We start from the raw sequence: 57,671 nt of genomic DNA, 5'->3' as shown, positions 1-57,671 counted from the left end.
ACCGTTCCAAATGAAGTTCCCATTACAAATACAGCAAAAGGTATAATAGCAATCATTTCAACACCTGTTAAGATGGCAAACGCCCCTACAAACATTGCTAAGAAAGCTAACATATAAATAAATTTCAAAGCCAACTTATCTAATTTACCTAAAACAAAAGTAATAATTAGCCAACCTACAGACATAGGGAAAATGAGTAGTCCACTTTGCAATGGCGTAAAGTCTTGTTCATTTTGTAGGTATATAGGCATAAATATAGTGTATCCCATCAGCATTGTTGAATAAATCAAATCTGTAAATAATACGAGTATTATTTTCTTATTAATAGATGCTATCGGAACAAATGGATTTTTAACTTTCTTCTCAACTTTAAATAGTAAAAATATAAAAACAATTAAAGTAACAATACTTAGTATTCTTACTATGGAAGGAACTTGTTCAGAAACAATACACAAGAAACTAGCAACAGCTCCATAGAATACAATTAGGCCTTTATAATCCAATCTCGTTTTTTCAATTGTATCTTGTTCAAAATTAAAATACTTAATAACAAGCCACATTGAAATAAGAGCGATTGGAATATTGATATAGAATAAGAAACTCCAGTTTAAGGATTCTAATATTGCGCCACCAAGTAATGGTCCTACAATACTAGAAATACCCCAAACACTTCCTACTATTCCCATCACTTTATATCTTCTAGGTATAGGGAAAGCAAGTTTAGGAACGACTTGGCCAAGTGTCATCATCACACCTGCTCCCATACCTTGAATAATTCTAGAAAAAACTAAAAGTGTAAAACTTTGCGTTATTTCTGTAAGTCCACAAAGTATACTACCTATAATAAAGGTGGAGATACCTAGTAAAACAACATACTTAATATTTATTCTCTTTACTAACTCACCAACTATTGGCGTCATGAATACAACTGCCATTAAATAAACAGTAAATATCAATGCTACTTCTGTACCAATACCAAAATCTTTTTGCATTGTTGGTGTAGCCAAAGAAACAATAGATGTTTCAATAGCGCTCATAAACATGATTAATACAAGCGCTAATACAATGCCTTTATTTTTAGTCATAATTTACTCTCTTTCATATACAATTTCCCCATTTACAACTGTTTTTGTTGCCTGAATTGTAGCTAATTCTTTTTTATCAATTTCAAATGGATTTTTATTTAATACTGTGAAGTCCGCTTCATAACCTGCTTTAATCAACCCAGTTTTCTCAGTAGTTTGAGCTATCTTACTCGCCTGAGTTGTATAAAGACCAATTGCATCAAAAACAGGTAAAGCCTCCTCAATAAAATATGCACCATCTTGTCCATATGATTGTCTATTAACAGCAGCATGAATCCCTAAAATTGGATTAGGTATTTCTATCGGAGCATCTGAACCTCCACCTATTATAATATTACGTTCCAACATTGATTTAAATGGATATAAATACCTCGCTCTTTCTGAACCTACTTTGTCTTCAACCCATGGAAAATCGCTTGTTATAAATTGTGGTTGAACGTCACATATAACAGGTAATTTTGAAACACGTTCTAATAATTCTTCATTTAACGTACTAATATGGATTAAACGGTCTCTTAAGCCGTTTGGAACTGGATTGTTTTCTATCGCATCCAATACCATTTCGCAAGCCCTATCTCCTATCATGTGAACAGCTATAGCACCATTATGCTTTCTTGCAAGTTTTACTTTCTCATCTAAAGCTTCCGGTGTATAAATAGCTAGACCATAATTTTCCCCGCTCGGATCATTCGAGTAAGGTTCTTTCATTAATGCTGTACTCCCACCGAATGCCCCATCAGCGTAAAACTTCATCGCGTCTGGCTCTAGCCAATTTTCTACAAATGTAGCACCATCTTGTATCATTTGTTCATACACACTAAAATGTCTTAACAGTCTAACTTTAAATGGTTTTTGATGTTGTTTATCTCCTATAACTGTTTTATATGCGTTTAATACATCTTTATAATCATTATAATAACCTAAATCTTCAGTATGTGCGCCAGTCACGCCAAATTGATATAAATAATCAACAGCATTTGTTAAATGTCTAGTTAAAGATTTTTCATCTTCAGTCATGGAAAGTTCTTCAAAAGGTTCCATTGCAGTATCGTATATCCACCCTGTTAACTCGCCGTTTACTTTTTCATATGATCCACCTTCAGGATTTTGAATATGATGATCAATATTTAATAATTCTAAAGCTTTAGAATTAACAAAAGCAGCATGTCTACATACACGTTTTACGATAACAGGATTGTCTTGACATAGTTCATCTAAATCATGTTTATTCAAACGTATACCATCAAGTAAATTTTCATCATAGCCTTCAGCAACAAGCCATTCACCTTCAGATAATTTTTCAGCTTTTAATTTGATTTTATTTTTAATTTCTTCAATATTCGTTTCTCCATTTAAAATTACGGAAGACAACCATACACCAGTTCCCATCACATGGATATGCGTTTCCACAAACCCTGGAAACATTGTTTCGCCTTTTAAATCAATAACTTCGTATTCTTTTTCATTTATTCGATTTAAATCATCTTGGTCCAAAACTTTTTGAACCTTGTTCTGATTAACAATTACGCCTTTATATGTATCATCAGGATTTATCATTGTATAGATTGTGCCATTTTTGAAAAGCTTTTTCATCATATCCATCTCCTTGTAAAATTGCTCTTACGCTAATTCTACATATTAAACCAAAAAAAATACAACGATAAAAATAATAAAACCAATTAAAATAACAATCATTCTTGGCGTTCAGCATAGTTAAAAGCTTTTTAAAAGCTGAACACCAAGTAATCAAGTTTATTAATTGGTTTAAATTTGTTTAATTTTCTAGTACATGCCTAACAGCTGTGATAAGCACTCTTGATCTTTCTTCCCCGAAATACTCTCTAAATCTTGCATCTTCATCATACATCTCCACCATTTCAAGATGTCTTTCTTCTGTATAAGTCGGCCAGCTATATGTTAACCATTCTTTGTGTAATTCTGTTGCTTTTTGCTGTCTTTCTAAAGTAGCTCCATTATCAACAATTTCATCCAGTTGTTTAAACAAGTCATTTTCTATCTCATTTTTGCTTTGAATTTCATCTTGAGACATATCTACATATTTATCATCCGCCTGATCGATATTCTCGTGACCAAATCTTTCTTCTACTTGCTCGCCTTGTTTTTCTTCATTTTCATTAAGTACCTCTCGATGGAACGCTTCATATTTTCTTTCTTTTGTCATCTTTAAAGCCCCCTTCTATTTCAAAAATAGCTTATATATATGTTTTACCCATTTTTTAAAAAGTTAATGAAAAATAAGAAAGGAGAGCAGGACAGAATCCTTATTTTTTAAAAAGATTCCGTAGTCCCGCTCCGGCAAGGATGACTAGGTTTGAAAAATTTAATATAAGCGCATTTTCCAGTCAACTACTGCCAATATAACAAAAGAGTCTGAGACAATTTTTATGTCTCAGACCTTTTCATTAATATTTTATATTTTATTTTAATCGTCTATCTTCATCGGTTTTTATATGTTCATTAAATTTTTGTTGGTTATTTCTTTTTTGATGTTTGATCAATAAAATCATGACATAAAGTAAACAAAGACCAAATATAAGGGAAATGACACCCATGAATTGTAAACCGCTTGCTCTACCATCACTAAATACAAAGTAATAAAAGAAATAGCATTGAATCATTATAATAATTGTCAAAACAATATAATACAAACGGTAATTCATGACTTACCTCCTACATAAAGTACATTATTGCAATGAAATGAAATATGGATGCAATCAATATAAAGAAATGCCAAATCATATGGAAATACTTTTTATCTTTTTGTGCATAGAACCATGCACCAATTGTGTAACTAATACCACCGAAAAGTATAAATAACATAAATAGAAGAGATGTTTTATTAATAATAGACGGTAGCATAAGAACACCCATCCATCCCATTATTAAATACATTGATAAACTCAATTTATGATTAACATTTTTAGCAGTAGATTTATAAACTATGCCCCATATTGTTATTCCCCATTGGACACCCATTATGACCCAACCTAACCATCCGCCTACTAGAGACAATGCGATAGGTGTATATGTTCCACATATTGCAATGTAAATCATACTATGATCTATAATTCGCATAATATATTTCTGCGGAGACGAAGTAGACATAGAATGATAAACTGCTGATGATAAGAACATAAGCATGATACTAATAATATAAATAGACACACTTGTTGATTTTAGTGCACCATCTTGTATATAACTTGCAACTGCTGCATATGGTAAAAAGAATAACAATATAAAAGCTGGTACTCCATGTGATACTGCATTTCCCACTTCTTCTCCAAAGGAAAGAGGCATAATATCTTTAAAGGCCTCTTTCACTTTTCCTTCTTTTTTGTGATGAGATTTTGCATTACTAGACTGTTCCATTCACTTACCTCTTTTACAATAATTGATTTGCTTCTAGATCTTGTTGTGCTGTTTCTATACTATCTTTTCCTTCTTTATTTTTTAATGGACTAAATTCTTCTTTTCTATCTACTTGTAGTGTAGCAAATGAATTTGCATATTGGAAAATATCAAAATAAAATAATTCGAATTTTAAAGTTTCTTTTTCTATTACACTAAAATCTTCATCTATTTGCTTAAGGTTTTTAATCGCTAAGTGATAAGGAAGTGGTTTAGAAGCCGCTTCAATTAAGAAATCTAATTTAAAGGCATGAATTCCAATATTAGCGTTTTCTAATTTATTAACCTCACCTTCAGGTAATTCTGAATACTCAAGGACTTGTTTTTTATCATCAATAGATACTATACGACCTACTTTTTCGTCTGGATATGCTTGTACTGATTTAGTTGTAATGTCGCAATCCTTTTCTTTTATAAAACCGGCAAATTCTGGATCTAATACTTTAACTAGCACATTATCAATATTATTTAAGAATAAATATTCTACACCATTGTCTTTCATTTCATTTAATAAATTAGCTTTTTCTAATGATTTAAAAACGCCACCGTTTCCATTCGGGGTACGCATAATATGTTTATCTTTATCTAATACAAGTTCCCCCTCTGTTGATAGGGCTACAACATGGTCTTGTTTGAAAAAGTGGATATAAGATTCATCATAACCAAAATAATTATTTTCTAAAAAGAAAGATAGTGTATCTTTATGATTAATATCACTCGTCATGATGTACCAATGAATAGGTGTTCCAGTTTCTTCGAATAATTTATTTAACTGTTCTGCTTGTCTTTCAAATAAACTTTTATCATTAAATGAGAAAGTGCCCTTAGGTGCTTTATGACCTAAACGCGTACCTTGGCCACCAGCCATAAGTAAAACTGCAAATTTACCTTCTTTAATTGCACTTAAACCTAATGAGCGGTACTCTGCTAATTTCTCTTCAGGTAAGTTTTCTTTAATGTCATAATTAATTTGTTCTACATCATCTGCTATTTCAATCATTTTTCTATTTACATAAACATTTTCATATAATTTATCTACTTCATCTAGATCTATTCTGTCCATATCTATGTGTAGCTGTTCTTTTTCGCTTTGGCTCATCATTTTACAATATTCTAAAATGTGACCTTGCCCGTGTTGCTTTAAGATTGTTTCATCTAGCATTTATAATACCTCCAAAATTTGACTCATTATCATTATACGACTTTAGAATGATTTGTCTAAAAATATCATAAAATAATTAAAATTTAAATGATTACAGAAGTAAAATGTGGGTATGATATATAATGTGTAGATTCTATAACACAAATAATCCTATATCTAATAGGTCAAGGAGGATTTTATTATGAGTTTAGGAGACAAATTTAACGACGCAAAAGATCAAGCAGTTGACAAAGGTAAAGAGCAGGTAGACAAAAACAAAGACGAGTATACTGAAAAAGGTAAAGATTTTGCCAAAGACAAAGGTAAAGATCTTAAAGACAAATTCAGTAAATAACATAAGTATTATAAAACAGTCCGAAGCATATATAAATGTCTCGGACTGTTTCTTTAATATAGGGAAGGGTGACTATGAAATATTTTTACTAAAAGGAGATTTCCACCCCACTCCCTTCACTTTTAAATATCTATTTTTATAAAAATAATCTATAAATATCTTTCCACCATAATACCACTGTAATAGCGGTAAATGCTGTTGAAAGACTTAAATCAACTACTCCGCCTGTCCTAAATACAAAGGGCATTTTTACAGATATATTAATTGGATAGAATAATTTTACGCCTCTAGGTGTAAGCATATCTAAAATAATATGTGATAGCATCCCCATTATAATAGATACTAAATATGGCTCAGGAGCTTCAATTGCCTTTAACCCCCAAAATATTAAAAATAGAAATAGTAATGAATGTGTAAAAGTCCTATGTCCAAAAATTGTGCGTATAATTAAACTTAAAGGAAAAAGCTTTCTACCTATATTGCTTTTAAAATGACAAATATCTGGTACTAAACTAGCCACTCCACATAAACTGACAATTGTAAAAGACGTAAAGATATCCTCTCCATAATAAATACTTAATGATGACCCGATGAATATACCGCAAGCTAGATGTGTTTTTCCCGTCATATTAGTTTTCCTCGTTTCTATAAATTTCTTTATTAATTTTAACATAATAAAGCGAACAAGTATACGAACACTTTGTGACTTTGTTGTGATTTAAATCACGGTAGAAAAGATTTATTGACAATTATGTGAATTAAATCACATATTCATTGATTTCTATATAACACTTGGTACAATAACAGTGTAAGTCATATTAAACATAACCCTATACCATTGTTGAAATAACCCCCTTATTTCACACCAAAAAGCGCTCGTCAAAATTGACGAGCGCTTTTTGGTTAATCATTAACTTGCTGCTTTATTTTCATTTTGTTGATTATTTTGCAGATTAGACTGTTTGGGTTCTTGCTCTGAGTCATTATTGCTGTTTTGTCTATTCAAATCTTCATGAGATTGTTTATTAGAGTCATCTTCTGAAGAAGGTGTTTCCTGACTTGGAGTATTATCTCTCGATTGATTACTCTGTTCGTTAGGAGACTGTTGTTGATTGTTTTCATTAGTGTCCTGATTTTCTTCAGGTAATTGACAGCCCTCATCATTACATAAATACCCATCATGACTTAAATTTTGCCAAGCTCGAGTAAATTCAATTGTGTTTTCAACTTCATCACACTCCGCTTGAGAATCACCTTGATTCAATAAACAATTTCTTGCTTTTGAATAAGTCTCAGTATCAAATTCACTTTCCCCTGAATTACGATTCGGTTTAACACCATTAACATTTTCTTCAATCGGAATTTCTTCCGATGATCCATTTTCGTTATTAATAGCTTCATTATTATTCTGATTTGTATTTTCGTTCGTTTCTGTTTCTTGACTACTATTTTTCTCAGTCGTCTTTTCTTCCGTTGTTTTTTTCTTATTTGCGTTCGTTTCTGAAGTTTTTTCGTCTTGGTTTGATTTATTTGTATTCGTAGAAGTTTCATTATCACATGCTACTAGAAACATTAAGCAAACTGCTAAGAGACCATATATCCATTTCATAGAATCACTCCTGGGCCTTTTTGCTTTATTTTCCTTGCTACTCATAAAAGACACTTCTTTCTTATAAAATAATTGAGCATTAATTAAAACATAAGAATATCATACATGATAAACTAATATTAGTAAAAATAATTGTATCATCCCAAGGAGGTATTTGTTATGTATAAAGCTGTCAACAAAGATGAATGGACTGGTAGAACAGATAGCGAAACTTTACGTTCTGCTTTTAGATATCATCAAATTATAGACACAGTTAACTTAGAGCAAGAAGCAATTGAACCAATAAAAGAGTTTGACGATCAAATTAATATGGCTCTCATTGGTTTTGAATGTGACGAAGGTGTCGCTCGTAATAATGGAAGAACAGGAGCGGTCGATGGACCGAAACATTTTAGAAAAGCATTAAGTCCCTTGCCTATTCATAACGAATATTTACACTTAACAGATTACGGTAATGTCGTTTGTCATAAAACTAAACTCGAGGAAGCTCAAGCTGAACTTGGAGACAAATTATCTCAAATTCTTCCATATAACCATTACACTGTACTTGTAGGCGGTGGTCACGAAATCCTATATGGTCACTATTTAGGTGTTAGAAAAGCAAATAAGGACAAAAAAATAGGCATAATAAATATTGATGCTCATTTTGATATGAGAGATTATGATAAACAACCATCTTCAGGAACAATGTTTAAACAAATATTGGACCAAGATGATCAAGTAGGCTACTTTGTTCTAGGCATTCAGAAAAATGGTAATACAAAAGCTCTTTTTGAAAGAGCTGATGAATACGGCGTTCGATATATTCTTGAAGACGAATTAAGAAGTCATCTTTCAATTGAGACAATCACTTCTATAAGCTCTTTCATAGAAGAATATGATGAAATTATGATTACATTGTGTACAGATTCAATTGATGTAAGTTATGCCCCTGCTGTAAGCGCCCCTTGCATTATGGGATTACAACCTCAAATTGTACAAACTATTCTACAATTAGTTACGAATTCAAATAAAAGTACGAGTATAAGCATAGCAGAATTATCACCTAGATTCGATATAGATAATCGCACAGCTAGACTTTTAGCTAATATTGCATCGAACATTTATCACGACCAAGCTGAAGTAGTTCAGTCACATTGTGAGTCTTAATTTATGTCAGAAAATAAAAAAGGCATACTATTAGCTGGGTTAGCCTATACTATATGGGGTGTGCTGCCTTTATATTGGAATCTCGTTGACGAGATTGGTCCATTTGAAATACTTGCACACCGCGTTCTTTGGTCAGTAGTATTTATGCTTATACTATTGACAGTAACCAGACAGTTAAATATGTTTAAAAATGCGACAACAAAGTTATTCAAAAACAAAAAAATGCTAATCGCTATCATAGCAGCCGGATATATTATTACATTAAATTGGGGTACGTTTATATGGGCTGTTAATAACCATCATGTGCTACAAGCTAGTTTAGGTTATTATATAAATCCATTAGTCAGTATATTATTTGCTTTTATATTTTTAGGCGAACGATTTTCTATTGCACAATGGATTGCGATTATACTTGCTTTCATAGGTGTACTATTTATGACGTTTCAAGTTGGAGAATTTCCAACAGTATCCATCTTGTTAGCTGTCTCATTTGCGCTATATGGATTAATTAAAAAAGTAGTAGATATTGATGCTTTCAGTAGTATTACAATAGAATGTATTGTAACTTTACCTGCTGCATTGATTTATATCTATTATTTATCTGAAACGAATAATATTACATTTGGTATGAATACTTCTAGCGCTTGGTTATTATTAGCTGGTGTAGTAACAGCTACTCCACTTGTACTGTTTAGTGCTGGCGCAAGAAAAATCCCATTATCTTTAACAGGATTTTTACAATATATTGCACCGACCATTATGTTCTTCTTAGGTATATTCCTTTTAAATGAACATTTTGATATTAACCAATTTATTACTTTCATTTTTATATGGATTAGTATCATCATATATAGTTACTCGAAATACATGGAAATGAAGAAAAACAGAAGAAAACTAATAAAAAACAAATAGAAAAATCGTTTCGTTAGAAATAGCGAAACGATTTTTTATTTAATCATACTATCGATTATTTAAACTTAATTATTAATACAATTCTCCACATGTTGCTGCTAAGAGAGCTTTTATAGTATGCATTCTATTTTCGGCTTGTTCAAATACTCTTGAATAACTTGATCTGAATACATCGTCAGTTACTTCCATATTTGTTACACCAAATTTATTAAAACAAAGTTCGCCCATTTCTGTGTTTAAGTCATGTATAGCAGGTAGACAATGTAAAAATAAAGTATTTGGCTGTTCTGTTAAATTAATTAATCGTTGGTTTACTTGGTAATCTTTTAACAATTCATAACGAGCTTCTAATTGATTTTCTTCACCCATCGAACACCATACATCTGTATAAATTACATCACTGCCATATACCCCCTCTTGAATGTTATCTGTTATCAATATTTCACTTCCAGATAACTCACTTAATTCTATCGCTTGTTGTTGTACGCTTTCTTCTGGTTGTAATTCTAGCGGCGCTACGATATGAATATTAACGCCTAATATTGCACTTGTAACTAATAGTGAATGAGCAACATTATTACGCCCATCGCCTACAAACGTAACTGTCTTATTCTCATAAGTACCAAAATATTCTTTGATAGTTAAGAAATCAGCTAACATTTGAGTAGGATGCCATTCATTTGTTAAACCGTTCCAAACTGGTACGTTAGAAAATTTAGCTAAATCTTCAACAGTATGTTGTTCAAAACCTCTAAAGGCTATCCCATCAAACATAGACCCTAATACAATTGCAGTATCTTCAATTGATTCCTTTCTGCCAAGTTGTAAATCTTCTTTACCGAGATAAGATACATGTGCCCCCATTTTAGTAGCTGCTACAGTAAATGCTGCGCGTGTACGAGTTGATTGTTTTTCAAACAATAAAGCAATATGTTTACCATTTAAAAAACGTTGAGGTATGTGATGTTTCTCCTTGAATTTTAGTTCTTCAGCTAATTCAATAAGTTGTTCTAACTCATCTTTAGAAAAATCAACCTCTTTTAAAAAACTTGTCTGATATAAATCTTTTAACTTTGATAACTTCGTCCCAATGAAACCAACTCCTTTTTATTTATAAATAACATCATATAATACTTTTTGCACAATGTAAATAGTTATACAGTATATTGCATAAAAATACTTATTTTATTAGTATGACACATTGTTTTAAAAAGGTAACACATTTTTACTGTTTACTATTGAAAACGAATTCATAATACGTTATGATATAGCTATCAAACAAAAGGATGTGTTAGATATGGCAATGAGAGTATCAAAGGATAATAATCAAGTTCATATTCACTGGAGAGTAGCTGACATTACTATTCCAAATGACGAAATCAAAGAGGTTAAGGAAGATCAAGACATTCATGCATTGTCTAATGAAGACCAAGATCACGTTGTAAGAATTGGTTCAACTTTTGGTAAAACAAATCGTGTCATTATTAATACAGACGATAAAGAATACATTATATATACACATGCCGATAAGAAAATTTATAACGAATTAACTAAATAATACTTAGAAATAATAAACAGGCTGAGACATATTTTTGTCTCAGCCTAATTTATTGTAATAGCAGTAGATGACTGGGGAGGTGCGACGAAATCTTTTTAAATAAAAATTCTGTATCTCTCCTTTTTAAGTAGTTAAAATATTATGCTACTTTTTCATAGCGTGCTAACATAGAGTTAAGGAGTGATGCCAATTATGTTAAGAAGTTTATCAGGCTTAAACGCCATTATCACAGGCGGTTCTAGAGGAATCGGTAAATCTATCGCAATTGCTTTAGCACGTGAAGGTGTTAATATTGCAATCACAAGTAGGAATCTTGATACTCTAAAAGAAACTGCTGATGAACTAAAAGAATTTGATGTAAATATATTTTATAAAGACGCTAATATTGCTCGCAAAAATGATGTACAAAAATTTATAGAAGATGCTCACCATGCACTCGGTTCTATCGATATTGTTATTAATAATGCAGGCGTTATGAAAAACAATCCTTTTTTAGAAGTAGATGAAGAAGAGTTTGACCAACTTTTTGATACTAACGTCAAAGGAATATACTATGTACTACAAGAATCTCTCCCTTATTTAGTTAAACAAAAAAGCGGAGATGTTATAAATATCGCTTCAATGTCAGGACTTAAAGCTAATGCTACAAGCAGTATTTACGCTGCTACAAAATATGCAGTCATTGGAATGACTGAAGGAATTATGCAAGAAATGAGAAAACATAATATTAGAGTTTCTTATTTAACACCTTCAGCTGTTCTCACAGATTTAATTGGAGAACCTAAATTACAAGAAGAAACGATGACACATGCAGATGACGTGGCAGATGTCGTTGTATCTCAGTTAAAACTTCAACCTAGAACTTTCATGAAAACAGCACAAATTTGGGCTACAAACCCAACACCAAAACAATAGGAGTGATTTAGATGTATGTTGTAACGAATAGAATTAAAATGAAAAAAGGCTATGCAGAAAAATTAGCACCAATGTTTACTAAAGGTGGCGCATTACAAGAAATGAAAGGTTTCATTAAAGTTGAAACTTGGAATATGCAAGATATAGAAGAACATGATTTATTACATGTAAATATGTGGTGGGAAACTTTAGAAGACTTCGAAGCTTGGAAAACAAGTGATGCTTTTAAACAAGCACATAATCGTGATGATAAATCTGAAGATGATAAATCCGAGAATGAACAAAGCGATTCACCAATGCTAGGTTCTGAACTCGCAATTGCTAAAGTTGAAACATCACTAGACCCTAAATAAAAATAATTAGACTTATATGCACAATAAAGCATAAGCATTCATAATAAAAAGTCCGAGACATTTATAAATGTCTCGGACTTTTTATTTATATAGGCATCCTTGCTGAGGTGGGCATACAAAATCTTTTTACCAAAATGAGATTTCTCAGCACTTTCTTTTAATTAAAAGAATATATGAGCCATGATAACAATAATAGGTAATGCAATGATTGTACGTATAATATAAATCATAAATAACTTACCTAAACTGACTGGTATTTTAGATCCTAAAATAACGCCCCCTACTTCTGATAAGTAGATTAATTGCGAGATGCTCAATGCTCCGACGATGAATCTTGTCATATCACTAGGCACATCACTAATTAATAATGATGGTAAGAACATATCAGCAAACCCTATTAATAATGTTTCTGAAGCTTCATGTGCATAAGGTATTTGCATTAATTCTAATAATGGTACAAACGGTGCACCTAATATACTAAATAACGGTGTATATTCTGCTACAATTGTAGCCAATGTACCGATAGCCATAACGACTGGCAATACAGCCAACCACATATCTAATACAGTTTTTATACCATTAATGAAAAATTGTTTTAATCCTGGAGACACAACTGCTTTATCAGTGGCTTGTTGAAACCCCCATGTTAATGGATTGTGTGTCTTAGGAATCATTTCATTTAATTTTTCAGTACTACCATTTGAATATTGATCCGGTATTTGTTTAAGTGGCCATATTCTTGGCATAATAAATGCGGCTACAACACAAGCTATAATTACAGATAAATAGAATTTAAAGAAGTGGTCTACAAGCCCTATCGTTTGAGCAATAACAATAGCAAATGTAATTGACACAACTGAAAATGTTGTTGCAATAACTGTCGCTTCACGTCTTGTATAAAATCCTTGTTCATATTGTTGACTCGTAATCATAACCCCTACTGTTCCATCTCCAATAAATGAAGCTAAATTATCAACTGTTGATCTACCTGGTAATTTAAATAATGGTCTCATAACTGGCGCAAACATTGGGCCTAGAAATTCTAATAAACCAAAATCCATTAATAATGGTAGAAACAATCCAGCAAAGAAAAATACCGCTAATAATGTTGGTAATAAGTCGTTATAAACCATTACCCCAGTATTTTCATTAAGCACAACCCCGGGACCGACATTAAAATATACCGAGATTGCAAACAGTGCTCCTAAAATTCTAATAACTACCCAAATCCAATTAACATTAAAAAGTTCATTCGTGATAGTACGTTTTGTAGAAGTCTTGAATACTGTAGAATAAATAATCGTTAATATCGCAGATACTGATATTAATAACATGATAATTAATCCTGATGAATTGCCTAAAAACTCTAAAGTTTTATTAGCTAAAAACGCTACTGGCAGACTTGTTGAAGTCTTCCCGTCCTCATCTGTTACTGAGACAGGTATTAAAAATAAATAAATTCCTAGTAACGATAATATTATAAATTTTAATCTACCAACTAAAACACTTGTTTCTTTCATATGTATGCTCCTTTACGCAAGATTAACTATACACAATATTTTATAAATATTCAATCCTATTCTTTCCTATTTTTATTATATATTTTTTTGTAAGCGCTGTCATTAAAAATCAGGAGAATATATAATAAATAAGACTATTTATAATTAAATAGTCTTATTTCAAGTTACTAATATATTTTAATCATTCAATAATTTGTATATTTCACGTATATTAACCCTTGTTTAATCATGTTCTACTATATTTTTATACATATATTATGAGTTAAATTCTCAATCGTCCGGTTATTAAATTTTGTCTGTATTTTTGAATATCACACTGTTATAATCATGTTTATATGTAAAAAAGAAGGAGTAATAAAATGTCAAAATCACGATTAGTCACATTTATGTTGAGTGTTTTTGTAGTAGGAATGGTTGAATTGATGATTGCTGGTATTTTAACACTGATGAGTGCAGATATGAATATATCAGAAGCAATTGTAGGACAACTTGTAACTGTTTATGCATTAACATTCGCTATTAGTGGTCCGATACTTGTTAAGCTTACAAAGAATTTTTCACCTAAATTAGTATTAATGATTAGCATGATTTTATTTATTATCGGTAACGGGATTATCGCATTTTCACCTAATTTTACAATTTTAGTGATTGGGAGAGTATTATCATCTGCCGCTGCTGCAATCATTGTTGTTAAAATTTTAGCTTTAACTGTTATTTATTCAAAACCAAGTCAACGCGGGAAAATGATAGGTCTTGTTTATACAGGTTTTAGCGCTTCAAACGTTTTAGGTGTTCCTTTAGGTACTAAGATCGGAGACCTTGTTGGTTGGAGAATGACATTTCTATTTATTTGTTTAGTTGGCGTAGTAGCATTTATTCTAATTTCTATTAATATTTCTAGTGACAAAATAAATAATGCTGATGAGCCTACACCTCAAAATCATAGTTATAAGATCTTACAGCCTTTAGAAGTAGTCAAATATTTAAGCATTACATTTCTAATACTTGCTGCAAACTATGTTGTTATCACATATATTAGCCCATTATTATCTATATATGGTTATGACTTAAATATTGTTTCTCTTGTACTATTAGTCGCAGGAATCGGAGCAATTTTAGGTACATCACTAGGCGGTTATATTACTGATGCTATAGGTAGTAAAAACTGGTTAATCATATCATTAAGTACATATACAGTACTTATGTTTATATTCCAATCTTTCTTACCTATATTAATCATCACTCTAATAGGTGTATTCGTTTGGAATATCGTACAATGGGGTTCTAACCCACCAGTTCAAATAGGTATTATTTCTCAAATAGAAGGAGATACTAGTGCAGCGATGAGTTGGAATATGTCTAGCTTAAACGCTGGTATCGGAGCTGGCTCATTATTAGGTGGTATTTTTGTAACTTACTTTAATGTAGTTTCAAGCTTATATGTAGCTGGAGCGCTTAGCTTTATCGCTTTATTGATATGTTTAACAATTAAAAAACAACCAAAAATAGTATAAAAAAAGGGAGGAAGACAGAAATCTTATTTACAAAAAAAGATTTCATAGTCTCGCCCCTGACAAACATGACACAGGCTGAGACATTGATATGTCCCAGCCTGTTTTTTATTCATTATTGTAATTCTTTGTTATTACCTTGTGATTGACCATCTTCATTTGAAGAATTTTTTTGTTCATATTCTTTCTTACTCATAACATCATCTACATGCATGTTTACTTCAACAACTTCAAGACCAGTCATATGTTTAACTTGTTCTTTTACTAAGTCAGCAACTTTTTTGAAAATTTTCGGAGCTGATTCACCATATTCTAAAATAACTTTTAAATCTACAGCAGCTTGTTTTTCTCCTACTTCTACAGAAACACCTTGTGTTACATTGTTTCCAGATGTGAAACGGTCAGTTAAACTAGAAGCAAAGCCGCCTTTCATATCTAAAATACCTCTTACCTCTCTAGCAGCAATACCAGCAATTTTCTCTATTACTTCATCAGAGAATGATAATGTATTTGAAAATTGTTGTTCTTGAACTTGTTCTTGCTGTTGTTGTTGGTTTTCACGTATTTGATCATTTACACCAGTTTGTTCATTGTAACTACTTTTTGCTTTATTGTTGTCTAAATTTGCCATAATAGAATCTCTCCCTTAAAATAGTTTAATTTAATTTATAGTTTCTTTAATTATTTAATAATGCAGTTTAACTTATTCGGTTTAAGAAATTTAAAAACTGCTGAGTACAGTCTTTAATGTACCCTAGTCCTATACCTATTAAACATAGAACAAGAATCAATACCGTTTTCCAAAAACCAATTGTTAAAAATAAAACTGCTAATATTAACATCGCAATAAACCCAACAATTCTCCATTTATACTCTTTAATAAAATTAATGAGTTGATTTGGATCTTGATTTTCATTTGGCATAACCGGAACCTCCTATCCTTAGTCTATAAAACTCTTGTATCACTTGTTTTCTGGTCTCTAACATTAATTTCAATGTTTTTGACAGGTATTTCGGAAAAATGCTCAACATTTTGCTTAATATCGTTCTTCATATTTTCCGTTAATGATTGAATACCATTCGTTTCAGATACAACAAAGAAATCTGCTTTAATCGTTGCATAAGAATTATTTTTCTTATTGTACAACTTTGCTATAACATTTGGTTGTCGTACTTCGTCGTATTTCTGGATTGTACGATAAACACATTTTTCAATCGAATTTCTAGTAATGTATATGTGCCCATCCTCATAATCACGATGTAAGCCTGGTTTCTTATGTGTCGGTTTAAATGCTGCAAAGAACATTAATAAACCAAAGAATATTAAAACCCCTGCACAAGCAATCAATGTCGGTTGAAACCAATTATATTTTAATAGTTCCTGTTGATAGCTTGTTATTTGACTAATATCCAAGTACATAAAAAGAAGCGTGCCCACTACTACTATGATGAATAAGCCTAGGAAAAAATTCTTTAATCTTCTCACTGGCAACTGCACCTCCTATGTAAAGTTCTATTGCTAGTATTAGTTATACCCCTAAAATGATTTTAGAAACGTTTTCAACTCATTATTTCATTTTTTGGTAAAATTTTTTATTAACTACTCTTATTTCCAACAATAAAAAAATCCCTAACCTGTTGAATTAAATCTTCCAACTGATTAGGGATTATTATTAAATATAAATATTGATATCTCAAATTATTATATATGTGCTGATTTTTGCATTAAGTATAAGAAGTATGGCGCGCCTACTATTGCTACAATAATACCTGCTGGCAAGCCATTTGGTTCTAGTACTATTTTACCAATTGTATCTGCGACAACCAGGAGTATAGCTCCGTTTAATACTGCTATTGGTAAATATAGTTGATGTCTTGGTCCCACAATACTTCTTGCAATATGCGGCCCCATAAGTCCAACAAATCCGATACCACCTGCTACTGATACGGCTGCAGATGACAATACGACTGCTAAAAATACGAGTAAAATACGTTCTCTATTATTGTTTATACCGAATGAAACCGATATTTGTTCATTTGTACTGAGTACATTTAGTACATTAGCTTTATAAAATAGGAATGGCATAACTATGATTAACCATGGTATAAATGCAAATACGAACGGCCATTCATCACCCCAAATATTACCTGCAAACCATCTTGCGATAAATTCCATTTGATCTTGATCAAATGTAGACATAATTGTAATGGAAGCACCACTCAATGCAGTTGATAAGCCGACACCAATCAATACCATTCTCACGGGATTAATGCCTTCTCCTTTTTTATAACTAAACATGAATATAACCATCGCCGTCGCTATACCACCGACCATACTTACCATTGGAAGTACATATACAAAATCACCTGGTTGTACAGTACCGACAACTAAGAATAAAGCAATCATAAACCCGCTTCCTGCATTAATACCTAATATACCTGGTTCAGCAAGGGGATTCTTAGTAACACTTTGCAAAATTGCTCCACTTAAAGCTAAACTTGCTCCAGCTAATATCGTTATTAACATTCTCGGCATTCTAAATTCATACAATACCATTGAATCTAGTTCATTACCTTGACCAAATAGTGTTTTAAAGAATTGAATGAATGACATCTTAAATTCGCCTGTCGTCATAGCGAATGCCATTGATGCGATTAATGCTATAATTAAAACGACAAGTGTTATTCTCTGTTTTCTAACTATTTTTGGATGTATCATAATATCTTACCGTCCCTTCTTACAAGATAAAGGAAGAACGGTACACCTATTATAGAAATTACAGCACCTATTGGAGCTTCTCCTAACATTCGTGCTATCATGTCAGCTAAAAGTAATATAAAACCACCCATTACTGCTGTTAAAGGTATAACACGTTTATAGTCTGTACCGACTATAAATCTTACTATGTGTGGCACCATCAAACCTACGAATGCTATTTGCCCTACTATTGATACAGCAATCCCTGCTAAAAACATCGTGGATACTAAACTTGTATATCGCACAACATTACTATTTTGTCCTAATCCTTTTGATAGTGTATCTCCTAGGCTAAGTATCGTTAATTGTCTGCTCATTATAACTAAAACAATTAAAATAACTAGAACAATCGGTGTAGAAATCGCAAGCTGTTTCCAGTTTGTACCACTTACGCCACCAACGCTCCAAAATGTTAAAGTTTGGTTTAATCTAAATATCAATGCGATTCCTTCACTTGCAGCTGTCAATAATGCAGATACTGCGGCACCTGCTAATACTAACCTCATCGGGTTAAAACCACCGCGTTTAGAGGAGCCTACGCTCATGACAAGAATACCACCTATACCTGCACCTATAAATCCTGCAAACATAAGGGTGAAATAACCTGCATTTGGAATAACTGCTAAAGTTAAAGCTAGCATCATACTAGCTCCAGCATTTAAACCAAGTAAACCTGGATCAGCTAATCCGTTTCGAGTAACACCTTGCATAACTGCACCAGATACTGCAAGTGCCATCCCAACGACAACAGCTCCTATTTCCCTAGGTATTCTTATCTCTCTTAAAATATTATGTTCTTCGATACTTGGATTATAATTAAATATTGCGTTATATACCATTTGTAATGATGTGTCTTTTGCTCCAAATAAAAATGACAGAAGTAAAACAGCTACAAGTAAAATAATTGTAACTGTTAAGATAATTGGATAGCGATTTTCTTTAACTGTTTTTGATTGACTCATATGTTGCCATCCTTTTATAACTTAGTATAGTGTTTACATAAAAGATTATAAGTAACAAGCATAGGTTTCCCAGTTCTAGGATCCGTAGATAATTCAGCGTCAATATTAAACACTTCTTCTAGAATTTCATTTGTTAATACTTGTTCTGTTTCGCCTTGAGCAACAATATCTCCAGCTTTCATAGCTATTAAATGATCTGAGAATCTGATTGCTTGGTTAATATCATGTAACACCATAATAATTGTGCAACCTTGTTCTTTATTTAACTCTTGTACAAGTTCTAGAATTTCGAGTTGGTGAGAAATATCTAAATATGTTGTTGGTTCGTCTAGGAATATGATATCTGTCTTTTGTGCGAGTGCCATAGCAATCCATACACGTTGTCTTTGACCACCACTTAAATCGTTAATTGCTCTATATTTAAAATCATGAGTGCCCGTAACGTTAAGCGCCCATTCTATTTCTTCTTTGTCTTTTTTTGATAATCTTCCAAATCCTTTTTGATGTGGATAACGGCCATAAGAAACGAGTTCTCCAACTGTTAATCCATCTGCAACGTCAGGTGACTGAGGTAATATTGCAATTTTCTTTGCGATTTCTTTAGTAGATGTTGAATGTAGATTTTTGCCATCTAAAACAACTTGCCCTGATTGTACATTTAAAATACGACTTAATGCTTTAAGTAATGTTGATTTTCCACAACCATTCGGCCCTATAATAGAAGTAATCTTCCCATCAGGTACCTCTAAAGTTAAATCACTAACTATTGCTTTATCTCCATAACCTATTGAAATGGCTTCTCCCGTTAATCGATTCATAGTGAACCCTCTTTCCGTTTAAAATAAATCTATAATATATGCGTTGCGTTAATTTTTAATTGTAGTTAAATGATAATGATTATCATCACTCGTACTTACGTATTATATCATTTAATAATAGTGATTTCTATCAATATATGAATAATTTCACTCATATTACACATTTAATAAAAATAAACATGTTAAAAAAGCTAGAACTTTTTGTCCTAGCTTTTATGTTTTATTCGTCAAGTAAGAATCCGTTCCCAAGTACATCTCTTACATCATGGACAACGACAAACGCATTTTCATCAAATTTTCTAATCATTCGTTTTGTTCTTGTCAATTGCGTTTTGGCAATGACAACGTATAATACATCAGTATCTTTTTTTGAATAGTAACCTCTACCATTTAAAATGGTACAACCTCTACCTATTTTTTCATCTATCATTTTTGCTATTTGATCTGGGTTTTGAGAAATGATTGTAACAGCCTTTTTAGGGTTCAATCCTTCAATTACAAAGTCCATAACTTTTGTTCCTATATATAATGCAACGACAGTTATTAATGCTTTTTCTACAGGCATAACAGTTAATGAAAATAGAACTACGATAAGGTCAAAAAATAGAAGAGCATATGATGTGTTCACATCTAAATACTTATGAGCAATTCTCGCTAATATTGTTGTTCCTGCTGTTGTGCCACCTGATAATACGATTAAACCTATACCTAAGCCAACCGTAAATCCGCCAAACACAGCATTAATAAGTATTTCACTAGAATCTAATGCCCATGAATCCGTCACTCCTAAGAATACGGATATGAGTATTACAGCAATAATAGTATATACTGTGCTTCTCTTACTCAAGAATTTATAACCTAATGCAATTAATACTGCATTTAAAATAAACGTAGACCAAGCTGGCGCAATATCAAACGCATAAAGTAAGATTAGCGAAATACCCGTCACGCCACCTTCACCTAGGTTAGCAGATATAATAAATGTATTAACACCTGCAGAAAAGACAAATGAACCTACAATTATTAATATCATATCTCTTAGTAATCTATTTTTCATGACCTTACCTCCTTTTAGTTTTTCAATTGACATACTGATACTACCACAAACAGCTAATCGCCTCAACATGCCGATATTTATAAAAAAGGGTCGTAAGATAATTTTTGCCCTAACTCTAGAAAGAGTTATTAGAAATCGCATATAAATACTCCTAATTCGTCAATTTCTTAATGAACGAATTAGGAGTACTATTTAAAGATAGGGATTCTTTATCCCGAACTCTTCATTATTATATTGTCAGTAGCTTATCATTTACTTAAACTCTTTTTCAAATGGTGCTTGAATGTCTTTTAGCACTTTTACTGAATTATCGAACAATCTTGTTTCTTCATCATTAAGTGGCATTTCAATAACTTCCCTTACACCTGTTCTATTTACAAGTGCTGGTACACCGATATAAACATCTTCGTGTCCATACTCACCTTCTAAATATGCTGAAACTGTTAGTACAACATCTTGGTTGTTTAATATTGCTTTAGTAATGCGCATTAAGCCCATTGCTACTCCATAAAAAGTAGCACCTTTTGATTCAATAATTTCATATGCTGCATCTCTTGTCTCTACAAAAATTTCTTCAACTCTATGTTTACGTGTTTCATCTTTTTCAATTATAGAACGTAATGGTTTACCAGCAATATTGGCGTGTGACCAAACTGCTAATTCAGAATCGCCATGCTCACCAATAATATTAGCGTGTATACTTTGAGGGGCTACATCAAATTCTTCGCTTAATAAATATTTAAAACGTGCTGTATCTAATATTGTTCCTGAACCTATTACACGTTCTTTTGGTAAACCTGAGAATTTCATCGTAGCATACGAAAGTATATCTACTGGGTTAGTCGCAATTAAGAAAATGCCATCAAATCCTGAATCCATTATTTCAGTTACTATATTTTTAAATATTTTCATGTTTTTCGCTACTAAATCTAATCTTGTTTCGCCAGGTTTTTGAGCTGCGCCTGCACAAATAACAACTAAATCAGCATCTTCACAATCTTTGTATTCTCCCGCTTTTACTTTCATTGGTGATGGCCCATACACTGAACCATGATTTAAATCCATTACATCTCCATTTACTTTCTTCTTATCTAAATCGATGATAACAAATTCATCACAAATACCTTGGTTAATCATTGAGAATGCATAACTTGAACCTACAAATCCGTTACCTACTAATACTACTTTATTACCTTTAAATTGTTTCATCAAAATCTCTCCTCAAATTTTAAATTTTTATATAATAAATGAAAGTACGAACGTCCAAATACAAATGGAGATGACTATTCCTACACTATATTTTAAAGTCATTTTCAATAATTCTGATTCTTTTCCGACCTGACCTACAGCTGCTGTGGCGATTGCTATAGATTGAGGTGATATAAGTTTTGCTGCTACACCACCTGCAGTATTAGCTGCTACTAATAAAGGTCCACTAGTACCGATTTGGCTAGCTACTGAAGCTTGAATTGGTGCGAATAATGTATTGTTATTGACTACTGATCCTGTCATAAATACCCCAATCCAACCTAACACCGGAGATAGTAATGGGAATATACTACCAGCTTTTGCGATGCCAAGGCCCATAGCTGCTGTTAAACCACCATAAGTAGTTACTTTTGCTATTGCTAATATGAAACAAATTGTCAAAATAGGTAACCATAATTCTTTGATTGTTAAACCTAATAATTGAAATGCTTCATTAAATTTGAAATGTTTGGAAATAAGAACTGTTATAATAATTGAAATTAATATAGCTGTACCTGTTGCGCTAAAAATGTCTATTTTTAGTGTTATAAGTTTGTTTGTGATTTCATTCATCGTACCTGGAATACTAATGTTCCATACTAAAAATGATAATGGTCCATCTGGTGCAAATAATGCTTTAAAGAATGGTGCACTCCATATCATCACAAATATCGTTAAAATATAGAACGGACTCCATGCATATAGAATAGACTTAACTGTATGTTTGTTTGCTTGTTTAAATTCAGCGTCTGAAACTCTAAATATTTTTTTCGGTTGATAAAATTTAGAAAATACTGCTAATGCAACCATTGATAATAACGGAGGGATAATGTCCGCTAACTCAGGGCCTTGGAAATATGTCAATATTAATTGAAGTCCAGAGTAAGTGAGACTTACTACTAATATCATTGGTAATATTTCTTTTATACCCTTAAATCCATCTAAAATCATGACTAATAAAAATGGAATAATAAAGTTTATGATTGGTAAAGTTAATGTTGATATTTGAGAAACATCTAAACTACTTATATTACCTTGTAGGCCTAGCGTATCTATCACGACTACTGGGAGGCCTATAGCACCAAATGCTCCAGCTGCTCCATTAGCGATTAAACATAACATTGCAGCTTGTAACGGTCTGAAACCAAGTTGTATAAGCAACACACTACAAATTGCTATAGGTACACCAAATCCAGCTGCACCTTCTAAAAATGCATTGAAACTAAAACCTATTAATAACAACTGTATACGTTGGTCTTGAGATATACCTGCTATACTATCTTGAATAATACTGAATTGCCCTGTTCCATTTGAAACTTTATATAACCATACTGCCATAACCACGATGTAACCTATTGGTAGAATACCTTGGAAGAAACCTTCTATAATTCCCCCTAAGGCAACAATTTTTGGTAATTCAAAAACTACTAAAGCTATTATTATCGTTACGATTAGCGTTGTAATAGAAGCATAAATACCTTTCATTTTAAAAACTGTTAAACATAATAAAAATAAAATAATAGGTATACTTGCCACAATTGCTGATAATGCAATATTGTCAAAGGGATTAATATTATTTATTAACACAATAGACATCTTCTTTCTATTTTATTTATTTTAAGATGCGCATCTTTCTTTTGTGATTCTTTTCACAATATAAATATAGCACTTGGTACCACTGTAGTCAAGTATTTTTGTGAATATTTTCACATAAATTTTTACGCCTGTTTTAATTAATTTTTATAACTCCTTATTTAACAATAATGTTTGCGTTTACATAAAAAATGTTCTTTAAAGTTATTTTCATCAACTTTAAAGAACATTTTTTATAATTTATAATTTTATTCTACTAAACTTTGCGTCTTCACAAAATGTCTATATTTTTCATGGTTTTTAATAAGTTCTCCATGAGTTCCTTTACCTGTCACTTCTCCGTTATCTAAAAAGATAATTTGATCAGCTTTTTTAATAGTTGCAAGTCTATGTGCTATTACGACAGTAGTACGGTCTTTCATTAACTCATTTAAAGCCTGTTGAATATAGTACTCACTTTCACTATCTAAATTAGCTGTCGCTTCATCTAGTAACAAGATGTCTGGATTTTTAATAAAACTTCTCGCAATATCAATTCTCTGTCTTTGACCACCTGATAATTTTGTACCTCTTTCCCCAATTTCAGTTTCAAATCCTTGAGGAAATTTCATAATAAAATCATAACAGTTGGCCATTTTTGTGTTATGAATTAAAGTTTCATCACTTACAGTCTCATTTATACCATATGTTAAATTATCTCTAATTGTTCCTGACATCATTGCGTTAGATTGCATAACGTATCCAATTTTTTGTCTCCAAAATCTTAAAGGTATATCTTCAATTAATTCATTACCATATTTGATAACACCTTTATCTACAGGATAAAATCGTTCTAACAAGCTAAATAATGTACTTTTACCTGATCCAGAAGGACCTACAATTGCTGTTACTTCTCCTGAACGAATTGTTAAGGATAAATCTTTTATAACTTCTTCATCTTTCTCATAGCTAAATGTAACATTTTCAAATAATATGTCATTTTTTTCATGAGGTAAATAATTGTTTTCATCGCCTATTGGCTCTGTCGGTTCTTGATAAATTTCATATATTCTTTCGCTCGCTCCTACTGCTTTCTTATAGTCTGTTATAAACATGGAAAAGTTTAATATAGGAGCTGATAATTGAATAACATAGAATATCATAGCAACTAATGTACCAGCTGTGATTGCACCACTTGAAACTCGGATTCCACCAAAACCTAATATAATAGCCACCGTTAACATCATAATAATTCCTGATAACGGTGATATAATAGCTCTTATTTTAGCTTCTTTTAATCCTAATTTATAGATATCTAATAATGTTGTTTTTGTCTTTTCTAACTCTTTTTCCTCAGAGGTAGTAACTTTTACTAATCTCATTTCTGTGAGCACTCTGCCCAACAAACCACTAAAATTCGCAATTTCTGTTTGTGTCGCTTTAGAAATCTTACCCATACTTTTTCCAAGAGGAATCATAATAGCGATAAATAATGGCAATATGATAAATGTTATAAGTGTCATTTGCCAATCTAAAATAAACAACATAGCTACAGAACCAATCAACGTTAACAGTGAAGGTAAAACACTTGGCGCTTTTTCTGAAATGAATAAATTGATGACATTTGTATCGTCAGTAATTCTACTCATGAGTTGACCACTTTCATTTTTATCAAAAAATCTCATGTTCAGTTTTATTAAATGTCTCCACAATTTTTCTCGTATTGAATAAATCGTTTTCTCACCGATTTTACTCAATAAGTATGTACCAAAACCACTTAAAATAGCATTAGCTAGAAAAATAACTATAAATAACCATACCATTCTTAAATCTAAATTTTCAGCATTGAATGTATCTACTAGTTGTCCCGTAAATAATGGAACTAACAATCCACTCAAACTGCCTAAAATAGATAGAACCATGGCGGTAACGACCATTTTCTTTGGCCAGTCTACTTTTTTCAGTAAATAAAACAACGAATTCTCTGTTTTCATTTTAAAACCTCATTATCTCAATTTATTATCTCATCATCATTTTACAATATTTCCCTATATTAATCTCTCATAATAGCTTTAAATTTACAATATTTTAATATACATTTGTAATTTTTTTCTAGGGAGAATTATAAAAATATGTTAGAATGATGTAGTTATTTCAAAAAAAGAATAAAGAGGTTTTATTAATGAAAAAATGTTTATTATTATTTTTCTCATTGGTTTTAATTAATATTACTTTGAACCAAAATGCTTATGCAGCTGATAATGAAAAGTCACCTACACAAGTAGCTAATGAATACGGGTATAACTTAGGCGAAATATATCAACCCGAGGGGGCTATTAACTACAGCTCAAAAACTGGTCAAATTATGTATGAGTATCAAATAGATAAAAAATGGTATCCGGCAAGTATGTCTAAACTTATGACTTTATATTTAACTGAAAAAGCAATTAAAAGTGGAAAGTTAAAAGAAGATGATACAGTTAAAATGACTGACGAAGAATACCGATTATCTACTTTACCTGAATTAAGTAATACTAAATTATATCCAGGTGATGTTTATACAATTTCAGAATTAATGCAAATTACAATATCTAATTCTTCAAATGCTGGCGCTATGATTTTAGGTAGAGAAACAATGAAAGCTGAAAATATTGGTTCTGCTAAAAAAATCGAAGATAAAGATAAAGATTCAAATAATAATACTGCCTCAAAACAACAGAAAAAAGATTTAGACTCTGATTTTATAGACTATATGAATGAAACTGCTAAAGAATTAGGAATGGAACATACTCAGTTTTATAATTCTAACGGTGCTGCCAATAATTTATTACTGGAATATAAAGCAAAGAGATATCAATCTGATGAAGAGAATTACTCTACTTCTAGAGATTTTGCTATATTAACGCAGCATCTTGTAAACGATTATCCAGGCATTCTGGAATACACTAAAAAAGTAGCACCTACAATACATTACGTTACATACTACACATATAACCATTCTCTTGAAGGTGCTGATATGTCTTTAGAAGGAACGGATGGATTAAAGACAGGATCAAGCGACATTGCCGATTACAATCACAGTCTTTCAACTAAGAGAGATGGACTAAGAGTAAACCAAATTTTATTTGGTGCAGGCGATTATAATACTGTCGGCGGTGAAAAAGAACGTAATATGATGGGGAACAGTTTAATGGAGAAAACTTTCGACGAATATGAATGGAAAAAAGTTCTTTCGAAAGGTGTTCATAAAATTAATGATAAAAAATATTACATTACTGAAGATTTATACGATGTCGTTAAAAAAGGTGTAGATTACGAAGTAGTTGTAGAAAATGGTGAAGCACATATAGATTATGATCGTTCATATATAAACGATAAATATGGCCCACCTACAGTCAAATTAGAATCACCATCAAAACATAAATTTAACCAGACAAAAGATAAAGTCACAAGTCCAGATAATAGACCTATCCTTATGACAGCATCTATCATACTTGCTATCGGCTTAATATTATTATTAACTTGGTTGATTGCGCGTAAGAAAAATACAAAATAACATTAAGTCTTAAGTCCGACAACAAAAACGTCACTTTAGTGTAGAATAGTATTAGACTATTAAACACGAGGTGACGTTTTTTTGACTCGATTTTTACCGAACTTTTTATCAGAACCAATTAATATATCATTAATAACTATTACATTAATTGCCTTAATATATGTTTTTGTACATCATAGAAGACAACACCCAATATTGAGTATGATTGATATAATACTAGGTTATTTTCCGATTTTAATACATGAAATGGGTCATGTTATTGCCAACAAGTTGTCCGGTGGTAAACCTAAAGATTTAGTCGTAGTTTGGCGTAGAAAAGAACGAATGGAGACTGGTCGTCAAGGTTATGCTATTACAGGATCTAAATCTGGATGGAATCAATTCATCACTACATTATTTGGTTATATTATGCCACCTTTAATGTTAATAATAGGTGTTTGGATGAAGCACCATACATTCGGACCAATTTTCTTAATTTTATTATTAATCATGTTCTTATTTTATGTCACATTAACTTCAAGAAAATTTCTACCAAGTATTATATTATTAGTTATCGCAGTTGCACTTTATGAAGTTATTTCTGCTCCAAACATCCATGATTTTGCTCAAATTACAACTTATATTTATCACATAGCATTAGGTACGCTATTAGGTGAAGTTGCCCAATCTACAATAACCATCTTTTTATTAACATTTTCAAGACAGCGCCCTGAATGGGATGGTAGTCAACTTAGACAAATCACAAAAATACCTACTCTATTCTTTAGTATACTTTGGATTGTTATTAACATATATGCTGTTATGTATACATTTAATGCGTTATGGCCTTAAAAAACTTAGAGAACTATAATATCGAGTTAAGAAACGACCAATCTAGATTTCTCTTATAAAATAAAAATGGGAGTGGGACAGAAATCTCATTTTAATAAATAGATTTCGTAGTCCCACCCCGCCAAGGATGACTAGGGTTGGAAAAAGCTTGATATAAGCGCATCTTCAATCCAGTCAGCTACTACCATTATAATAAAAGAGGCTGAGACATGTATTTATGTCCCAGCCTCTTTTTATTTTATCCTTCTTTAGTTCCGAATATATATGAAGCATTTGTTTCGCTAATCATAATCGTCTTACCATTTAAACTTAATTCTATTAATTGATTAAGTTCATCTTTCTTAGTGATTTCAACGATATCACCTATTAGTAATTCTTCATTACTTAAATAGTCTAATAGATTAACATAGTCCATAACACGTTTGATTTTTATTTTATCGCCTACTTCAAATGTACTAAGTGGCGTATTATAAATCTCTTCGATTTGATTTTCTCTCGGTATAATTCCACCGTGTGGACATGTTTTAGGATAATCCATCAATTTATCTATTTTCTCAATGAAGTGTTCAGAAACTCTATGTTCTAAAATTTCCGCTTCTTCATGTACTTGATCCCATGTGTATTCTAATTCCTCTATTAAAAATCGTTCTATCAGTCTATGACGCTTAATAATATTTGCAGTATGATTTAAACCTTTTTGAGTTAATTTAACACCTTTATATGGACGTATATCCACATAATCCTCTTTCTTTAAACGTAACATCATCTCACTAACAGATGAGGGTTTTATATTTAAATCTTGTGCTAAATTTTTATTAGATACATAATCTGTCGTCCCGTTTAAACCAAATATTGCTTTTAAATAATCTTCTTGTTCTTCAGTCAACATTTGTTCTGACCTCACTTTTTTTAGCATATTTTTATTGTACCACGATTTATTTTTCCTTGCTATCTCTTGACTTTAACATAATTTACAGTTATATTAAAAACATAGTTTAGGTTACCCTAAACTTATTTTCGGAGAAAGGTGATAACATGTTACAGGTTAAGAATTTGAATTTATCATTAGGACATCAGCACATATTGCATGATATTAACTTAACAATTGAATCATCGGGAGAGTTAATTGGTATCATGGGACCCAATGGTGCGGGTAAATCATCATTGCTTAAATCTATCCTTGGTGAATTCAAAGCAACTGGTGAAGCATTATGGAATGATAAGCCAGTTAAACAACAGCTGACGGAACTAACTTATATTCCGCAGAGAAATTCATTAGACTTGGATTTCCCTATTACTGTGAAAGACAGTTTAATTACTGGCTATTATCAAACTTCAGGTTGGTTCAGACCTATGAAGAAAGAAGCTTATATTAAAAGAGATGAATTATTAAATGAACTTCAGTTAACTAATTTAAAAGATAAAATGCTAAATGAGTTAAGTGGTGGTCAATTACAACGTGTTCTTTTAGCGAAAGCATTAATGAAAGAGAGTGACTTTCTATGCCTCGATGAACCGTTTGTTGGTATTGACTTCAAAAGTGAAGAAATCATGATAAATCTGCTGCGACAATTAAAATCAGAAGGTAAACTGATTCTAGTTGTTCATCATGATATTCAAAAAGCTAAAGAATATTTTGATAGAATAATCCTCCTCAATCGATCATTAAAATTCTTTGGCTCTGCTAACGAAGCATTATCTGACGAAAACATAAAAGAGGTATTTTTAAAGGATGGCGTTGTATTATGATGAATGAATTTATTTCATCACTCGTAAATTATAATTTTTTAAGTAGAGCTTTGATTACTTCAATCATAGTCGGAATCGTTTGTGGTATTGTAGGTAGCTTGATTATATTAAGAGGTCTTTCATTAATGGGAGATGCAATGAGCCATGCTGTATTACCTGGTGTAGCGCTCAGTTACTTATTTAACATACCAATGTTTGTAGGAGCTCTTTTTACAGGTATGCTGACAAGTTTTTTAATTGGTTTTATTTCACAAAACTCTAAAACAAAAAATGATGCCGCAATAGGTATTACTTTCACAGCATTCTTTTCGATAGGTATTATTTTAATTAGTCAAATCAACTCCTCTACAGATTTGTATCATATTCTATTCGGAAATATATTAGCAGTAACAAAAAGTGCATTTTATACCACAAGTATTGTGAGCATTATTGTAATTTTATGTGTTGTGATTTTCTATAAACCACTGCACTTGTCTACTTTTGATCCAATTGCAGCTAAAATGAGTGGTCTAAATACAAGATTAATTCATTACTTTGTCATGATGTTATTGGCATTAGTAACAGTAGCAAGTTTACAGACTGTCGGTATTATCTTAGTAGTAGCGTTGCTTATAACACCTAGTTCTACTGCTTTCCTTATTACTAAGTCATTAAAAACTATGATGATTGTTGCAAGTATATTGAGTGCAATAAGTGCAGCCTGTGGCATGTATATTAGTTACCTATATAATTTGCCAAGTGGAGCTTGTATAGTCCTAGTAAGTTGTGCATTTTATATACTAGTATTTACTATACATAAACTTAAAAATAAAATTCAATTTAATTAGGAGGCATCTATGAAAAAATTATTATTACCTTTAATAGCAATTATTTTAGTTTTCGCTGGTTGTAATCAATCTAACTCTAAAGACGATTCAAAACTAAAAATTGTTACGACGAATTCAATACTTGGTGATATGACTAAAGAGGTTACTAAAGGTAACGCTGAAATTACTAGCGTAGTACCAATCGGTCAAGACCCCCACGAATATGAAATTAAACCTAAAGATGTTAAAGCTATTACAGATGCTGACATTATTATCTATAACGGCTTTAACTTAGAAAGCGGTAATGGTTGGTTTGAAAAAGCATTAGAACAAGCAAATAAAAAAATCACTGACAAAAATGTTATTCAAGCTACTGAAGATGTAAAACCAATATACTTAAAAGGTGGCGAGGGAGATGAAAAGAAAATTGACCCTCATGCTTGGTTAAGTATTAAAAATGGTATTCAATATGTTAACACTATCGAGAAACATCTTAGTAAATTAGATGATGAACATAAAGATGATTATAAAGATAACGCTGATAAATACACTGAAAAACTTGATAAATTAGACGATGAAATGTCGAAAGCATTTAACGACATTGATAAGAAAAAACGTGCATTTATTACAAGTGAAGGTGCATTTAAATACTTTGCAAAAGCTTATGACATTACACCTGGTTACATTTGGGAGATAAACACGGAAAAACAAGGTACACCTGACCAAATGAAACAAGCAGTAAACTTTGTACGTGATCATAATCTTAAAGCATTAACAGTAGAAACAAGTGTAGATAAGAAAAGTATGCAGACTCTAGCAGAAGAAACAAACCTAAAAATTCAAGGTGAAGTCTATACAGATTCAATCGGTACTAAAGATTCCGATGGTAATTCTTACTACAATATGATGGAACACAATGTCAAAGTGATCCATGACACAATGAAATAATAACCCCTCCTCCTCATGTATATAATAAACGAAAAAGGGAATGGGACAGAAATCTCATTTTAATAAACAGGTTTCGTAGTCCCATCCCGGCAAGGATGACTAGGATTGGAAAAAGCTTGATATAGGCGCATTTTCAATCCAGTCAGCTACTTGCATTATAATTAAAGAGGCTGAGACATATATTTATGTCCCAGCCTCTTTTTGCTAATTCTTAAATCTACTATTTTTCTTATGTTTATTGTTATTATAGTAACCTCTAAATCATATTTCACTTTAGATTTTCTTGTGAAGATATACGAAAGTGATTTATTTTCAGGTCTGAACCAGAAGTAAAAGTTAATTCGTGAGTTTAGGCATTACATAATCCAATAGAGGTGTGTGTAGTTGGATTAATGTGTTAGTAAATCCAACAAGGGTGTGTCTAATTGGATTATTAAAATAGAAAATCCAATAAAGGTGCGTGTACTTGGATTAATGTGATAGATAATCCAATAAGGGTGCGTGTACTTGGATTAATGAAGTAGTAAATCTAATAAAGAGCGTCTAATTGGATTTAAGTAGTAGTATATCCAACAATAATATCAACTCTAGCTTTTATTGATCAATTTCATCCAAAACGATCTAAGGATTTATGTCCCTAACTCGTTTTTTTATATTAGCAGCGGTTGACTCGATCGAACCATACACTAGACAAGCATGCACGAACAAAATTCTAATTCACATAAAAATAACATCTGATTTCTAACTGAATAAATCATTGAAATCAGATGTTATTTATTTTGAATTGATATTTATGTTCCAGCTGTTTTATTTTAAAGTTGGGTCGTCTTTTTTCATAACTTGCTTATATTTACTGAATGTTTCTTTATCATTTTTAGAGAAAGCTTCGTTCATAATTCTTCTTTTCTCTGCTCTTCTTCGTCTATCTTTTTTAGATTCTTTTCGGTCATATCTAAAGTTCAACGAAGTTCCTTTTTTTGTAAATTCTTTCATAAACATATATGAACCAGAATTATATGCCGCTCGTATAATCATATGACCAGCAACTGGCGATGTTAAATATAAAAATAGTATAGTTAATAAAGTACGAACACTAAAGTAATCTTTCGTTACTAAGAAATAAAAAAATACACCCGTTAAACAAAGTAAAACAGATAATGTAGAGCTTTTTGTAGCAGCATGACTTCTTAGAAAGGAATCTCTAAATCTCACAATACCTATCGAACTAATTAAAGCAGTTATAGAACCTAATAATATTGATATAGCTGCAATTAAACTAACGATCTCGCTTAGATTCAAAGACACGACCCCCTTCAATGAAACGAGAAATTCCAACTGTACTTAAGAAGGCTAAAATAGCAATAATTAAACTCGCTTCTAAATAACTGAAGGTGTCATAAACAATGCTCAATATACCTACTGTAGAAACTAAGATTGCACCCATAGCATCAAATGCTATAACTCTATCAGCAGTTGTAGGGCCAATAATTGTTCTAAATAGAACAATTACAATAGATATACCATATATAACTAATGCCGTTTTTATGATAAACATGATAGCTATTTCCATTATTTAAGCACCTCCCAGATTAATTTCTCATACTTCTTAATTTGCTTTGTTAAAATCTTTTTCTCTCTTTCAGAAACATCAATCGCATGTATAAAGAATCGTTGTCCATCTGGTGATAACCTTAATACGACTGATCCCGGTGTTAACATGATTAACAACGTTAATAATGTTATAGCCCAATCTTGTTTTAATGTTGTTTCATAAGTAACAAGTCCTGGATTCAATTTATTTGTTTTAAATAAAATATAATTAATTGTTGTAATACTGGATGTCACAAGCTGATAGTTATAAACACAAATAAATTTAAAAATAACCCATACTTTTTTCATATAAAAAACATGTCCGAAAAATCTATGCATTAAGTAAACGATGAACATACCAATCAAGTAACCTGAAATAAATGTCGATAAATGAAATGTATCTTCGTCTTGAAATAAAGTCCACAAGAAGGCAATTAAAATATTTAATAATAGTTGTGCCATTATTATTTAGCCTCCACTTCTACATTTGGAATAACTTCTTTAAAATATTCAAGCTCATTCATGTTAAACTGAGCTGCCATTTCAGAAATATTTAATACATATTGAGAAGCAATACCTAATATTATTGTTGTTACTGTTAATATTATCATTGCATATAATTTATTCTTAACAAAAACAACTTTACCAACTTGAGGTACACTTTCTCTGCCGAAATACATTACTAAAAATACGCGTAATAAACTATACATTGCAATGATACTTGAAATAATCATCACGATAACGCCAAATGTATAACCATTTTCAAGTGCGCCTTTAATAATTAATAATTTCCCAGGAAATCCACTGAGTGGTGGTACGCCTCCAATTGATAGTATCGTAATAAAGAATATGACACCTAAACTTGGATAATGTTTAATTAAACCACCAAATTGGTCATAATATCTTGTACCTGTTAATAATACAAAAGTACCTATGATTAAGAATAATAAAGTTTTGATGATCATATCATGTCCGACATAGAATATAGCACCGGTAATCCCTGCTAAATTGTTTGCGCTCAATCCTAATACTGCAAATCCAATAGATAGTATCACTTGGTACGCTGCTATTTTCTTAATATCTTTAAATCCAAGAACACCTATTGATCCAATAATCATTGTAAGTATCGCCATAATGTAAAGTAAGAAATGTGTTACTTCTGGCTTTTGATCAAACATAAGTACCATCACACGAATAAGTGCGTATACACCTACTTTAGTCATTAAACTCGCAAATAAAGCAGCTAATTCTGTATTCAATGCTGCATATGCTTTCGGAAGCCACATAAATACGACAAGCGCTGCTTTACCTCCAAATACAAATATCATGATAATTGCGACTAAAGTAGTCGTGGTAGGTTGGTTACTTTCACTAATTCTCATTGCAATATGACCGAAGTTTAAAGTACCTAACGTACCGTATATATAAGCAACGCCCATTAAGAAGAACCAAGAGCTCACAACGTTAATCACGACGTAAATGATACTTGCTCTTAACTGTTCTATTGATTGACCTAATGTTAATAATACAAATGAAGCTAATAACATTATTTCAAACATTACATATAAGTTGAATATATCAGCAGTTAGAAAACTACCATTAACCCCACTTAATAAGAACAATATAAATGATGGTAAAAAGTAGCGGTTAGCTAACCTTTCTCTCTTACCAAAACCAAAGTATATAATCACTGTGACAACAAAGCAGGAAATAGTAGTGAATAATAAGCTGAGCTCATCACCAACAAACTGAATCCCAAATGGTGGTTGCCAGTCTCCGAAGTTGATAACAAGTGCTTTATTCATACTGACATCGACTAATAACCAACCACTTACAATCGTCGTAAGTGCTAGAAAAGTGATGGCGATACGTCTTGTTAACGCTAATCGTTCTTTAAAGAAGAACAATATTAAACCAATAAATAGTGGTACGAGTAATGGTATAAGTATTAAATTATTCATCTACGTCTTCATCCTCACCGCGTAACGCCTCTATTCTATTGACTTTCGTCAATTTAAATGTTCTATACACTAAAACAAGTAAAAATGCTGTTATCGCAAAGCCAATAACAATTGCTGTTAAAATTAATGCTTGAGGTAAAGGATCGACATAGTCTTTTCCTTCACCATTTATGAGTGGTACATTTCGACCACCAAATTCGCTCATTGATAAAATCATTAAGTTAGCTACGTGTGTATAAATAGCTGTACCGATAACAATACGAATTAAGTTTTTAGATAAAATCATATACGTTCCAACGAAAGTAAGTACACCAATGATAATGACTAATATTAAATTCAACTGTTATCACCACTTATCGCAAGCATGATTGTTACAATGGATCCTACTACTGTAAGTAATATCCCGAGTTCAAATAATGTTACGCTTGAAAGATGAATTTCACCTAATAGTGGGAACGTAATATATCCATCTTCATGTGTTAACATTGGATGCCCAAAGAACATTGGTGTAATCGCTGTGCTCATTGACACTAGACACCCTATAATTGTAACTGCTCTAAAATCTATCGGTAATGATTGAACAACTGTCTCAACATCAAATGCTAAGAACATTAAGATAAACGCAGAACTAAAGACTAATCCACCAATAAATCCACCACCAGGATTATCGTGTCCCGCAAGGAATATATAAAAGCCGAATGTCAGAATGATAAATATTGCGATTTTTGATATGGTTTCTAATACTACATCATTTTCTTTCATCAGGCTCATCCTTTCTTATCTTAAATTTAACGAGTGTATAAATACCTAGTCCGGCAATCAATATAACGATTCCTTCTAACATTGTATCTAACGCTCTAAAGTCTCCTAAAATACCATTTACGATATTTTTAACACCTGCTAATTCATCAGCGTTATCATAATAATAAGAAATTTTATCGAATAGATTATCTTGTTGCATCATGATAACAAAAATTACGACAAATACCGCCATTAAGAGTGCGATTGCTAATTTAACGATTTCTGCTAAAACATTTGGTTTATCTTTCTGCACGTTTGGCAAATGGTAAAATACTAATAAAAATAAGACTGTCGTAATAGTTTCAATAACCAATTGCGTTAAAGCTAAATCAGGTGCTTTCATAAATATGAAAACAACAGCAATCGAATAACCGATTACACCATTTAAAATAGTCATTGTCATTCTTTCTCTAATAAACATTAATGCTGTCGCTGTAATCACAATGTTAATCAATATAATAATCTCGAATGTTGAAGCTTCTGTAATATGGTAATACGCAATATCGTAAATACCGACATGATATATGCCATATGCCATAAGTACGAAAAATATTACATAAATGATGTGTAAATATTGATTCAATCTATTATTCATTACAATTTGAATTAAATATGCGCTTACCCGATCCAGTAAAGTCATACCTTTATTATAAATTGTATTGATTTCTATATTTTTTGATACTTTGCTATAAATAAATGTCCAATTTGGCCATATTACTAATAATGTACCTATTAAATATATTCCTATAGTTAAAAACAATTCAGTTGTAAATCCATGCCACGCTTGAATATGAGGTATATATTCCATTACTTTATCCGATTGGAATATATCACGTAACGCTGGACCTATTAAATATTTTCCTAATACATTTGGAATAAAGAAAAATAACGGTACAAATATTACAATTATAACAGGCGCTATAAGAAGTCCCCCGCCATCATGACGTGGTACTTTAGGCAATTGTTTTTCTTTCATTTCCCCAAAGAATGGCTCTTTTATTAACTTTAAACAATAAACAAAAGTAAAAATACTACCTATAAATCCTGCTGCTATCATCACGAAAGACATCGTTTGATTGAAAATATCCACTTGTCCTGTCTCTACCAGACTAGTGAAGAACTTTTCTTTACTCAAAAAACCATTAAATAATGGAATACCTGCCATAGATAAAGCAGAGATTGACATTACAATTGCTGTAATAGGCATTACTTTTCTTAACCCGCCCAATTTATTAACATCTCTTGTCCCTGTTTCATGGTCTATAATACCTACTCCCATGAACAGTACACTTTTGAAAATAGCGTGGTTAATTAAATGAAATAAAGCTGCAAATAAAGCTGCAATAAATATTTCATGTCCCGCTTCAAACCTTTGATTTAAAGCTAACAAGCCTAAACCAATCATAGACATAATCATACCTAATTGACTGATTGTAGAATATGCTAATAAAGCTTTTAAATCTTTTTTACTTACTGCAAAGAAAGATCCTACTAACATTGTAACTAACCCGACTGTTACAACTGTATACACGACCCATTCACTTTGACCAATAATAGGTGTAAATCTAAGTAATAAATACAAACCAGCTTTAACCATAGTAGCTGAGTGTAAGTAAGCACTAACAGGCGTTGGCGCTTCCATAGCATCTGGCAACCATATATGAAATGGAAATTGTGCTGATTTTGTAAACGCACCGAGTAAGATTAAAATGACTGCAAGTACAAACCATGGTGATTGAAACACTTCATCAATCATACCGACTTGTTCAGTAATTGTATTCGTACCCGTAATGCTATATAACAATATCAACCCTACGAGCATAGCCATACCACCAAAAACGGTAATCAAGAAAGATTTAAGTGCCCCTTCTTGGCTTCTTTCTCTTTGATACCAATATGCAATGAGTAAGAAAGAAGATATACTCGTTAATTCCCAAAATGAATATAGCAAAATTGTATTATTAGAAAGTACAACACCTAACATTGCCAACATAAACATTAGCAAGTATGTGTAAAATCTTGGGAGATTATCTTTTTCATGAGAAAGATAATAAATAGCGTAAAGGAATACACCTGCGCCAATGAGTGAAATAAGAAGTGCAAAAATTAAAGATAAACCATCTAATCTCAAATCTAAATTAAAATCAATTATAGGTATCCACTCTTTAAAAAAAGAAACAGTATGCCCACTCGATATGTATTTAATTTGACTCAAAAAATAAATGGAACTTATTAGAGGCGCGATTAAACTTATCCAACCAGCAAAGCGGCTAAATTTAGTATTCATAGTCATAAGGACAATAGCCATTACAACTAAGATGGTGAAGAACAACCATATTAAAGCCATACACGAACTCCTTTCTTTTTATATATTTAGTTCTATTGTTGTTTCTTTTTTTATTGTGGTTACATCTATAAATTTTAAAGTTTCTAACAACGATTGATGACCTAAATATTTTTGTATTATTGAAACTGATACACCCGATTTAAATGCATGAAACGCAAAAGTTTTCCTTAAGGAGTATAGACCAATATTTTTCAATCCAACTTCTTCTGCAGCAACATGAATGATCCGATATGCTTGTTGTCTAGACAATTGTTTCTTCGTCTTGATAGATCTAAATACAAAGTCTTCTTTTCCTAACATTTCCATACGTATATAAGATGACAAACTTGATCTTAAGTGCAATGGAATCACTACTTTAATCAAATCCTTTTTATCATTTACCCAGTTAGAAATAATGTCATTATCTTCATCTAGTAAATCTTGAACAGTTAAATTTAATAATTGATTTACTTTAATACCTGTATGAATAGCAAGACTAAATAATAAATAATCTCTTTCACTGTGTGATTTTAATACTTCATACATCGCTCTAATATCATCTTTATTCTTAATTGGAGATACTTGTTGCATGCATTTCGTCCATCCTTCCTAATTAAGGTACATATTAATAATAATATATATTTGAGTAACATGAAAGAATTTTTAACTAATTTGTGGTCGTTTTTTTAATCTCATTTCGATATATAAAGTGAAAGGAGGTTAGCAAAATGGCAACAGTTAAAGACATCAACATCATATTGTTACAATCAGTACTTAGATGAGAATGCCAAAGTGAAAAATGTTCAAAGAAAATTTAAAGCAATTAAATTAAATGTAACAAATGAACAAGTTAAAACTTTTAAAGGCATTATCGAAACGTTATCTGACGAAAAGTTCAAAGATGCTTATATCGTCAAAACAATTCAGATAGAAGATTAATTCTATCCTCTCAATCTACCAAGGAGGTGAATTTCATGAAACTCGTATTAGAACTTACTTTTAAAACTTCAACAGATAAAACTTTCACATTACAGATCCAAAACCCAAAACGTGATCTCACTGAAGAAAACGTACGCCAGGCGATGGATAGTATTTTAAAATTAAATTTATTTGATTTATCTAAAGGTGAATTAGTTTCTATTCATTCAGCGCACTACGTAGAACGCTCAACACGTACTGTAATCAAGTAATTTTATAATATCCTTTTAAATCATTTTTAAATTCTATAGAAAAACCCAAAGAAAATCTTTTCACTTGAAAGGATTTCCTTTGGGTTTCTTTTTGAATAATTAAACCTATTGTTGTTTTATATGTCTTTTGCTATTTGTTCGTATTGAGCCTTTTGTTCGTCTTCCATGTAATAGTAAACTTTTCTTTCATCTAGCTCACTTCTATATTTATTAATATAATCTTTTCTATATAATTTAGCTAAATTTGTTCCAATGTTAGAAGGTTTCGTTTGAAGTTCTGTTAGCTTCCCGTTAAGTATTTCTTTAATTGTAATTTCTTCAGATCTATAGATTTCTTCTAATATTATAAAATCAACTAATGTTAAACGTTTTTCGTTTTTTAAATTTGCGATTTTATTCTCATAATCTATCATATCTTGAATAATCTTGTTGAAATTCCCTGTCATTCTATATACCTCCATTTTAATATTTTCCCCGTTTTTAATAGTTTACAATACAACAATAGCATTAAGTATTATTGTAAACCGTTTTAATTTCAGATTTTGATTAAATCAATTCATTTATTTGATTTATTATCATCTTTCTTATAAAAAATATTTAATAATCCAACTTTTTCTTACTTTTTTTGATATAATAGTTTAAAATGTAATAAAAATATGACATTATTTGATATAAAATGTAATATCTTAGTGAAGATGAGGTGAAAAAGTGTACAATTACGACATTTCATTGCATAAAGAAGGCATTATTAACCCTAAAAAGTTAGGTTATGGTGCATTATGTTTTGTGCTAGAAGGAAAAGCAATATTAACTTTAAATCAAAAAACATACACATTTACCGTCGGTGACTTATTTTATTTACAGGATAATGACAATTACTTACCAGTAATAAACGACGGCTTAGTCGCAGTATTACATATTGGATATTCAATGATGGAAAGTTTAAGTGGCGAAGAGTCTTACCTATATTGGATACCGAAAACTACAAAAACAAATCAATTAAATAAATATAAACATCAAATAAAGGATTTATTTATAAGAGCTATTTTAGCAGATTTAACGAATATAAAGATTAGACGTAGCCATTATATCGTTGAAATTTATAAAATTATGTATGAGCGTTTTAAAGAAGAAACAAATTATTATGGACAAACAGAAATGGAATTAACAGGACTTATACGTAAAGTGAAGCAATATGTTGATAAGCATTACCAAGAAAAACTATCACTGAACCTCGTAGCTGACTTTTTCTTTATTTCTCCTGAACATTTATCACGTGAGTTTTCTAGACAAATAGGTACGACGTTCACTCAATATTTAAAAGAAACACGTTTGTTCCAAACTACTTACGCCTTGTTATTTACACAATTTAAAGTCGAACAAATTGCAGACTATCATGGATTTTCTAGTTACCATAATTTCAATCGTCAATTTAAAGAACAATTTCAATTAACCCCTAAACAATATCGTTTAATGTATCAACAGAAAAAAATAAGTAAAAAAACTGAGACAATGACAGAAGATGAGCGTAAAACTTTAATTTCTAAATTGCAAAAAATGATGCATAATAAGTCTCTCGTTCATGAGTACAAACATTTAACTTTTAAAGATTTACCTTTACAAAAATTAAAGGCTAACCATAAAACTTATTTACATATCGGTGACGTTAATGATTTTTATACTCCATTCCTTGGTACAATATTGGAAACTGTAGAAAATATACCTCGTAAGCCTATCATTGTTATTCACTGTTCATTAAAATCATTTTTCTGCGATATAGAAAAACATAAGTATCGACATAATTTAGCTTTTTGTTTAAGCATGTTTTCAGATACAAATATAACGCCATGTATAAAAATATATGATTTTGATGTACAAGATCATATGTTCAAAAGTAAATGGTCAGAATTTATAGATGTTATACATAACTATTTCGTTAATAAAAAAGGTGAATTTTACTTTGATATCAAGTATGACGAACTCACGCATATACAATCTCAAATTAATGACTCTAAAGAAAGCTTACCTGATTTACAAATAATGATAAATGGACCTGATCCATTTAAACATGATTACGAGCAACTTGATATAGATATGCAACTATGTAAAAATGTCGATTCTTTTGCAATATCTTATAGCTTTAATGAGTTATTCGACTTTAACAAAATGAATAATCATGATATAGCGAAAATAAAAAGTGACTATACTGAAAAGCTTATTCACAATTTAAAATTCATGAAGAACAATAATAAAAACGTAGTACCTATAGAATGGAATGTCATTCATGGCGATTCGAGGACGACGAGTGATTTTTATTTCAATGCTGCTATTATTGTAGATCATTTATTAAGTATCACAACTTATGTGTCTGGTTTAGGCTTCTGGTTATTAGAGGAAACTTCAACCGATCTCGCAACTATAAATCAACCTTTATCACTACATTTAAAACACCACTGTAAAAGTCCTGTTAATTATTTAATATATATATTAACGTACTTTAACCAACAAGAATTCGAAAAGGGACAAAATTATATTAAGTTTGAGCAACATAATAAAATATTTTTCCTTTTATTTAATTATGAACTATATAATCCAAATGATATCAACTACCAGAATAATGTTGGTATTAGTCTTTCTTACCGTGACATACCTTTTAATACTTTTAGAGTAACTAACATTACATTTGATCAGGATAACGGTAATATCTTCAAAGCAATTAGAAAATTAGATAACGAACGTTTTAATATTGATTATTTCAACACAGTTCTATTAGATAAATACTGTTCTCCAGATATAGAAATGGCTGATTATAATTCTAAGGATGTAGATGAGACATATTATTTAAAAACTAACGCTATCAAATTGCTTATTATTCAAAAAAGAAGTTAAATACAAAAATGCACCTCAAAATTTGAGGTGCATTTTTTTTAAAAGATTAATATTTTCTAATATTATACTTTATTCCAAACCTAGATTTTCTCTATATGAGTCTACTATATCTCTCTTGCTAGCGTCACTAGGTACAAAGTAATATAATCCATCATCTAAAATTGAATCTTGTCCTTCTAACTGATTACGATCTACATTATCTAAAGCATCATTATATTTAGATCTTAAATCATTTAGTTGTCCAATCTTCATATCTGTTTTAACATTATCACCTAAAGTATCAAAGATTTGATTAATTTTAGGTAAAGATCCTACGCTAACTAATTCATTAGCTAGTGCTTGAATCACTAATTGTTGACGTTCTTGTCGACCAAAGTCTCCACCAGCGCCTTCTTCTTTTCTACTTCTAATAAATGCTAACGCTTCTTCACCATTTAATTTGTATTTTTGGCCTTTAACATATGATTTTCCTTTAACCGTAAACGTAGCATTACTTGTAACATTTACGCCACCTGCATAATCTACTAAATCTTTAACGCCATCCATATTAATTGTTGCATAATGGTCTACCGGTACGTTCATTAATTTTTCTACAGAGTTAATCGCCATTTTAGGGCCACCATATGCATACGCATGGTTAATTTTTTCTACAGAATCATTGCCAACAATTTCCGCTCTAGTATCCCTAGGAATACTAACCATTACAGTTTTCTTCTTATCTGGATTTATAGATAATAAAACGATTGAATCCGAACGCTCTCCTCCACCTTCTGCTGATCTTGTAGAGTCGGAATCAATTCCAAATAAAGCTATCGAAATAGGATCTCCATTAGTATCTACTGCGTTCTTTCTAAGTTCAGATTTATCTCTATCCAGTGGGTTATGTATCGTATTACCTAATGCAAAAAACTTATACACAAAATAGCCAATAATAATTAAAAACGCAATTAATAACACAATAATAATAGTTGTTACAATTTTAAATGCTGCTGATTTAGGTTTCTTTGCAGAACGCTCATATTGATTTGCCACGTATTCTCAGTCCATTCTTATTTTATTTTTTCTTTATTATACATTTATTAGATGTAATTTGCCAATATACACATAATTATTTCACACTATAGATTTCTTTAAAAAATATATAATATTATCATATTAAATGATATATCTTTTTTCTGTAAAATCTATACATTTTATGTTAGTGTACTTATATAAGTCTACAACGTTAATTATTTAAATTTTTTTAGACATATTAAACGGGAAAGAGGATGAGATTCGGCGATCTCATCCTCTCTTTTTTCTGTTCTTTTTAGATTTATTAGATTTAATAACTTTTGTGGTCATTTGCATATCTTCGTCTTCAGGATATCTAATCCTTACAACATCTCCATAGAAGAGTCTTTCTTCTCCGTATCTTTTACATAAAGATAATTCAGGGTATACTTCTTCTATTTTCGCAATATATTTATAAGATTTATCTCTCTTTAATACATCTATAAAATAGCCAGGTTCTAAATATCTATCTGAACCTGCATTTACAACAAACGAGGTATCATCTAATATTCTTATAATTTCTACTTGTTTCATAATAACACGCTAACTTTCCTTAATTCTTAAAATATGATGTTTATGATGAGCAATTAGTTGACTGATTTTAAAGTTTCATAAAGTTGAAGAACGTTTAGTATAAGATTTCTCTCTTCGTTTCTATCAATTTTCTTAGAATTTATTAATTTTTTAATTGTTTTCTTTTTAACATTACATAATTTGGCAATTGACTTATTTGGTAAATTATACTCTTTTTTCAATGTTTTTTCAATAAAATATTTAGTATACTTTAAAGCATCTTCGTGCTTACCAATAGATTCAAAATAATTTAAACGCTTTTCAATTTCGTTTCTTTGTTTGTCTGTTAAAACACCTTGATTCCCATGCATAAGCAATTCATACTTTTCTTTAGGCAAGTTTAATAGCTTTCTCATTTGCTTATCTTCTAGACTAAATGCATCAATTACATTGTTAATTCTACTGGTGTAATTTTTCTTCTTGGATTTTGCCATCATTATGCACCTCCACTCATAATATATATACCCCGTGACAATCTGTATAAGCGGAGAAAGTGTAATAAATTACTTTCTTTCATCTTTTTCAGTTCTTACATATTATTTAAATACACTGAGAGTCCGGGACATAAATTGTTGTCCCGGACTCTATCAAACATTTATTCTGTATATAATTCAACTGCATCTCTCGTTTTACTCATCGTTATTACATGTTCATCATAATCTCTTGATAAATAGCTATAAAATAATATATCAAGCGTCATCAATTGCGATATAAGAGAACTCGTAGCTGCTAATCTTAAACTTTCTTCTGAACTTGCATCATGTGTTAATTGATAGTCAGATTGTTGTGATAAAGATGAACTTTTTGATTGAGTCAGACTTATTACTTTAACATTATATTTATGTGCAACTTTAGCTAAAGATAATGTTTCACTATTCTCACCAGAGTTAGAAATTCCTATCAAAATACAATCTTTATTATGTGAAGCTATTGCTGTAGCTAAAAAGTGAGTGTCTAAAGAATGAATAACTTGTTTACCAATTCTAGTAAATTTTTGATATAAATCTTGTGCTACTAAACTTGAAGCACCTACACCAAAAACTATAATTGTTTTTGCCTCATATAATTGATCAATAATGGCATTTACACTGTTACTCTCGATTAATTTTTCAGTCATTTCAAGTGTATGTGATGCTCGTGTAATAAGTTTCTTACTAATAGACGATACTGTTTCATCTTGTTTAATTTCTTGATATATACTTTTTTCATGTTGAGGCATATACCTAGAAATAGACAGTTTCAAATCAGTAAAACCTTTAAAATCTAATTTGTGCGTACAACGTATAACGGAAGCAGCACTTGTGTTTGTTATCGTGCCTAACTCCTTAGCGCTTAATTCAATTATCTTTTCAGGATAATCGACAAAGTACTGTGCTATACGCTGTTCTCGTTTAGTTAAGCGAGACATATTTTCTTTAATAAACATAAGTACGTGTTGATGTTCGCTCATATTAATCCTCATCCAATTCTTGTGGTGCTGTCATTTCTTTGTTCGTTCCAAATAAATATGTGAAAATAAAGCCTCCTAAATAAGCTGCTAATAAACCTGCAATATATCCTACATACATATTATGAGATATTAACGGTATAAGGGATACGCCACTCGGCCCAATTGCACTTGCACCAATATGTCCGATGGCGCCTATAACTGCACCTCCGACTCCACCACCGATACAAGCTGTAATAAATGGTCTACCTAGAGGTAAAGTTACCCCGTAAATCAATGGTTCTCCAATTCCTAAAATTCCTACTGGTAGAGCACCTTTTAGAAGGTTAATGATTTTTTTATTTTTTCTACATCTAACCCATAGGGCAAATGCTGCACCTACTTGACCTGCACCAGCCATAGCAAGTATTGGTAATAAGTAAGTAGCACCTGATTGATTAATCATTTCTATATGAATTGGTGTTAATACTTGATGCAATCCAAACATAACTAAAGGTAAGAACGTTGCACCTAATATAAATCCACTAAATGCTCCACCTATATTTAAGACCCAATCAATTACGCCTAACAAGCCGTTAGAAATAAAACCTGCTATAGGCATGATTACAAAGATTGTTCCTAACCCCATAATAAATAATGTAATCGTCGGAGTAACAATAATATCTACAGCAGTCGGTACAATTTTGTGTAATCTTTTTTCAATTAAAGATAGCAACCAAACAGCTATAATAACCCCAATTACACCACCTTGCCCTGCTTCAAGTGGTTCGCCATTAAAAATATTTTTCAGTGGACTTTCTGGATCCATGCCAGTCAACATAGTTGTACCACCAATTACACCACCTAAGCCAGGTGTTGCACCAAATTCTTTTGCAGCATTAATACCTACATAAATGACTAAGTAAGCAAAAATACCATCTTTTATAATATTAAATACTAATACAAATTGTTCCCATGATGCTCCATCGATTGTGCCGGCTGTTAACAGGTTAGAAAGTACAGCAGAAATACCACCAATTAAACCGGCACCCACAAATGCAGGAATAAGAGGTACAAAAATATTAGCTATCGATCTCAACACTCTTTTGAAAGGTGTTTGATTTTTCTTGTTAATATTTTGTTTAAACAGATCCGCTTCTTGTTCTACTTTCTCTTTATTACTTTGATTTTTCTTAATTGTTTCGCCTAGTGGTACGCCAATAATAGTACTCATTTCATTGGCTACTTTATTTACAGTCCCCGGTCCAACTACCACTTGAATCATATCATCTTCTACAACCCCCATCACACCTTTGATATTTTTTAAACCTTCAATATCAACTTTAGTGTAGTCGACGATACTCATTCTAACCCTTGTCATACAATGAATGACTTTTTCTAAATTGTCTTTCCCCCCAACTTTATCAAGTATCTCTTTGGCCATTTCTTTTTCTTTAGACATATACATACACCCCTTGTTTACGTATTTCTCACAAACCCTTTAGCTTTTTCTAATTTCTGAATGGCTTCTTCTTTACTCACATTGTGCATGCCCATAACAATTGCCACTTTTACTTGTTCATCGCTTTCTTCAAAAAGTTTCTGGCTTTCTTCATATGAACACCCTAAAACTTCTTGAATCATATTAATAGCACGTTGTACAAGTTTTTTGTTGGTTGGTTTAACATCAATCATTAAGTTTTCATAAACTTTTCCTATACCAACCATCGCACCAGTTGAAATCATATTTAAAATGAGTTTTTGAGCTGTGCCTGCTTTCAACCTTGTTGAGCCTGTTAAAACTTCTGGACCAACATCAACTTGAACCGGAAAATCAGCGTAATTTCCTACTTCTGATTGTTGATTACATGTTACACAACCAGTAGGAACGCCTATGCTTTGGGCGTATTTTAATCCACCTATAACATATGGTGTTCTTCCACTAGCAGCAATACCTATAACCGTGTCATTTTCGTTTATATTTAAATTTCTTAAATCTTGTTCCCCTAATTCTAAATCATCTTCAGCCCCTTCTACTGCAACCGTCATTGCTTCTGGGCCACCTGCAATTAAACCTATTACGACGTCTGGCGTGACACCAAACGTTGGGACACATTCCGCAGCATCCAATACCCCTAATCTTCCGCTCGTTCCTGCTCCCATGTAAATTAACCTTCCACCATTGTTTAAGCCCGTAATAGCTCTTTTAATCAATTCGGCTATCGCATTATTCTCTAACTTAATTTGCTCGGCTACTTTTTGATCTTCTGTATTCATCACTTCAACAAATTGTTCTGGCGTTAAAGTATCTAGTTTTGATGAATATTTATTTCTTGATTCAGTAGTTAGTTTTTTTATGTCCATCACATTATCCCCTTTTAATAAATTGGAAAGCCTGTCCAGCACCAATCATATTTATACAATCTAAATTGCTACTAGAAACACGCCCAATAACATTCACGGCTTCATTTGCTTCTAAATCTCTCTTGACGATTTGCAGTTCGTTCATGTATCGCCCATATTTCAAGTTATCTAATGTAACGGTCCCCTTAACTCTTTCAGTCGTATTATCTGGTTTAACTTCCCCTTGAAAACTCATCCTTGCCTCTTCCGCTCTTACTACATCTCTCGCTTTGTCTTTCCTATTATGAAAAATTCTCCCTGTTACATCTTTTAAAGCAGGTGTTTCCTCTTCAATATAAAGACTTACGATTCCACTATTAAAATAATCATGAAATTGATTTATGATATCTAAGTCTATGCTTGTGTCCCCAATACAAACAACGTCGATATCATATTTTAATAATTGATAAGCAGCATATAAAGGATGTATATTTCTGTGTGCTTCAAGTGTTGGTAATCCTCTAAAGATAGGCCCTCTTAATTTAGTACCAGGGACAAATGCCATAATTTTCACATCCGGAAAAACATCCCTTATTTCTTTGTTTTTAGAAATGAAAAACTCATTTTCTAAACCTGTTTCCGGTCGTGGGTAATAATTATGTGCAACCATCACTTTTGATATGTCTATATCTTTAGCTTTAAGTTGATAGAGCAATTCGACAGCGTCAGTACTTGCGTTACATACTACATTAACTTCATTTAATAAAGATATAATATCTTCTATCTCCAATGATATATCTAATCTTATAAAATCTATTCCAGCATCTTTTAAAGTAGTAGGCTTTTTATATGACAATCCTAAAGTCTTAAACGTTTTAGGATTTGCATCTGCAATAATCTCTGCTCTACCATTTACTATTTTATTTAACTCTTTTAATTTGGTTAAATACAACATTGGATCATCTTCTGGTATTTGCAATGAAGTAAATACATATTTGGCACCTTCATTAAGCATTGTTTCAATATAAGTCTTATCAAATGGTTCTCCTAAATAAACAGAAAAGCCTAGCATTTCAACACACTCCTTATTGGAATCGCTTACATTATCTCACTTTTGGAATGAAATTTCAATATAATATTAAAATATAACTAGAAACGAAATGAAATTACAAAAAGCTTTAAAGTTCAAAATAAAAGTTCTGAACTTTAAAGCTTTTTAGATTAATAATAGTATTAAGGCAAGTATATTCATGACATAGCCACTTTATAATATGATTTCATTTTCCTTCTCATGAATCATTTCAATAATTTCATTACGTTCATTCATTACTGCTACTTTAGGTGATAAATTTTTAGCTTCTTCGTTTGTAACTTGTACGTAATTCATAATGATAATAACATCATCTACTTGAACTAAACGTGCAGCTGCACCATTCAAACAAATCTTACCGCTTCCTCGTTCACCTTCAATTACATAAGTTTCTAATCTTGCACCGTTATTATTATTAACGATTGCTACCTTTTCATTCGGCAAAATATCTACTGCATCAAGAATATCTGCATCTATAGTAATACTACCTACGTAATTTAAATTTGCTTCAGTTACCCTCGCACGATGAATTTTTCCATAAATCATAGTTCTTATCATGCTTTTCATCTCCATATGTTTTTTTATAGTTATTATCATCATACAATTATATTTTCATACGTCAACAATTAAATTCTGAGACGTCTTTCTTCTATTGTATAGTTGTTAGAGTGTATTCGAATATCATAATAAATGAAAAAGCACTAACTCGTTATATATAATTCAACGAATTAGTGCTCAAAATTTATATTAAAAAATATTTATTTCTTTTCCCACCATCTATCATTTTTGGCATACCTGATAGAAAGTGTACGACGTTCTCTTTCTTTATGAAGTCGAGAGCGTTCTTCTAGTTTAATACGATCGTTGCTTAGCGTTTTGATGAAGGATACCATCAGCAATATAAATATTATAATCAATGGCACACCTGCAATGATTGAGGCGGTTTGTAACAGATTTAAAATCTCATCCCCACTGATTAGCATAAGTGCTAACGGAATAAATGATAACGCAAATGCCCAGAATAATCTGTTCCAACGATATGGCTCGTCATCTACTTTAGTTTGTGTTGCTCCTGCTAAGATGTATGAACCTGAGTCGAAAGTAGTCGCTAAATAAATGACTGCTGTAATTACGAATATAACGATAACGACATTACTCATTGGTAACTGCTCTAAAATGGACATAATCGCAGCGGGTCCTTCTTTTTCTTGAAGTACTTTTGTAACAGAGAATTTACCAGTAATCTCTAGCCATAAACCATAGTTACCTAATATTCCGAAGAATAGTGTACAGCCAAGGGTACCGTATCCAAGTGTACCTAAAATAACTTCTTTTAACGTACGTCCTTTAGAAATACGGGCTATGAATAATCCTACGAATGGTGCGTATACTAACCACCAAGACCAGTAGAATATTGTCCTTGATTGTGGGAAGTTGTCTTTTGAAATATTACCAAGCCCACCAAATGGTTCTAACCATGTTGCCATTCTGAAGAAATCACGGAACATTAAACCTACACTAGAAAGCGTTGTTTCCATTATAAATACTTTTGGTCCAACAATAAATACAAATAATAATATAAACGTTAACCAAATATTAATGTCGCTTAATACTTTAATACCGTAATTAATACCTGAGTAAGAACTTGCTGCAAATATCAATGTTGATATGCCTAGTATCGTTAATCGTAGCCAAGTTGAACTACCATCTAAACCTGTTAGTGAGCCAACTCCTTCAGCAATCATTGGTGTAGCAAGTCCTAAAGTAGTACCTGCACCACCTAGTAAACCAAAAATGAAGAGAACATCAATCATTTTACCAGGCCATTTGTCAGTGTATTTTCCTATTAGTGGTCGACATGCATGACTAATACGTATAATAGGTTGTTCTTTTACATAAAGCGAATAAGCGATTGGAAGTGCTGGCAAGACATATATTGCCCAAGCAATAGGTCCCCAGTGAAACATTCCATATGTAGCAGCATAATTAATCGCTTCTTCACTACGTGGTTTGATATGAAACGGTGGACCATCATAATAATATGCCCATTCGATAATACCCCAATATAAAATACTAGAGCCGATACCTGCACAGAATAACATTGCTGCCCAACTCATCGTATTAAATTCAGGTTTATTATTAGGTTTACCTAGTACAATTCCACCATATTTACCAAATGCGATATAAAGTATAAAGATTAAAACAGCTAGACCAATTCCTAAATAAACAGCACCTAATTTTGAGGTTATTAGATCATTAAGTGATAATATTACTTGACTACTTGCATCTGGAAATGCAATTAAGGGTATAACTACAGATAGCAATATAAGTAAAGAAATTGTAAATGTAACCCAATCCATCAATTTAAATTTTTTCACAATTTACTCATCCTTTAATTTAGTGATTTTCTTCATATAATAAGGACTATCTGCATCATACAAACAGTCCTAGTTATACTTTTATTTACGTTTAATGCCTATTTGACGTCCTAATTCACGTGGTAATGAATCGTCTTGTTTCTTAACTGACTCATTTTTAATTTGCTCCATAATATTATCTGGAAACGCACTAGGACGGCCACTTTCGACATCGATTCCCATTAACATTACTTCATAAGTAGAGCATAATTCGTTTGAACCATTAAACATATTCATGAATACATGACATCTCTTCTGATCAAAATCTATTAATTGTACACTGACATTTAACGTTTCATTTTTAGGTACTTCTTTTTGGTAAGTAATATGATTTTCTAACGTAAACACAGTATATTTAATATCTTTAATCGTTTGAACATCTAACCCTATGTGAGCAAGCCAAGCATCAGTTGCTTGACTGAACACACGGTTATATTCTGCATCATTCATATGGTTGTTATGATCTAACCACTCATTCTGAACAGTTGTTTGATAGTTGAAAAAGTTAGACACGACATTAAACCTCCGTCTTAGTGAGTTGTTTTTTCTTCATATAATCACTATTTTTTGGCCAATATTCTTCTGCAAGTTCTTTAACTTTAATTAAAAATTCATTTCTTTTTTGGTCTAATTCTGACATTGAATAACCAAATGACGATTGTTCACAGCCTTCAACAACTGCATTGTATAAATCTGTTGTTAATTCTGGTGCGACTAGTTTCGTCCAAGGTTTCTTCAGAGCAGGACCAAATTGTTTTAACATGTGACGCATACCACCTTGACCGCCAGCTAAATGGAAAGTCATAAATGGTCCATATTGTGCATATCTTAAGCCAGCTGCATGAGTAAATGCTTTATCTACTTCTTCTGTTGTAGCAATGCCTTCGTTTACAATATGCAATGATTCACGCCATAAAGCTTCCATTGTTAAAACTTCATTAATCGTTGTTAATTACAATAATTAGTAAACTTTATTATTTAAATAATAATTATAATAAATTAACAAATTTTTACATTTCCCTTTTAAAAAATATAATATCACATTTATTTTCTAAAATGTATATTTTTTACAAATAATTATGTTTATAATTTCATTAACAAACCTTATTCAATTACAAAATATCTCAAAATAAAAAACGTTCGAACACACGAACGTTTTTCAACCTTTAATTTAAATTACCTTATTATTCTTATTTGTTTGATTTGTTATTCTTGAATTTAGTACAAATTACTATACAATTTTAGTATCACATAAAAAAGAAGGGATACACGTGCAACAAAATAAAATGAGTCGCTACCTAAGTAAAATTGAGAATATAGGTAATAGACTCCCACACCCAGTTACGATATTTTTAATATTTATCGTTATTTTATTTGTTCTTTCACATATACTTTATTTATTTGATGTGGCCGTATCATTTAAAGGTATAAACCAAGAAACTGGAAATGTAGAAAACCAAACTGCAAAAGTTATTAGCTTGCTGACACCTTCTGGTATTTCACATGTATTTACAAGTGTCGTTGAGAACTTTACATCTTTCGTAGCACTCGGCCCTGTTTTGGTCGCTATGCTCGGTGTTGGTGTAGCTGAAAAAACTGGTTATTTAAGTGCATTAATTCAAAAGACCGTTGCACATACACCACGTAAATTCATAACTCCAATTGTTGTGTTATTAGGTGTACTTTCTAACATTGCCGCTTCAGTAGGATATGTTGTATTAGTGCCTCTTGGAGCAATGATTTTCTTATCATTCAAACGTCATCCTATAGCGGGACTCGCTGCTGCATTCAGTGGTGTAGCAGGTGGTTATTCTGCAAACCTATTCCTAGGTACAAACGATCCAATATTAAGCGGTATGACGACAGAAGCTGCACATATACTTAATGCTGATTACATTGTAAATGCTACAGATAACTGGTTCTTTATGTTTGTTTCTACTTTTCTTGTTGTAGGAATTGGAACGTTTATTACAGATAAAATTGTTGAACCTAGTTTAGGAGAATATGAAGAACCCGAAAACACTAAATTTGATGAAATTAATCCTAAAGCTTTTAAATGGGCTAACATTGCTTTAATTGCCGTAATTGTTGTTATCGGTAGTATGGTTATACCATCTAATGGATTATTAAGAGGAGAAAATGGAAGTTTTATCGATTCACCATTTATACACAGTATTATATTTACGATGATGCTCGTATTCCTTATCCCTGGTTTAACTTACGGTGTTATTAACAAAACAGTTAAAAACGATAAAGATGCAGTTGAACTTATGAGTGGGTCTTTAATGACAATGTCTGAATTTATTGTTTTAATCTTTTTCGCTGCACAGTTTGTTGCATTATTTGAATACTCTCATATTGGAACAATACTTTCTGTAAACGGTGCTGAATTACTGAAAGCTATGCATGTAAATGGACTAACAGCGCTAATAGCATTGATCATAATTACAACAATTATAAATATTTTTATCGCTGCAGACTCTGCAAAATGGGCACTCATGGCACCAATATTTGTGCCGATGTTTATGCAATTAGGCGTTTCTCCTGAAGTTACACAAATAGCATATAGAATTGGAGACTCATCAACAAATATCATTTCACCACTAATGCCATTCTTCCCTTACATCGTGTCAGTAGCAGAAAGATACGGAAAGAAAAATGGAATAGGCACAGTCGTATCCGTCATGCTGCCATACTCTATCGCAATTCTCATATTATGGACAATTATGTTTGTCATTTGGTACTTACTAGGAATACCAGTCGGACCAGGCGCACAAACGAATATTTAGTTAAGTTTAAAATGAAATAGAAAGAGGCTGGACATAAATCCTAACTCAAAATAAATAACATCTCATTTCTAACTGAATAAATCAGTGAAATGAGATGTTATTTTTATATAATCTACGATTTTGTTCGTGCATGCTTGCCTAGGGTATGGTTCGAGCCTATAGTCTCTCACTCATACTATTTCCACAGGCATCAGCACTTTACAAAATCGTTACAAACGTCCATTTTTATACGAAAAATAAAGCACATTCGTATAATTTAATTAATGATGACAAAAACTAAATTAACGAGGTTCTTTATGTACAAAAACTATAACATGTCTCAAATAATACTACCACTAGATATTGAAGTATTAATTCTAGAAATTGATATTGCTCATTTTGTTTCAATTTAAAGCATTATAAATCAGTAATTGTTTTATTGTTAATCCAATTAATAATTTCATTTAAGTTTATATTCTGGTATTCTGTAACATCTATAAATTTACTTTCACCGATAGTGAATTGACTATACTTTCTATCCTCACATCTCTCTTTAAAAGTTGAAAAATCATCAATATCATCTAATTTTGTTGGTTCATCTTTTTTATGATATTTTGTAACTATATGACCAATATGTCTATTATCTTTTAAATCCCGTTCTTTTTGGCGATTATAAAGTACTTTAATATCTCCATATAACGTAATAGTTATTGGTTTATAGTTATGTTTGCTAATGATATTTTTCAAAGTTTCTTCTTGTTTATAACTAAACGGGTAATCTATTATTATTTTTTCTTTTTTCTCCATTAAAGTTTCCAGAATATCGTAGTATTCATCCCATGCCTTTAGACCAAGTCCATGTTTTTCTTCTAAGTTATTAAACCCGAGTTTATCAAAATAATCTTCTTTTATATCATCATACGATAAGAGCTGCCAACCTTTATTTTGTTCTATAATTTTATGAGCTAGATATGTTTTTCCTGTTCCAGGCGGTCCGGCTAATATAATTAAGGTTTCTTGCTTTTTATTTACCATACTTTAACACGTTCTTTATTCATAAATAAATCAATTTTATGAGCTACAATATTTTTTACCGCTTCATTACAAGGTATTATATTGTGTCTTAATGATTTATTAATCTTTGTATCCCCAAAATATAACTTTGCCGTTTCTGTCCAAGAAACTAAAAGTTCAGTTCCTACATTAAATTTTCTAATACCGTTATCTATCAATTCAGGGATATCTTCTTCTTTAACACCTGTGCCACCATGGACAACTAATGGTGTTTCAACGATATCATTTATTTCTGCTAATAACGGTATATTCACATTTGTTTTAGATTTGAATTGTCCGTGATTGGTACCAATAGCTACAGCTAAAGCATCAACTTGCGAAGCTTCTGCAAAATACTTTGCATCTTGAGGATCTGTATACCTTACTTCTGATCCATCAATAGTAATACCTTCTTCAGTGCCTCCAATTATTCCAAGTTCTCCTTCCACTGATGCTCCATATTTATGAGCATAATCTACAACAGCTTTAGTCTTCATAATATTCTCTTTTAAAGGCAATGAAGAACCGTCAAACATTACTGATGAATAACCAGCATCAATAGCCTCTTTTATATCGTTAAAGTCTTTAGCGTGATCTAGATGTAGCACTACATCGACCATTTCATTGTTTGCAATTCCTTTTGTAACATTAACTAAATTCCTATAACCTATATATTTTGCAGTATCCACGCTTGTTTGTATTATTATCGGGCTACCTGCCTCTTTAGCAGCATCAATCATGCTTGGTAACATTTCTAAATTATGTGCGTTAAATGCACCAATCGTACAGTTCATTTTTTCCGCTTTCTCTGTTGCTTCTTTTAAATTAATATACATATAAGTTCCTCTCCTTTTAAAATGCTTTCATTAATGGTCCAATTATCCACGCATAAAATAAAGCTGCCGCTACCGTATCCACATCTGTTGCAGTAGCATTAACAAATCCCATGTTACTTAAAACTGTGACTAATAAAGCTGGTAATAAAGTTATAAACAACCCATGTGCAACTCCGCCAATGATTGCCCCTCTAAATCCTCCTGTTAAATTACCAAAAATCCCAGCAGTACCTCCTGCAAAGAAGTTAGTCAGTATTCCAGGAATAATCATAGCTAAACCAATTTTCGGGAAAAAGAACATAGCTATAACAGTTCCAATTGTCGTCGTTATAAAACCAATAATTACTGCATTTGGTGAAAATGGAAAGAGTACTGGACAGTCTAAAGCTGGTTTTGCATTCGGTACAAGTTTCATTGCAATTCCTTTAAATGCTGGAACTATTTCGCCTAATAGTAAACGAACACCTGCAAGTAAAACATATACACCAACAACAAATTGTATTGATTGTAGAAATGCATACATTATATAATTTGTATCGCCAGACAATCCTGATGCATAACTTTCACCTGCAAATAAAACTGTAACTAAATACAAGGGAGCCATGACAACCATTAATGATAAATAAGTATCTTGTAAAAACTCGAAATTCTTAGGCAATTTAAGATCTTCTACTGATTTTCTATTTTCTCCTCTTTTACCGAAAACATAACCAACGCCCGCTTCAAATACATAACCTAAAGTACAAAAGTGACCAAGAGCAATATGATCTCCACCCACAATTTTTCGTACAAAAGGCTGTGCTATGGCTGGCATAATTGTTGCAAAGACTCCTCCTATAAAACCCCCAACTAATACTAAGGAAATCCCTCGAAGCCCTGCGAAATAACCTCCAATTGTCGTCATAGTGGCCATCCATAACAAAGCTTGACCAGTTAAGAAAATATATTTCCATGGTGAAAATCTTGCTATTAATATATTAAATATAAAAATTGCTAAAAAAGTAAAAGCAATTTCTCTACCTAAACCTAATTCTCCCATCGCTTGACCATTTATTGCTTCAATTGAAGGGACGATTCCATCCATATGAAATCCTTCAGAAAATATTTTTCCAAAATAAGTTAAGCTACCTACAATTATCGCTGATCCTGCAGTTAAAACTTGAAATCCTAACAGTGTCTTAAATGATCCTGAAATTATTTGTCCCGTTGATTTTCTTTGTAACATCAAACCTACCATTGCAATCAAAGCTACTATAATGGCTGCTTGTGTTAATATATTTTGGATTATAAAATTTATAATTTGCATAGCATCACTTCCTTATTAAATGATCCCTTTATCTTTTAATACTGGTGTTATTTTTTCTTCAATTTCGTTAGTCGAAACGATGTTTTTCAAATAAACAATAGTGGTATTTTCTTCATCAATGGTAAAGTTATCAAATTGTGATTTAAAATTTTCTCCTGTTATAATAATATTTGCATTTCTTGAAACGGCTGATGAAATAGTGTCATG

General features: G+C 31.5%; 60 protein-coding genes and 1 pseudogene (2 of these 61 only partly in view). 16 read left to right on the top strand and 45 right to left on the bottom strand.

Translation table 11 applies throughout. The annotated features are described in order from the left end of the window. The 6 genes from sdrM to LQ682_RS03585 all read right to left on the bottom strand — a co-directional run. Positions 1–1,085 carry the 5' portion of a multidrug efflux MFS transporter SdrM gene (gene sdrM, locus LQ682_RS03610; protein ID WP_103269456.1) on the bottom strand. The gene continues 247 nt to the left of window position 1, outside the view, so only the first 1,085 of its 1,332 coding nucleotides appear in the window; its start codon is at positions 1,083–1,085; its stop codon lies beyond the left edge, outside the window. A gap of 3 nt (positions 1,086–1,088) precedes the next feature. Next, positions 1,089–2,678 (bottom strand): amidohydrolase, encoded by a 1,590-nt coding sequence (locus tag LQ682_RS03605; RefSeq protein WP_239723870.1) that lies wholly within the window; start codon positions 2,676–2,678, stop codon positions 1,089–1,091. 181 nt (positions 2,679–2,859) lie between these two features. Continuing rightward, on the bottom strand, positions 2,860–3,267 hold the full coding sequence (locus tag LQ682_RS03600; RefSeq protein ID WP_016998980.1) for a TipAS antibiotic-recognition domain-containing protein: 408 nt from the start codon (positions 3,265–3,267) through the stop codon (positions 2,860–2,862). A 256-nt stretch (positions 3,268–3,523) separates the two neighbouring features. Beyond that, a complete protein-coding gene (locus LQ682_RS03595; protein WP_103269459.1) occupies positions 3,524–3,766 on the bottom strand; it encodes a hypothetical protein in 243 nt (80 codons plus the stop codon). Between the two features lie 10 nt (positions 3,767–3,776). Then, entirely contained in the window at positions 3,777–4,475 is a 699-nt protein-coding gene (trhA, locus tag LQ682_RS03590) for a PAQR family membrane homeostasis protein TrhA (RefSeq protein WP_016998978.1), read from the bottom strand. 13 nt (positions 4,476–4,488) lie between these two features. Further along, a complete protein-coding gene (locus tag LQ682_RS03585) occupies positions 4,489–5,676 on the bottom strand; it encodes a UTP--glucose-1-phosphate uridylyltransferase (protein ID WP_016998977.1) in 1,188 nt (395 codons plus the stop codon). 181 nt (positions 5,677–5,857) lie between these two features. Between LQ682_RS03585 and LQ682_RS03580 the strand changes: the two genes are divergently transcribed. Further along, positions 5,858–6,010 carry a hypothetical protein gene (locus tag LQ682_RS03580; RefSeq protein WP_016998976.1) on the top strand — a complete coding sequence of 51 codons (153 nt, stop codon included), beginning with the start codon at positions 5,858–5,860 and terminating at the stop codon, positions 6,008–6,010. A gap of 136 nt (positions 6,011–6,146) precedes the next feature. Here the strand turns inward: LQ682_RS03580 and LQ682_RS03575 are convergent, their stop codons facing one another. Together LQ682_RS03575 and LQ682_RS03570 are read right to left on the bottom strand one after the other, a co-directional pair. Next, positions 6,147–6,638 (bottom strand): metal-dependent hydrolase, encoded by a 492-nt coding sequence (locus tag LQ682_RS03575; RefSeq protein ID WP_016998975.1) that lies wholly within the window; start codon positions 6,636–6,638, stop codon positions 6,147–6,149. A 282-nt stretch (positions 6,639–6,920) separates the two neighbouring features. Continuing rightward, positions 6,921–7,619 (bottom strand): hypothetical protein, encoded by a 699-nt coding sequence (locus LQ682_RS03570; protein ID WP_135032587.1) that lies wholly within the window; start codon positions 7,617–7,619, stop codon positions 6,921–6,923. Between the two features lie 159 nt (positions 7,620–7,778). Between LQ682_RS03570 and hutG the strand changes: the two genes are divergently transcribed. After that, the gene (gene hutG, locus LQ682_RS03565) at positions 7,779–8,768 is read left to right on the top strand and encodes a formimidoylglutamase (protein WP_218729447.1); all 990 of its coding nucleotides are present in this window, start codon (positions 7,779–7,781) and stop codon (positions 8,766–8,768) included. Positions 8,769–8,771: 3 nt separating this feature from the next. Next, on the top strand, positions 8,772–9,680 hold the full coding sequence (gene rarD, locus LQ682_RS03560) for an EamA family transporter RarD (RefSeq protein WP_016998972.1): 909 nt from the start codon (positions 8,772–8,774) through the stop codon (positions 9,678–9,680). 72 nt (positions 9,681–9,752) lie between these two features. Here rarD and argF read toward each other — a convergent pair whose 3' ends face one another. After that, the gene (argF, locus tag LQ682_RS03555; protein ID WP_239723877.1) at positions 9,753–10,772 is read right to left on the bottom strand and encodes an ornithine carbamoyltransferase; all 1,020 of its coding nucleotides are present in this window, start codon (positions 10,770–10,772) and stop codon (positions 9,753–9,755) included. Between the two features lie 205 nt (positions 10,773–10,977). Between argF and LQ682_RS03550 the strand changes: the two genes are divergently transcribed. From LQ682_RS03550 to LQ682_RS03540, 3 genes are all read left to right on the top strand, one after another. Beyond that, positions 10,978–11,238 carry a SunI/YnzG family protein gene (locus tag LQ682_RS03550; RefSeq protein ID WP_064211662.1) on the top strand — a complete coding sequence of 87 codons (261 nt, stop codon included), beginning with the start codon at positions 10,978–10,980 and terminating at the stop codon, positions 11,236–11,238. 192 nt (positions 11,239–11,430) lie between these two features. Continuing rightward, on the top strand, positions 11,431–12,153 hold the full coding sequence (locus tag LQ682_RS03545) for an SDR family NAD(P)-dependent oxidoreductase (protein ID WP_218729448.1): 723 nt from the start codon (positions 11,431–11,433) through the stop codon (positions 12,151–12,153). Between the two features lie 11 nt (positions 12,154–12,164). Beyond that, positions 12,165–12,506 carry a heme oxygenase gene (locus LQ682_RS03540; protein WP_064205193.1) on the top strand — a complete coding sequence of 114 codons (342 nt, stop codon included), beginning with the start codon at positions 12,165–12,167 and terminating at the stop codon, positions 12,504–12,506. A 161-nt stretch (positions 12,507–12,667) separates the two neighbouring features. Here the strand turns inward: LQ682_RS03540 and LQ682_RS03535 are convergent, their stop codons facing one another. Continuing rightward, entirely contained in the window at positions 12,668–14,026 is a 1,359-nt protein-coding gene (locus tag LQ682_RS03535; RefSeq protein WP_218729449.1) for a YjiH family protein, read from the bottom strand. A gap of 359 nt (positions 14,027–14,385) precedes the next feature. Between LQ682_RS03535 and LQ682_RS03530 the strand changes: the two genes are divergently transcribed. Then, positions 14,386–15,540, top strand: coding sequence for an MFS transporter (locus tag LQ682_RS03530; RefSeq protein ID WP_064205191.1), 1,155 nt, complete (start codon positions 14,386–14,388; stop codon positions 15,538–15,540). 112 nt (positions 15,541–15,652) lie between these two features. On the opposite strand, the gene LQ682_RS03525 is transcribed toward LQ682_RS03530, so the two are convergent. From LQ682_RS03525 to LQ682_RS03480, 10 genes are all read right to left on the bottom strand, one after another. Next, entirely contained in the window at positions 15,653–16,168 is a 516-nt protein-coding gene (locus tag LQ682_RS03525) for an Asp23/Gls24 family envelope stress response protein (protein ID WP_218729451.1), read from the bottom strand. Between the two features lie 67 nt (positions 16,169–16,235). After that, a complete protein-coding gene (locus tag LQ682_RS03520) occupies positions 16,236–16,460 on the bottom strand; it encodes a DUF2273 domain-containing protein (protein WP_017001187.1) in 225 nt (74 codons plus the stop codon). Between the two features lie 23 nt (positions 16,461–16,483). Then, positions 16,484–17,023, bottom strand: coding sequence for an alkaline shock response membrane anchor protein AmaP (gene amaP, locus LQ682_RS03515; RefSeq protein WP_064211668.1), 540 nt, complete (start codon positions 17,021–17,023; stop codon positions 16,484–16,486). A 216-nt stretch (positions 17,024–17,239) separates the two neighbouring features. Then, a complete protein-coding gene (locus LQ682_RS03510; protein WP_017001185.1) occupies positions 17,240–18,256 on the bottom strand; it encodes a FecCD family ABC transporter permease in 1,017 nt (338 codons plus the stop codon). Next, the gene (locus LQ682_RS03505) at positions 18,253–19,257 is read right to left on the bottom strand and encodes a FecCD family ABC transporter permease (protein ID WP_017001184.1); all 1,005 of its coding nucleotides are present in this window, start codon (positions 19,255–19,257) and stop codon (positions 18,253–18,255) included. Before LQ682_RS03505 ends, LQ682_RS03510 begins: the two co-directional genes overlap by 4 nt. A 14-nt stretch (positions 19,258–19,271) precedes the next feature. Continuing rightward, positions 19,272–20,075 carry an ABC transporter ATP-binding protein gene (locus tag LQ682_RS03500; RefSeq protein WP_017001183.1) on the bottom strand — a complete coding sequence of 268 codons (804 nt, stop codon included), beginning with the start codon at positions 20,073–20,075 and terminating at the stop codon, positions 19,272–19,274. A 220-nt stretch (positions 20,076–20,295) separates the two neighbouring features. Then, positions 20,296–21,132 carry a YitT family protein gene (locus LQ682_RS03495; RefSeq protein ID WP_017001182.1) on the bottom strand — a complete coding sequence of 279 codons (837 nt, stop codon included), beginning with the start codon at positions 21,130–21,132 and terminating at the stop codon, positions 20,296–20,298. A gap of 252 nt (positions 21,133–21,384) precedes the next feature. Beyond that, complete coding sequence (locus tag LQ682_RS03490; protein ID WP_239723867.1) at positions 21,385–22,341, bottom strand: L-lactate dehydrogenase; 957 nt, start codon at positions 22,339–22,341, stop codon at positions 21,385–21,387. Between the two features lie 27 nt (positions 22,342–22,368). After that, entirely contained in the window at positions 22,369–23,967 is a 1,599-nt protein-coding gene (locus LQ682_RS03485) for an L-lactate permease (RefSeq protein ID WP_239723865.1), read from the bottom strand. A 254-nt stretch (positions 23,968–24,221) separates the two neighbouring features. Further along, positions 24,222–25,946, bottom strand: coding sequence for an ABC transporter ATP-binding protein (locus LQ682_RS03480; RefSeq protein ID WP_239705409.1), 1,725 nt, complete (start codon positions 25,944–25,946; stop codon positions 24,222–24,224). A 188-nt stretch (positions 25,947–26,134) separates the two neighbouring features. On the opposite strand from LQ682_RS03480, the gene pbp4 reads away from it, so the two are divergent. Both pbp4 and LQ682_RS03470 read left to right on the top strand, forming a co-directional pair. Further along, on the top strand, positions 26,135–27,508 hold the full coding sequence (gene pbp4 / locus LQ682_RS03475; RefSeq protein ID WP_135022036.1) for a penicillin-binding protein PBP4: 1,374 nt from the start codon (positions 26,135–26,137) through the stop codon (positions 27,506–27,508). A gap of 81 nt (positions 27,509–27,589) precedes the next feature. Beyond that, entirely contained in the window at positions 27,590–28,339 is a 750-nt protein-coding gene (locus tag LQ682_RS03470) for a M50 family metallopeptidase (RefSeq protein WP_064211655.1), read from the top strand. A gap of 238 nt (positions 28,340–28,577) precedes the next feature. Here LQ682_RS03470 and LQ682_RS03465 read toward each other — a convergent pair whose 3' ends face one another. Beyond that, positions 28,578–29,228, bottom strand: coding sequence for a metal-dependent transcriptional regulator (locus LQ682_RS03465; protein WP_064211718.1), 651 nt, complete (start codon positions 29,226–29,228; stop codon positions 28,578–28,580). Between the two features lie 146 nt (positions 29,229–29,374). Between LQ682_RS03465 and LQ682_RS03460 the strand changes: the two genes are divergently transcribed. Genes LQ682_RS03460 through mntC form a run of 3 tightly spaced genes read left to right on the top strand, consistent with a single transcriptional unit; the run spans position 29,375 to position 31,842 of the window. Continuing rightward, entirely contained in the window at positions 29,375–30,088 is a 714-nt protein-coding gene (locus LQ682_RS03460) for a metal ABC transporter ATP-binding protein (protein ID WP_017001212.1), read from the top strand. Continuing rightward, entirely contained in the window at positions 30,088–30,915 is an 828-nt protein-coding gene (locus LQ682_RS03455; RefSeq protein ID WP_064211719.1) for a metal ABC transporter permease, read from the top strand. Before LQ682_RS03460 ends, LQ682_RS03455 begins: the two co-directional genes overlap by 1 nt. A 9-nt stretch (positions 30,916–30,924) precedes the next feature. Then, complete coding sequence (mntC, locus tag LQ682_RS03450) at positions 30,925–31,842, top strand: manganese ABC transporter substrate-binding lipoprotein MntC (RefSeq protein ID WP_218729456.1); 918 nt, start codon at positions 30,925–30,927, stop codon at positions 31,840–31,842. 807 nt (positions 31,843–32,649) lie between these two features. Here the strand turns inward: mntC and LQ682_RS03445 are convergent. Genes LQ682_RS03445 through LQ682_RS03410 form a run of 8 tightly spaced genes read right to left on the bottom strand, consistent with a single transcriptional unit; the run spans position 32,650 to position 39,111 of the window. Beyond that, positions 32,650–33,141 (bottom strand): Na+/H+ antiporter subunit G, encoded by a 492-nt coding sequence (locus LQ682_RS03445; protein WP_064211717.1) that lies wholly within the window; start codon positions 33,139–33,141, stop codon positions 32,650–32,652. Continuing rightward, on the bottom strand, positions 33,119–33,412 hold the full coding sequence (locus LQ682_RS03440; RefSeq protein ID WP_017000804.1) for a Na(+)/H(+) antiporter subunit F1: 294 nt from the start codon (positions 33,410–33,412) through the stop codon (positions 33,119–33,121). The genes LQ682_RS03445 and LQ682_RS03440 overlap by 23 nt, the downstream gene beginning before the upstream one ends. After that, entirely contained in the window at positions 33,412–33,894 is a 483-nt protein-coding gene (locus tag LQ682_RS03435; RefSeq protein WP_017000805.1) for a Na+/H+ antiporter subunit E, read from the bottom strand. The genes LQ682_RS03440 and LQ682_RS03435 overlap by 1 nt, the downstream gene beginning before the upstream one ends. A 2-nt stretch (positions 33,895–33,896) precedes the next feature. Next, the gene (locus tag LQ682_RS03430) at positions 33,897–35,393 is read right to left on the bottom strand and encodes a Na+/H+ antiporter subunit D (protein WP_064205227.1); all 1,497 of its coding nucleotides are present in this window, start codon (positions 35,391–35,393) and stop codon (positions 33,897–33,899) included. Next, positions 35,386–35,733, bottom strand: coding sequence for a Na(+)/H(+) antiporter subunit C (locus LQ682_RS03425; RefSeq protein ID WP_017000807.1), 348 nt, complete (start codon positions 35,731–35,733; stop codon positions 35,386–35,388). Before LQ682_RS03425 ends, LQ682_RS03430 begins: the two co-directional genes overlap by 8 nt. After that, the gene (locus LQ682_RS03420) at positions 35,730–36,155 is read right to left on the bottom strand and encodes a monovalent cation/H+ antiporter subunit B (protein WP_218729458.1); all 426 of its coding nucleotides are present in this window, start codon (positions 36,153–36,155) and stop codon (positions 35,730–35,732) included. The genes LQ682_RS03425 and LQ682_RS03420 overlap by 4 nt, the downstream gene beginning before the upstream one ends. Then, positions 36,142–38,541, bottom strand: a complete 2,400-nt coding sequence (locus LQ682_RS03415) for a DUF4040 family protein (protein ID WP_239723863.1) — start codon at positions 38,539–38,541, stop codon at positions 36,142–36,144. The genes LQ682_RS03420 and LQ682_RS03415 overlap by 14 nt, the downstream gene beginning before the upstream one ends. Before the next feature lie 18 nt (positions 38,542–38,559). Next, positions 38,560–39,111: a tyrosine-type recombinase/integrase gene (locus LQ682_RS03410; protein ID WP_017000810.1), complete on the bottom strand. Its 552-nt coding sequence runs from the start codon at positions 39,109–39,111 to the stop codon at positions 38,560–38,562. Positions 39,112–39,312: 201 nt separating this feature from the next. Here LQ682_RS03410 and LQ682_RS03405 point away from each other — a divergent pair, with 201 nt between their 5' ends. Both LQ682_RS03405 and LQ682_RS03400 read left to right on the top strand, forming a co-directional pair. Beyond that, complete coding sequence (locus LQ682_RS03405) at positions 39,313–39,459, top strand: hypothetical protein (RefSeq protein WP_239723860.1); 147 nt, start codon at positions 39,313–39,315, stop codon at positions 39,457–39,459. A gap of 35 nt (positions 39,460–39,494) precedes the next feature. After that, on the top strand, positions 39,495–39,710 hold the full coding sequence (locus tag LQ682_RS03400; protein ID WP_017000812.1) for a DUF2922 domain-containing protein: 216 nt from the start codon (positions 39,495–39,497) through the stop codon (positions 39,708–39,710). A gap of 116 nt (positions 39,711–39,826) precedes the next feature. On the opposite strand, the gene LQ682_RS03395 is transcribed toward LQ682_RS03400, so the two are convergent. Further along, positions 39,827–40,156 carry a transcriptional regulator, SarA/Rot family gene (locus LQ682_RS03395; RefSeq protein WP_017000813.1) on the bottom strand — a complete coding sequence of 110 codons (330 nt, stop codon included), beginning with the start codon at positions 40,154–40,156 and terminating at the stop codon, positions 39,827–39,829. Positions 40,157–40,418: 262 nt separating this feature from the next. On the opposite strand from LQ682_RS03395, the gene LQ682_RS03390 reads away from it, so the two are divergent. After that, the gene (locus tag LQ682_RS03390) at positions 40,419–42,599 is read left to right on the top strand and encodes an AraC family transcriptional regulator (RefSeq protein WP_239723857.1); all 2,181 of its coding nucleotides are present in this window, start codon (positions 40,419–40,421) and stop codon (positions 42,597–42,599) included. 69 nt (positions 42,600–42,668) lie between these two features. On the opposite strand, the gene LQ682_RS03385 is transcribed toward LQ682_RS03390, so the two are convergent. From LQ682_RS03385 to LQ682_RS03335, 11 genes and pseudogenes are all read right to left on the bottom strand, one after another. Next, on the bottom strand, positions 42,669–43,631 hold the full coding sequence (locus tag LQ682_RS03385; RefSeq protein ID WP_103269280.1) for an LCP family protein: 963 nt from the start codon (positions 43,629–43,631) through the stop codon (positions 42,669–42,671). A gap of 252 nt (positions 43,632–43,883) precedes the next feature. Further along, positions 43,884–44,186 carry a hypothetical protein gene (locus tag LQ682_RS03380; protein ID WP_017000816.1) on the bottom strand — a complete coding sequence of 101 codons (303 nt, stop codon included), beginning with the start codon at positions 44,184–44,186 and terminating at the stop codon, positions 43,884–43,886. A gap of 53 nt (positions 44,187–44,239) precedes the next feature. Then, positions 44,240–44,662 carry an HTH domain-containing protein gene (locus LQ682_RS03375; RefSeq protein ID WP_103269281.1) on the bottom strand — a complete coding sequence of 141 codons (423 nt, stop codon included), beginning with the start codon at positions 44,660–44,662 and terminating at the stop codon, positions 44,240–44,242. A 158-nt stretch (positions 44,663–44,820) separates the two neighbouring features. After that, complete coding sequence (locus LQ682_RS03370; protein WP_135022026.1) at positions 44,821–45,675, bottom strand: MurR/RpiR family transcriptional regulator; 855 nt, start codon at positions 45,673–45,675, stop codon at positions 44,821–44,823. Position 45,676: 1 nt separating this feature from the next. Next, the gene (locus tag LQ682_RS03365) at positions 45,677–47,113 is read right to left on the bottom strand and encodes a PTS transporter subunit EIIC (protein WP_017000819.1); all 1,437 of its coding nucleotides are present in this window, start codon (positions 47,111–47,113) and stop codon (positions 45,677–45,679) included. A 17-nt stretch (positions 47,114–47,130) separates the two neighbouring features. Next, a complete protein-coding gene (gene murQ, locus LQ682_RS03360) occupies positions 47,131–48,015 on the bottom strand; it encodes an N-acetylmuramic acid 6-phosphate etherase (protein WP_070045080.1) in 885 nt (294 codons plus the stop codon). A gap of 4 nt (positions 48,016–48,019) precedes the next feature. Continuing rightward, the gene (locus tag LQ682_RS03355) at positions 48,020–49,066 is read right to left on the bottom strand and encodes a MupG family TIM beta-alpha barrel fold protein (RefSeq protein WP_218729462.1); all 1,047 of its coding nucleotides are present in this window, start codon (positions 49,064–49,066) and stop codon (positions 48,020–48,022) included. Between the two features lie 192 nt (positions 49,067–49,258). Further along, the gene (gene panD, locus LQ682_RS03350; protein ID WP_239723856.1) at positions 49,259–49,642 is read right to left on the bottom strand and encodes an aspartate 1-decarboxylase; all 384 of its coding nucleotides are present in this window, start codon (positions 49,640–49,642) and stop codon (positions 49,259–49,261) included. A gap of 200 nt (positions 49,643–49,842) precedes the next feature. After that, positions 49,843–51,462, bottom strand: a complete 1,620-nt coding sequence (locus tag LQ682_RS03345) for a BCCT family transporter (RefSeq protein WP_239723855.1) — start codon at positions 51,460–51,462, stop codon at positions 49,843–49,845. Between the two features lie 81 nt (positions 51,463–51,543). Next, on the bottom strand, positions 51,544–52,014 hold the full coding sequence (locus LQ682_RS03340; RefSeq protein WP_064205222.1) for a thioesterase family protein: 471 nt from the start codon (positions 52,012–52,014) through the stop codon (positions 51,544–51,546). A 4-nt stretch (positions 52,015–52,018) separates the two neighbouring features. Further along, positions 52,019–52,426: pseudogene (locus tag LQ682_RS03335) on the bottom strand (3-hydroxyacyl-CoA dehydrogenase family protein); the annotation flags it as partial. 346 nt (positions 52,427–52,772) lie between these two features. On the opposite strand from LQ682_RS03335, the gene LQ682_RS03330 reads away from it, so the two are divergent. Further along, on the top strand, positions 52,773–54,290 hold the full coding sequence (locus LQ682_RS03330) for an AbgT family transporter (RefSeq protein ID WP_239705419.1): 1,518 nt from the start codon (positions 52,773–52,775) through the stop codon (positions 54,288–54,290). A 396-nt stretch (positions 54,291–54,686) separates the two neighbouring features. Here the strand turns inward: LQ682_RS03330 and LQ682_RS03325 are convergent, their stop codons facing one another. The 4 genes in view from LQ682_RS03325 to LQ682_RS03310 are tightly spaced (at most 16 nt apart) and all read right to left on the bottom strand, a layout consistent with a single transcriptional unit that may run on beyond the window. Then, a complete protein-coding gene (locus tag LQ682_RS03325) occupies positions 54,687–55,304 on the bottom strand; it encodes an AAA family ATPase (protein ID WP_182094093.1) in 618 nt (205 codons plus the stop codon). Further along, positions 55,298–56,158: a class II fructose-bisphosphate aldolase gene (locus LQ682_RS03320; RefSeq protein ID WP_182094094.1), complete on the bottom strand. Its 861-nt coding sequence runs from the start codon at positions 56,156–56,158 to the stop codon at positions 55,298–55,300. Before LQ682_RS03320 ends, LQ682_RS03325 begins: the two co-directional genes overlap by 7 nt. 16 nt (positions 56,159–56,174) lie before the next feature. Then, positions 56,175–57,464, bottom strand: coding sequence for a PTS sugar transporter subunit IIC (locus LQ682_RS03315; RefSeq protein WP_017001017.1), 1,290 nt, complete (start codon positions 57,462–57,464; stop codon positions 56,175–56,177). A 15-nt stretch (positions 57,465–57,479) separates the two neighbouring features. Next, a protein-coding gene (locus tag LQ682_RS03310) for a PTS sugar transporter subunit IIB (RefSeq protein WP_182094095.1) crosses the window boundary here: on the bottom strand, positions 57,480–57,671 show its 3' portion. It continues 114 nt past the right edge of the window; 192 of the gene's 306 nt are visible here — the last part of the coding sequence; its start codon lies beyond the right edge, outside the window; its stop codon occupies positions 57,480–57,482.

It is taken from the genome of Mammaliicoccus sp. A-M4, from assembly GCF_022386955.1.
Taxonomy (GTDB): Bacteria; Bacillota; Bacilli; order Staphylococcales; family Staphylococcaceae; genus Mammaliicoccus; species Mammaliicoccus lentus.
Note: the sequence above shows the minus strand (reverse complement) of the source record. Positions and strands in the feature narration are given on the sequence as shown.

Coding starts and splice junctions, on each gene's coding strand:
- LQ682_RS03605 (WP_239723870.1), bottom strand. CDS start 2,678: ATGAAAAAGCTTTTCAAAAATGGCACAATCTATACAATGATAAATCCT.
- LQ682_RS03600 (WP_016998980.1), bottom strand. CDS start 3,267: ATGACAAAAGAAAGAAAATATGAAGCGTTCCATCGAGAGGTACTTAAT.
- LQ682_RS03595 (WP_103269459.1), bottom strand. CDS start 3,766: ATGAATTACCGTTTGTATTATATTGTTTTGACAATTATTATAATGATT.
- trhA (WP_016998978.1), bottom strand. CDS start 4,475: ATGGAACAGTCTAGTAATGCAAAATCTCATCACAAAAAAGAAGGAAAA.
- LQ682_RS03585 (WP_016998977.1), bottom strand. CDS start 5,676: ATGCTAGATGAAACAATCTTAAAGCAACACGGGCAAGGTCACATTTTA.
- LQ682_RS03580 (WP_016998976.1), top strand. CDS start 5,858: ATGAGTTTAGGAGACAAATTTAACGACGCAAAAGATCAAGCAGTTGAC.
- LQ682_RS03575 (WP_016998975.1), bottom strand. CDS start 6,638: ATGACGGGAAAAACACATCTAGCTTGCGGTATATTCATCGGGTCATCA.
- LQ682_RS03570 (WP_135032587.1), bottom strand. CDS start 7,619: ATGAAATGGATATATGGTCTCTTAGCAGTTTGCTTAATGTTTCTAGTA.
- hutG (WP_218729447.1), top strand. CDS start 7,779: ATGTATAAAGCTGTCAACAAAGATGAATGGACTGGTAGAACAGATAGC.
- rarD (WP_016998972.1), top strand. CDS start 8,772: ATGTCAGAAAATAAAAAAGGCATACTATTAGCTGGGTTAGCCTATACT.
- LQ682_RS03550 (WP_064211662.1), top strand. CDS start 10,978: ATGGCAATGAGAGTATCAAAGGATAATAATCAAGTTCATATTCACTGG.
- LQ682_RS03545 (WP_218729448.1), top strand. CDS start 11,431: ATGTTAAGAAGTTTATCAGGCTTAAACGCCATTATCACAGGCGGTTCT.
- LQ682_RS03540 (WP_064205193.1), top strand. CDS start 12,165: ATGTATGTTGTAACGAATAGAATTAAAATGAAAAAAGGCTATGCAGAA.
- LQ682_RS03535 (WP_218729449.1), bottom strand. CDS start 14,026: ATGAAAGAAACAAGTGTTTTAGTTGGTAGATTAAAATTTATAATATTA.
- LQ682_RS03530 (WP_064205191.1), top strand. CDS start 14,386: ATGTCAAAATCACGATTAGTCACATTTATGTTGAGTGTTTTTGTAGTA.
- LQ682_RS03525 (WP_218729451.1), bottom strand. CDS start 16,168: ATGGCAAATTTAGACAACAATAAAGCAAAAAGTAGTTACAATGAACAA.
- LQ682_RS03520 (WP_017001187.1), bottom strand. CDS start 16,460: ATGCCAAATGAAAATCAAGATCCAAATCAACTCATTAATTTTATTAAA.
- LQ682_RS03510 (WP_017001185.1), bottom strand. CDS start 18,256: ATGATACATCCAAAAATAGTTAGAAAACAGAGAATAACACTTGTCGTT.
- LQ682_RS03505 (WP_017001184.1), bottom strand. CDS start 19,257: ATGAGTCAATCAAAAACAGTTAAAGAAAATCGCTATCCAATTATCTTA.
- LQ682_RS03500 (WP_017001183.1), bottom strand. CDS start 20,075: ATGAATCGATTAACGGGAGAAGCCATTTCAATAGGTTATGGAGATAAA.
- LQ682_RS03495 (WP_017001182.1), bottom strand. CDS start 21,132: ATGAAAAATAGATTACTAAGAGATATGATATTAATAATTGTAGGTTCA.
- LQ682_RS03490 (WP_239723867.1), bottom strand. CDS start 22,341: ATGAAACAATTTAAAGGTAATAAAGTAGTATTAGTAGGTAACGGATTT.
- LQ682_RS03480 (WP_239705409.1), bottom strand. CDS start 25,946: ATGAAAACAGAGAATTCGTTGTTTTATTTACTGAAAAAAGTAGACTGG.
- pbp4 (WP_135022036.1), top strand. CDS start 26,135: ATGAAAAAATGTTTATTATTATTTTTCTCATTGGTTTTAATTAATATT.
- LQ682_RS03465 (WP_064211718.1), bottom strand. CDS start 29,228: ATGTTGACTGAAGAACAAGAAGATTATTTAAAAGCAATATTTGGTTTA.
- LQ682_RS03460 (WP_017001212.1), top strand. CDS start 29,375: ATGTTACAGGTTAAGAATTTGAATTTATCATTAGGACATCAGCACATA.
- LQ682_RS03455 (WP_064211719.1), top strand. CDS start 30,088: ATGAATGAATTTATTTCATCACTCGTAAATTATAATTTTTTAAGTAGA.
- mntC (WP_218729456.1), top strand. CDS start 30,925: ATGAAAAAATTATTATTACCTTTAATAGCAATTATTTTAGTTTTCGCT.
- LQ682_RS03440 (WP_017000804.1), bottom strand. CDS start 33,412: ATGGAAATAGCTATCATGTTTATCATAAAAACGGCATTAGTTATATAT.
- LQ682_RS03435 (WP_017000805.1), bottom strand. CDS start 33,894: ATGGCACAACTATTATTAAATATTTTAATTGCCTTCTTGTGGACTTTA.
- LQ682_RS03430 (WP_064205227.1), bottom strand. CDS start 35,393: ATGAATAATTTAATACTTATACCATTACTCGTACCACTATTTATTGGT.
- LQ682_RS03420 (WP_218729458.1), bottom strand. CDS start 36,155: ATGAAAGAAAATGATGTAGTATTAGAAACCATATCAAAAATCGCAATA.
- LQ682_RS03415 (WP_239723863.1), bottom strand. CDS start 38,541: ATGGCTTTAATATGGTTGTTCTTCACCATCTTAGTTGTAATGGCTATT.
- LQ682_RS03410 (WP_017000810.1), bottom strand. CDS start 39,111: ATGCAACAAGTATCTCCAATTAAGAATAAAGATGATATTAGAGCGATG.
- LQ682_RS03400 (WP_017000812.1), top strand. CDS start 39,495: ATGAAACTCGTATTAGAACTTACTTTTAAAACTTCAACAGATAAAACT.
- LQ682_RS03395 (WP_017000813.1), bottom strand. CDS start 40,156: ATGACAGGGAATTTCAACAAGATTATTCAAGATATGATAGATTATGAG.
- LQ682_RS03380 (WP_017000816.1), bottom strand. CDS start 44,186: ATGAAACAAGTAGAAATTATAAGAATATTAGATGATACCTCGTTTGTT.
- LQ682_RS03375 (WP_103269281.1), bottom strand. CDS start 44,662: ATGATGGCAAAATCCAAGAAGAAAAATTACACCAGTAGAATTAACAAT.
- LQ682_RS03370 (WP_135022026.1), bottom strand. CDS start 45,675: ATGAGCGAACATCAACACGTACTTATGTTTATTAAAGAAAATATGTCT.
- LQ682_RS03365 (WP_017000819.1), bottom strand. CDS start 47,113: ATGTCTAAAGAAAAAGAAATGGCCAAAGAGATACTTGATAAAGTTGGG.
- murQ (WP_070045080.1), bottom strand. CDS start 48,015: ATGGACATAAAAAAACTAACTACTGAATCAAGAAATAAATATTCATCA.
- LQ682_RS03355 (WP_218729462.1), bottom strand. CDS start 49,066: ATGCTAGGCTTTTCTGTTTATTTAGGAGAACCATTTGATAAGACTTAT.
- panD (WP_239723856.1), bottom strand. CDS start 49,642: ATGATAAGAACTATGATTTATGGAAAAATTCATCGTGCGAGGGTAACT.
- LQ682_RS03325 (WP_182094093.1), bottom strand. CDS start 55,304: ATGGTAAATAAAAAGCAAGAAACCTTAATTATATTAGCCGGACCGCCT.
- LQ682_RS03320 (WP_182094094.1), bottom strand. CDS start 56,158: ATGTATATTAATTTAAAAGAAGCAACAGAGAAAGCGGAAAAAATGAAC.
- LQ682_RS03315 (WP_017001017.1), bottom strand. CDS start 57,464: ATGCAAATTATAAATTTTATAATCCAAAATATATTAACACAAGCAGCC.